This window comes from Hymenobacter rubripertinctus (assembly GCF_003583925.1).
In the GTDB taxonomy this organism is placed as follows: Bacteria; Bacteroidota; Bacteroidia; order Cytophagales; family Hymenobacteraceae; genus Hymenobacter; species Hymenobacter rubripertinctus.
In genome coordinates, this window is the sequence record NZ_QYCN01000002.1 from 55,697 (window position 1) to 109,337 (window position 53,641).

At 60.8% G+C, this 53,641-nt stretch carries 65 protein-coding genes and 1 tRNA gene (1 of these 66 only partly in view); 33 read left to right on the plus strand and 33 right to left on the minus strand.

The annotated features are described in order from the left end of the window. Position 1: 1 nt before the first annotated feature. A complete protein-coding gene (locus tag D0T11_RS01325) occupies positions 2-1,309 on the minus strand; it encodes a tyrosine-type recombinase/integrase (protein WP_119653981.1) in 1,308 nt (435 codons plus the stop codon). Between the two features lie 223 nt (positions 1,310-1,532). After that, positions 1,533-2,282 (minus strand): S24 family peptidase, encoded by a 750-nt coding sequence (locus D0T11_RS01330; protein ID WP_245990570.1) that lies wholly within the window; start codon positions 2,280-2,282, stop codon positions 1,533-1,535. 220 nt (positions 2,283-2,502) lie between these two features. On the opposite strand from D0T11_RS01330, the gene D0T11_RS01335 reads away from it, so the two are divergent. The 8 genes from D0T11_RS01335 to D0T11_RS01370 all read left to right on the plus strand — a co-directional run bounded on the left by D0T11_RS01335 (position 2,503) and on the right by D0T11_RS01370 (position 8,286). Continuing rightward, entirely contained in the window at positions 2,503-2,760 is a 258-nt protein-coding gene (locus D0T11_RS01335) for a hypothetical protein (protein WP_119653983.1), read from the plus strand. Positions 2,761-2,773: 13 nt separating this feature from the next. Further along, positions 2,774-3,067 (plus strand): helix-turn-helix domain-containing protein, encoded by a 294-nt coding sequence (locus D0T11_RS01340; protein WP_119653984.1) that lies wholly within the window; start codon positions 2,774-2,776, stop codon positions 3,065-3,067. Positions 3,068-3,117: 50 nt separating this feature from the next. Then, entirely contained in the window at positions 3,118-3,846 is a 729-nt protein-coding gene (locus D0T11_RS01345; RefSeq protein ID WP_182888200.1) for a hypothetical protein, read from the plus strand. Between the two features lie 13 nt (positions 3,847-3,859). After that, positions 3,860-4,867 carry a hypothetical protein gene (locus D0T11_RS21935; RefSeq protein ID WP_147374468.1) on the plus strand — a complete coding sequence of 336 codons (1,008 nt, stop codon included), beginning with the start codon at positions 3,860-3,862 and terminating at the stop codon, positions 4,865-4,867. Beyond that, positions 4,782-5,609: a hypothetical protein gene (locus D0T11_RS01355; RefSeq protein WP_245990571.1), complete on the plus strand. Its 828-nt coding sequence runs from the start codon at positions 4,782-4,784 to the stop codon at positions 5,607-5,609. The genes D0T11_RS21935 and D0T11_RS01355 overlap by 86 nt, the downstream gene beginning before the upstream one ends. A gap of 3 nt (positions 5,610-5,612) precedes the next feature. Beyond that, positions 5,613-5,819: a hypothetical protein gene (locus D0T11_RS01360; protein ID WP_119653986.1), complete on the plus strand. Its 207-nt coding sequence runs from the start codon at positions 5,613-5,615 to the stop codon at positions 5,817-5,819. After that, positions 5,816-6,304, plus strand: a complete 489-nt coding sequence (locus tag D0T11_RS01365; RefSeq protein WP_119653987.1) for a VRR-NUC domain-containing protein — start codon at positions 5,816-5,818, stop codon at positions 6,302-6,304. The genes D0T11_RS01360 and D0T11_RS01365 overlap by 4 nt, the downstream gene beginning before the upstream one ends. Positions 6,305-6,420: 116 nt before the next feature. Continuing rightward, the gene (locus tag D0T11_RS01370; RefSeq protein WP_119653988.1) at positions 6,421-8,286 is read left to right on the plus strand and encodes an Eco57I restriction-modification methylase domain-containing protein; all 1,866 of its coding nucleotides are present in this window, start codon (positions 6,421-6,423) and stop codon (positions 8,284-8,286) included. Here D0T11_RS01370 and D0T11_RS21940 read toward each other — a convergent pair. The 6 genes from D0T11_RS21940 to D0T11_RS01400 form a co-directional block, all read right to left on the minus strand. Further along, the gene (locus D0T11_RS21940) at positions 8,253-9,185 is read right to left on the minus strand and encodes a hypothetical protein (RefSeq protein ID WP_147374469.1); all 933 of its coding nucleotides are present in this window, start codon (positions 9,183-9,185) and stop codon (positions 8,253-8,255) included. The two genes, D0T11_RS01370 and D0T11_RS21940, sit on opposite strands and share 34 nt — an antisense overlap. Continuing rightward, complete coding sequence (locus D0T11_RS01380; protein ID WP_119653990.1) at positions 9,166-9,387, minus strand: helix-turn-helix domain-containing protein; 222 nt, start codon at positions 9,385-9,387, stop codon at positions 9,166-9,168. The genes D0T11_RS21940 and D0T11_RS01380 overlap by 20 nt, the downstream gene beginning before the upstream one ends. 319 nt (positions 9,388-9,706) lie before the next feature. After that, positions 9,707-9,988 (minus strand): hypothetical protein, encoded by a 282-nt coding sequence (locus tag D0T11_RS01385; RefSeq protein ID WP_119653991.1) that lies wholly within the window; start codon positions 9,986-9,988, stop codon positions 9,707-9,709. A 32-nt stretch (positions 9,989-10,020) separates the two neighbouring features. Continuing rightward, positions 10,021-10,467, minus strand: a complete 447-nt coding sequence (locus D0T11_RS01390) for a hypothetical protein (RefSeq protein WP_119653992.1) — start codon at positions 10,465-10,467, stop codon at positions 10,021-10,023. Next, complete coding sequence (locus tag D0T11_RS01395) at positions 10,460-10,957, minus strand: M15 family metallopeptidase (protein ID WP_119653993.1); 498 nt, start codon at positions 10,955-10,957, stop codon at positions 10,460-10,462. Before D0T11_RS01395 ends, D0T11_RS01390 begins: the two co-directional genes overlap by 8 nt. A gap of 1,008 nt (positions 10,958-11,965) precedes the next feature. Further along, positions 11,966-12,361: an SLOG family protein gene (locus D0T11_RS01400; RefSeq protein WP_245990572.1), complete on the minus strand. Its 396-nt coding sequence runs from the start codon at positions 12,359-12,361 to the stop codon at positions 11,966-11,968. 160 nt (positions 12,362-12,521) lie between these two features. Between D0T11_RS01400 and D0T11_RS01405 the strand changes: the two genes are divergently transcribed. The 8 genes from D0T11_RS01405 to D0T11_RS22390 all read left to right on the plus strand — a co-directional run bounded on the left by D0T11_RS01405 (position 12,522) and on the right by D0T11_RS22390 (position 16,453). Next, positions 12,522-12,881 (plus strand): hypothetical protein, encoded by a 360-nt coding sequence (locus D0T11_RS01405; RefSeq protein WP_119653995.1) that lies wholly within the window; start codon positions 12,522-12,524, stop codon positions 12,879-12,881. After that, positions 12,874-13,095, plus strand: a complete 222-nt coding sequence (locus tag D0T11_RS21945) for a hypothetical protein (protein ID WP_147374470.1) — start codon at positions 12,874-12,876, stop codon at positions 13,093-13,095. The genes D0T11_RS01405 and D0T11_RS21945 overlap by 8 nt, the downstream gene beginning before the upstream one ends. Before the next feature lie 7 nt (positions 13,096-13,102). Next, on the plus strand, positions 13,103-13,282 hold the full coding sequence (locus tag D0T11_RS01410) for a SymE family type I addiction module toxin (RefSeq protein WP_119653996.1): 180 nt from the start codon (positions 13,103-13,105) through the stop codon (positions 13,280-13,282). 52 nt (positions 13,283-13,334) lie between these two features. Then, positions 13,335-13,643, plus strand: coding sequence for a DUF3846 domain-containing protein (locus D0T11_RS01415; protein ID WP_119653997.1), 309 nt, complete (start codon positions 13,335-13,337; stop codon positions 13,641-13,643). 48 nt (positions 13,644-13,691) lie between these two features. After that, positions 13,692-13,898 carry a hypothetical protein gene (locus D0T11_RS01420; protein ID WP_119653998.1) on the plus strand — a complete coding sequence of 69 codons (207 nt, stop codon included), beginning with the start codon at positions 13,692-13,694 and terminating at the stop codon, positions 13,896-13,898. 63 nt (positions 13,899-13,961) lie between these two features. Continuing rightward, a complete protein-coding gene (locus D0T11_RS01425; protein ID WP_119653999.1) occupies positions 13,962-14,648 on the plus strand; it encodes a hypothetical protein in 687 nt (228 codons plus the stop codon). Between the two features lie 52 nt (positions 14,649-14,700). Beyond that, complete coding sequence (locus tag D0T11_RS01430) at positions 14,701-15,363, plus strand: PD-(D/E)XK nuclease-like domain-containing protein (protein ID WP_119654000.1); 663 nt, start codon at positions 14,701-14,703, stop codon at positions 15,361-15,363. 217 nt (positions 15,364-15,580) lie between these two features. Beyond that, positions 15,581-16,453, plus strand: coding sequence for a hypothetical protein (locus D0T11_RS22390; RefSeq protein WP_182888201.1), 873 nt, complete (start codon positions 15,581-15,583; stop codon positions 16,451-16,453). 111 nt (positions 16,454-16,564) lie between these two features. On the opposite strand, the gene D0T11_RS01440 is transcribed toward D0T11_RS22390, so the two are convergent. From D0T11_RS01440 to D0T11_RS01450, 3 genes are all read right to left on the minus strand, one after another. Continuing rightward, positions 16,565-17,233, minus strand: a complete 669-nt coding sequence (locus tag D0T11_RS01440) for a hypothetical protein (RefSeq protein ID WP_119654002.1) — start codon at positions 17,231-17,233, stop codon at positions 16,565-16,567. Between the two features lie 187 nt (positions 17,234-17,420). Beyond that, on the minus strand, positions 17,421-18,056 hold the full coding sequence (locus tag D0T11_RS01445; RefSeq protein WP_220473691.1) for a DUF6266 family protein: 636 nt from the start codon (positions 18,054-18,056) through the stop codon (positions 17,421-17,423). A 60-nt stretch (positions 18,057-18,116) separates the two neighbouring features. Next, positions 18,117-18,743 carry a thermonuclease family protein gene (locus D0T11_RS01450; RefSeq protein ID WP_119654003.1) on the minus strand — a complete coding sequence of 209 codons (627 nt, stop codon included), beginning with the start codon at positions 18,741-18,743 and terminating at the stop codon, positions 18,117-18,119. Positions 18,744-18,813: 70 nt separating this feature from the next. Here D0T11_RS01450 and D0T11_RS01455 point away from each other — a divergent pair, with 70 nt between their 5' ends. From D0T11_RS01455 to D0T11_RS01465, 3 genes are read left to right on the plus strand one after another with little or no spacing between them, the layout of a single operon-like run. After that, positions 18,814-19,002 carry a hypothetical protein gene (locus D0T11_RS01455; protein WP_119654004.1) on the plus strand — a complete coding sequence of 63 codons (189 nt, stop codon included), beginning with the start codon at positions 18,814-18,816 and terminating at the stop codon, positions 19,000-19,002. A 19-nt stretch (positions 19,003-19,021) separates the two neighbouring features. Beyond that, positions 19,022-19,399, plus strand: coding sequence for a hypothetical protein (locus tag D0T11_RS01460; RefSeq protein ID WP_119654005.1), 378 nt, complete (start codon positions 19,022-19,024; stop codon positions 19,397-19,399). A 4-nt stretch (positions 19,400-19,403) separates the two neighbouring features. Beyond that, entirely contained in the window at positions 19,404-19,601 is a 198-nt protein-coding gene (locus D0T11_RS01465) for a hypothetical protein (protein ID WP_147374471.1), read from the plus strand. 73 nt (positions 19,602-19,674) lie between these two features. Here D0T11_RS01465 and D0T11_RS01470 read toward each other — a convergent pair whose 3' ends face one another. The 4 genes from D0T11_RS01470 to D0T11_RS01485 all read right to left on the minus strand — a co-directional run bounded on the left by D0T11_RS01470 (position 19,675) and on the right by D0T11_RS01485 (position 24,273). Continuing rightward, positions 19,675-20,976 carry a tyrosine-type recombinase/integrase gene (locus tag D0T11_RS01470; RefSeq protein WP_119654007.1) on the minus strand — a complete coding sequence of 434 codons (1,302 nt, stop codon included), beginning with the start codon at positions 20,974-20,976 and terminating at the stop codon, positions 19,675-19,677. A 150-nt stretch (positions 20,977-21,126) separates the two neighbouring features. Continuing rightward, positions 21,127-21,199 (minus strand) — tRNA-Thr (locus D0T11_RS01475). A gap of 155 nt (positions 21,200-21,354) precedes the next feature. Beyond that, the gene (locus D0T11_RS01480; protein ID WP_119654008.1) at positions 21,355-23,658 is read right to left on the minus strand and encodes a DUF349 domain-containing protein; all 2,304 of its coding nucleotides are present in this window, start codon (positions 23,656-23,658) and stop codon (positions 21,355-21,357) included. Positions 23,659-23,706: 48 nt separating this feature from the next. After that, positions 23,707-24,273: a YqgE/AlgH family protein gene (locus tag D0T11_RS01485; protein ID WP_119654009.1), complete on the minus strand. Its 567-nt coding sequence runs from the start codon at positions 24,271-24,273 to the stop codon at positions 23,707-23,709. 320 nt (positions 24,274-24,593) lie between these two features. Here D0T11_RS01485 and pdxH point away from each other — a divergent pair, with 320 nt between their 5' ends. The 3 genes from pdxH to D0T11_RS01500 all read left to right on the plus strand — a co-directional run bounded on the left by pdxH (position 24,594) and on the right by D0T11_RS01500 (position 27,378). Beyond that, on the plus strand, positions 24,594-25,244 hold the full coding sequence (gene pdxH / locus D0T11_RS01490; RefSeq protein WP_119654010.1) for a pyridoxamine 5'-phosphate oxidase: 651 nt from the start codon (positions 24,594-24,596) through the stop codon (positions 25,242-25,244). 152 nt (positions 25,245-25,396) lie between these two features. After that, positions 25,397-26,719 (plus strand): DUF1015 domain-containing protein, encoded by a 1,323-nt coding sequence (locus D0T11_RS01495; protein ID WP_119654011.1) that lies wholly within the window; start codon positions 25,397-25,399, stop codon positions 26,717-26,719. A 56-nt stretch (positions 26,720-26,775) separates the two neighbouring features. Continuing rightward, a complete protein-coding gene (locus D0T11_RS01500; protein ID WP_119654012.1) occupies positions 26,776-27,378 on the plus strand; it encodes a Maf family nucleotide pyrophosphatase in 603 nt (200 codons plus the stop codon). 92 nt (positions 27,379-27,470) lie between these two features. Here D0T11_RS01500 and D0T11_RS01505 read toward each other — a convergent pair whose 3' ends face one another. From D0T11_RS01505 to parS, 6 genes are all read right to left on the minus strand, one after another. Then, on the minus strand, positions 27,471-27,872 hold the full coding sequence (locus tag D0T11_RS01505; RefSeq protein ID WP_119654013.1) for a DUF4259 domain-containing protein: 402 nt from the start codon (positions 27,870-27,872) through the stop codon (positions 27,471-27,473). 110 nt (positions 27,873-27,982) lie between these two features. Continuing rightward, the gene (locus D0T11_RS01510) at positions 27,983-28,633 is read right to left on the minus strand and encodes a flavin reductase family protein (protein WP_119654014.1); all 651 of its coding nucleotides are present in this window, start codon (positions 28,631-28,633) and stop codon (positions 27,983-27,985) included. A 183-nt stretch (positions 28,634-28,816) separates the two neighbouring features. Then, entirely contained in the window at positions 28,817-29,389 is a 573-nt protein-coding gene (locus tag D0T11_RS01515; RefSeq protein WP_119654015.1) for a fasciclin domain-containing protein, read from the minus strand. Positions 29,390-29,609: 220 nt separating this feature from the next. Then, positions 29,610-31,043, minus strand: a complete 1,434-nt coding sequence (locus D0T11_RS01520) for a L,D-transpeptidase scaffold domain-containing protein (RefSeq protein ID WP_119654016.1) — start codon at positions 31,041-31,043, stop codon at positions 29,610-29,612. A gap of 182 nt (positions 31,044-31,225) precedes the next feature. Further along, entirely contained in the window at positions 31,226-31,678 is a 453-nt protein-coding gene (locus D0T11_RS01525; protein WP_119654017.1) for an RES family NAD+ phosphorylase, read from the minus strand. Between the two features lie 118 nt (positions 31,679-31,796). After that, a complete protein-coding gene (gene parS / locus D0T11_RS01530; protein WP_119654018.1) occupies positions 31,797-32,249 on the minus strand; it encodes a type II RES/Xre toxin-antitoxin system antitoxin in 453 nt (150 codons plus the stop codon). Positions 32,250-32,383: 134 nt separating this feature from the next. Between parS and D0T11_RS01535 the strand changes: the two genes are divergently transcribed. From D0T11_RS01535 to D0T11_RS01565, 7 genes are all read left to right on the plus strand, one after another. Beyond that, positions 32,384-33,058, plus strand: coding sequence for an HD domain-containing protein (locus tag D0T11_RS01535; RefSeq protein WP_119654019.1), 675 nt, complete (start codon positions 32,384-32,386; stop codon positions 33,056-33,058). 53 nt (positions 33,059-33,111) lie between these two features. After that, a complete protein-coding gene (locus D0T11_RS01540; RefSeq protein WP_147374472.1) occupies positions 33,112-33,831 on the plus strand; it encodes a DUF6624 domain-containing protein in 720 nt (239 codons plus the stop codon). Between the two features lie 55 nt (positions 33,832-33,886). Next, the gene (locus D0T11_RS01545) at positions 33,887-34,612 is read left to right on the plus strand and encodes an HAD family hydrolase (protein WP_119654021.1); all 726 of its coding nucleotides are present in this window, start codon (positions 33,887-33,889) and stop codon (positions 34,610-34,612) included. Positions 34,613-34,681: 69 nt separating this feature from the next. Then, positions 34,682-34,924, plus strand: coding sequence for a hypothetical protein (locus D0T11_RS01550; protein ID WP_147374473.1), 243 nt, complete (start codon positions 34,682-34,684; stop codon positions 34,922-34,924). Between the two features lie 140 nt (positions 34,925-35,064). Beyond that, a complete protein-coding gene (gene gyrA, locus D0T11_RS01555) occupies positions 35,065-37,650 on the plus strand; it encodes a DNA gyrase subunit A (protein ID WP_119654023.1) in 2,586 nt (861 codons plus the stop codon). Between the two features lie 86 nt (positions 37,651-37,736). Continuing rightward, positions 37,737-38,876, plus strand: coding sequence for a tetratricopeptide repeat protein (locus D0T11_RS01560; RefSeq protein WP_119654024.1), 1,140 nt, complete (start codon positions 37,737-37,739; stop codon positions 38,874-38,876). Between the two features lie 1,087 nt (positions 38,877-39,963). Further along, complete coding sequence (locus D0T11_RS01565) at positions 39,964-40,935, plus strand: hypothetical protein (protein ID WP_119654025.1); 972 nt, start codon at positions 39,964-39,966, stop codon at positions 40,933-40,935. A 380-nt stretch (positions 40,936-41,315) separates the two neighbouring features. Here D0T11_RS01565 and D0T11_RS01570 read toward each other — a convergent pair whose 3' ends face one another. Then, entirely contained in the window at positions 41,316-42,242 is a 927-nt protein-coding gene (locus D0T11_RS01570) for a glycerophosphodiester phosphodiesterase (protein ID WP_119654026.1), read from the minus strand. Between the two features lie 172 nt (positions 42,243-42,414). Here D0T11_RS01570 and D0T11_RS01575 point away from each other — a divergent pair, with 172 nt between their 5' ends. From D0T11_RS01575 to D0T11_RS01585, 3 genes are all read left to right on the plus strand, one after another. Then, positions 42,415-43,398 carry a GDP-mannose 4,6-dehydratase gene (locus tag D0T11_RS01575; RefSeq protein WP_119654027.1) on the plus strand — a complete coding sequence of 328 codons (984 nt, stop codon included), beginning with the start codon at positions 42,415-42,417 and terminating at the stop codon, positions 43,396-43,398. A gap of 207 nt (positions 43,399-43,605) precedes the next feature. Then, a complete protein-coding gene (locus D0T11_RS01580; protein ID WP_119654028.1) occupies positions 43,606-43,794 on the plus strand; it encodes a hypothetical protein in 189 nt (62 codons plus the stop codon). A gap of 34 nt (positions 43,795-43,828) precedes the next feature. Next, positions 43,829-44,200: a DoxX family protein gene (locus D0T11_RS01585; RefSeq protein WP_119654029.1), complete on the plus strand. Its 372-nt coding sequence runs from the start codon at positions 43,829-43,831 to the stop codon at positions 44,198-44,200. 167 nt (positions 44,201-44,367) lie between these two features. On the opposite strand, the gene D0T11_RS01590 is transcribed toward D0T11_RS01585, so the two are convergent. Both D0T11_RS01590 and D0T11_RS01595 read right to left on the minus strand, forming a co-directional pair. Then, positions 44,368-45,027 (minus strand): lipid-A-disaccharide synthase N-terminal domain-containing protein, encoded by a 660-nt coding sequence (locus D0T11_RS01590; protein WP_245990573.1) that lies wholly within the window; start codon positions 45,025-45,027, stop codon positions 44,368-44,370. Between the two features lie 132 nt (positions 45,028-45,159). Beyond that, positions 45,160-45,918 (minus strand): glycosyltransferase family 2 protein, encoded by a 759-nt coding sequence (locus D0T11_RS01595; RefSeq protein ID WP_119654031.1) that lies wholly within the window; start codon positions 45,916-45,918, stop codon positions 45,160-45,162. Between the two features lie 316 nt (positions 45,919-46,234). Between D0T11_RS01595 and D0T11_RS01600 the strand changes: the two genes are divergently transcribed. Next, a complete protein-coding gene (locus D0T11_RS01600; protein WP_119654032.1) occupies positions 46,235-46,720 on the plus strand; it encodes a hypothetical protein in 486 nt (161 codons plus the stop codon). 106 nt (positions 46,721-46,826) lie between these two features. Here the strand turns inward: D0T11_RS01600 and D0T11_RS01605 are convergent, their stop codons facing one another. The 9 genes from D0T11_RS01605 to hisC all read right to left on the minus strand — a co-directional run. Next, positions 46,827-47,354, minus strand: coding sequence for a GNAT family N-acetyltransferase (locus D0T11_RS01605; protein WP_119654144.1), 528 nt, complete (start codon positions 47,352-47,354; stop codon positions 46,827-46,829). Positions 47,355-47,447: 93 nt separating this feature from the next. Then, the gene (gene hisIE, locus D0T11_RS01610; RefSeq protein WP_119654033.1) at positions 47,448-48,089 is read right to left on the minus strand and encodes a bifunctional phosphoribosyl-AMP cyclohydrolase/phosphoribosyl-ATP diphosphatase HisIE; all 642 of its coding nucleotides are present in this window, start codon (positions 48,087-48,089) and stop codon (positions 47,448-47,450) included. A 124-nt stretch (positions 48,090-48,213) separates the two neighbouring features. Next, entirely contained in the window at positions 48,214-48,972 is a 759-nt protein-coding gene (gene hisF / locus D0T11_RS01615; RefSeq protein WP_119654034.1) for an imidazole glycerol phosphate synthase subunit HisF, read from the minus strand. Positions 48,973-49,092: 120 nt separating this feature from the next. Next, positions 49,093-49,809: a 1-(5-phosphoribosyl)-5-[(5-phosphoribosylamino)methylideneamino]imidazole-4-carboxamide isomerase gene (gene hisA, locus D0T11_RS01620; protein ID WP_119654035.1), complete on the minus strand. Its 717-nt coding sequence runs from the start codon at positions 49,807-49,809 to the stop codon at positions 49,093-49,095. A 176-nt stretch (positions 49,810-49,985) separates the two neighbouring features. Next, positions 49,986-50,585, minus strand: a complete 600-nt coding sequence (hisH, locus tag D0T11_RS01625; protein ID WP_119654036.1) for an imidazole glycerol phosphate synthase subunit HisH — start codon at positions 50,583-50,585, stop codon at positions 49,986-49,988. 222 nt (positions 50,586-50,807) lie between these two features. Continuing rightward, the gene (hisB, locus tag D0T11_RS01630) at positions 50,808-51,920 is read right to left on the minus strand and encodes a bifunctional histidinol-phosphatase/imidazoleglycerol-phosphate dehydratase HisB (RefSeq protein ID WP_119654037.1); all 1,113 of its coding nucleotides are present in this window, start codon (positions 51,918-51,920) and stop codon (positions 50,808-50,810) included. A gap of 69 nt (positions 51,921-51,989) precedes the next feature. Then, a complete protein-coding gene (locus tag D0T11_RS01635) occupies positions 51,990-52,754 on the minus strand; it encodes a tRNA(His) guanylyltransferase Thg1 family protein (protein ID WP_119654038.1) in 765 nt (254 codons plus the stop codon). Continuing rightward, positions 52,741-53,193, minus strand: coding sequence for an AAA family ATPase (locus D0T11_RS01640; protein ID WP_119654039.1), 453 nt, complete (start codon positions 53,191-53,193; stop codon positions 52,741-52,743). Before D0T11_RS01640 ends, D0T11_RS01635 begins: the two co-directional genes overlap by 14 nt. Before the next feature lie 60 nt (positions 53,194-53,253). Further along, positions 53,254-53,641 carry the end of a histidinol-phosphate transaminase gene (gene hisC / locus D0T11_RS01645; protein ID WP_119654040.1) on the minus strand. The gene runs 665 nt beyond the window's last position, so the window shows 388 of its 1,053 coding nt (coding positions 666-1,053); its start codon lies off the right edge, out of view; the stop codon is at positions 53,254-53,256.

Here is a 53,641-nt window from a genome sequence, read left to right on the forward strand (position 1 = left end):
ATCAGGCCGCCGACTCCACCGCACAGATCTGGCTATCCAGGCCTGCCGACGTATCGGTAGCTCCCTGACCGTCCCAGATGCGCCGCATGGTCTGGTGCTGAAAGTCCTCCACCACTTTGGCGCAAATGAGCGTCGTCTTGATGTTGGCGTGGCCCAGCACCTTCTGCAGGATTTCCACCGGCATGCCCCGCAGCAGGCTCTGGGTGGCGAAGGTGTGCCGGGCCGTGTGCATGGTCACCAGCTCGTGCAGCGCCACCGCCTGCTTACGCACCAGCCCGCTTACCACGGCCGCCTGCTCGACTTCCCGCTCCAGGCCCGCCAGCCGGGCCAACCGTTTCAGGTAGCGGTTCATCACCTGATTCTGATACACCGGCAGCAGCCGGCCGCCCTTACCCGAGCGCTCCGCCGCGGCATACTTTTCCAGCAGCGCCGTCGCCGCCACCGTCAGGTACACGCTGACTTTGGTGCGGGTCTTGGTCTGGGTGAAGCGCAGTACCCGCCCGCTGCCGTCCGGCAGGTTTTCCAGGTTGCCGCCGTGCAGCTGCAACACATCGGAGTAGCGCAGCCCCGTGTAGCAGCAAAACAGAAACACGTCCCGCACCGGCACCAGCGTCGAGGGCAGCACCGCCGTGCGTAGCTGCTCCAACTCGCCGGCTGTCAGGTACACCTTCTCCACGTCCACGCTCGTCGCTTTCAAACTGGCCACTTTCAACGCCAGCGCGTAGCCGCGCTCCTGCTGCAGGTAGTTGAACAGAGCCTTAAGGTTTTTGACCAGCGTGTACACCGAGTTGGGGGCCAGCTCCCGCGTCAGCGTCAGGTAGTGCAGCAAGGCATCATGCTCCACCAGCGAGTATGATTCGGCCAGCAATGGCCGCCGCCGGTGCAGCGCGAAGTCGCGCAGCCAGTTGCCCACCACCAGGTAGTGGCGCAACGTATCGCGCATGTACCCGCGCCCCCGCAGCACCTCCCGAAACTCGCTCATCAGCACCACCAGGTTCTGCTCCCGCACCACGGGGGCCGCCGCCGGGGCCAGGGCTGCTTTCAAACTGGCCGGGGTCGGCGTGCCGCCTTCCGCCCGCTGCCGGCGGTGGGCTTCCGTCAGCCGGGCCGCCAGCGCCGCCAGCAGCTCATTGGCTTCCTGGTAACCGGGATAGGAGCGCCGGAATTGCTCTTTGCGCTCATCCCACTGCGCGGGTAAACACTTTTCACCCGTAGTCAAACGTAGCCGCTGGCCACCTACCCGCACCTGCAGGTAAAGCGCCGAAGCAGTAGTAGAATCGGGGTTCCGGAGGTAGAATTGAACCGTCATAAGTGTGGCTAAAACTGTGGCTAAAACCAAGGATTACATCGGCTCACAAGCTGGATTAGACCAAACGCAAAACGCCCGGAAAACCGCTTCTGTTGCCAGATGAGCGACTTTCCGGGCGTTCCGGGATTAAATACTGTGAGCCTCCTGTCGGAACCTCACCAATCCGCCGAAGCACTCGGCAAAATATTGTTTATCAGGTCATTACACCTGAATTGAAAATCAACTATTCAGACCGGGGGGCGTCAGAGGGGGCGTTTTGATCCAGCCGCTCCAACACGGCACTTCGCTCGAGGCCCAATGACTCGATAGCTTCCCACAACCGTTCCGCCGTGATGTGGGGCGCGCTCGGTAAAAACGTCGACAAGTAGCCCCGCACCCGCCACAGCTCCATGATGTCGGCTACGTCCAGCGGGTAGGGATGCCGGTGCGGATTATCCGAGTACAGAATCACTTCCTCCTCCAGGTCCGCAATCCGGTGCCGGATGCGCTTGAGCATCACGGCTTCCGCCGTCACCACCACATACATATCCCCGGGCACCAGCAACCGCCAGTTGTCGACCAGCGAGCAGACCACCACATCGTTGTGGTTGAGCGTGGGCGTCATTGAATCACCCGCCACCTCAAAGGCCCGGAACTTGCCCTGCTCGAAGTGCGGCAGCCGGTAGCGCGGCAGGTCCTGCACGAACACGGCCTCGTTATGCTGCAGCGTGTAGCCCGCCTGGGCCGCCACCGGCACCAGCTCCACGTTGTCCACCCCGTCCTTGTCCACGGTTACCACCAGCACCCCGCCATTATTCACCACCCCCTGACCGAGCGCCGGCTTAGGGCGGGCGGCGGGCGTAGCGCGTGCCGCCGGTTCCAGCATCTCCCCCCGGCCCATGACCAGCCACGCGGGCGACACCTCCGGGAAGGCATCCAGAATATCCACAAGTGTGGGAAAGCTCGGCTCCGTACCCGATAAGATTTTATACATCTTGCTATTGGTATTATAGCCCAGTTTCTGCGTCACACTATTGGCGTTTAAGCTGTAGTGCTGCAATAACTCGTTGATTCTGGTGGTTACGGTTGCCTTGCTGTCCATTTTTATGGGTATCGGAGTGCGGTATGCTCGGATTTTTATGCGTATGTTAGTAGGCGTATTTCCTGTCCAGGAACTACAAACATACACTTTTACCCACATAATACCTACAACTATGGCCGAAGAAGCGAAAGAAAGAACCCTACTGCAACGGGTGCTCGATACTTTACCCCGCAACCATACCGTGCTCAAAGATGCCCAGCAGGCCCTGGCTGCGAAGGGCACGGAGGTAACCCGCGGAGCCCTCTACGAGGTGATCAAGGGCCGCAGCAAAAAGCCCGAACTCATGGAAGCCATCCTTGATGCGGCCGAGGCCACTAAGGCCCGCACGGCCGCCCTGGAGGCGCGCGCCCAAAAATTAGCCGACCAATAGCCGCCGAATAACTATGCAAGCCGCCTACATCGTGCCCGCCACCGAGTGGGACAACCTCACCGCCCGCCTCGCCCGCCTCGAATCCGCCGAGGCCGCCCGCCAGGCCCCCGCGCCCCCGCCCGACGACGTGCTGACCACCGCCCAGGCCGCCGCTTATATCGGCCTGTCGGTCGATGCCCTGCTGCGGGCCCGCAAGGATGGCCGCCTGCCGGGCGTGCGCCTCAACGACCGCGACTGGGGCTTCCGCCGCTCCAGCCTCGACAAATACCCCCGCCGCTACGCGCGGGTCACCAACCCGGCCAGTTAGCCTCCCTGCCGCACCAACACTTTCCGCCACCTTCTCACGCCCACAGATTCATGAGTACCGAACTAGCCACTATCGTCGGGCCCCAAGCCCAGAAGTCCGTTATCCAGATTACCAGAGCCACCGTCAAAAAGCAGCTGCTGGCCGCCGAATTCACCGAACAGCTCGACCTCGAAAGCAACGCCCGCGAGTTCACCATGCAGGGCAAAGACCTCGTGCACCCCGACCTCGAAGCATGCTTTGCCCACCTCGTACCGCACTTCTGCCTACTGACCGAACAGCTCGAAGAAGGCCCCGGCTACTGGCCCGCCCAAGACCGGGACGACTTGCCCGCGCAGTTCGACAGCTACGGGGTAACCGGGCTGGTGCTCGGGGCGAAGAACGGCGTTACGCTGGTGGGCTTCCGCAAGCTCGAAAATGGCAAGGTGCTCAACCTAACCGCCCAGTACATCAGCTTCGCCGACCCCTCCGAACAGTTCGAGGAGTCCAACGCCTGGCAGTACGCCCACACCGAGAACCTGGAGCAGCTGGTAGAGGAAACGCTGGCCGAGGTGGAGTTGGCCCTGCGCGGCAAGTGCTCCGACGTGGGCCGCCAGCTACAGATGTTCGACGAGCCCCGCGAGATAGAGATGGGCGAGGCCACCGAGCCTCAGGTAGCCCCCGAAAAGCCCCGCAGCCGCAAAGCCAAAGCCACCCCCGCCACCGAGACCCCCAAGCCCGCTGGCCGGCCCCGCAAGAAGAAAGAGCCGGTAGGAGCTGAGCAAACAGAGGCAGCAGAATAACCCCGCGGCCCGCATGAACTACGTCAGCCATACCCGCGCCGCCCATCAGCAGCTTGCCAGTCAGGCTGACGCCCGCCCCCAGCACGTCAGCCTGTATTGGGCCCTATTCTTTGCCTGGAACGCCGCCCGGTTTCCAACTGCCATGCCACTCGACCGGGAGGCCCTGATGCGGGCCTCTCACATCGGCAATAAAGACACCCTGACCACCACGCTACAGACCCTCGACCGCTTCGGCCTGATAGCCTACCAGCCCAGCAAAGTCAACGGCGCAAGTCGGGTCGTCGTCGTCCGGTTCGACCAGGAGCATACCCCAGAAGTGGGGCAACCGCATACCCCAGAAGTGGGGGATGCTAAAACAGTCCAGCATACCCCAGAAGTGGGGCAACCGCATACCCCGGAACTGGGGGATGCTATGGGGGGAGCATACCCCAGTTCTGGGGGTACACTCCTTATAGTGAAAACAAGTTCTATAGATAAACATGATATAAACGTCGGCGGCGGCACGAAAAAAAACAGAAAGGAAGGGTGCGCAGACGACAGGCTTTCAGGTGCGGAAGTGCTCGACGAAAACGTCCCGCCCAGCGGTGCAGTACCGCAACCGCCTGATGGCCCAGGCACAGCCCCCAAAGAAAAAGTTGCGCCAAAAAGAAAAGGGGTACCGGAGCCGGCCACGGCTGACAACCTCAGGCGCAAGGCAACCAGCCGACAACGCAAGCCCGAGGTACGCTTTGCTGATTCTGAGCTGGCCACCTACGAACAGTTCGCCGCCGCCTTCGCCGGCACCGACTACGAGCTGGCCGACCTCCGATTTTACCACGAGAAAGTCAAGAACTGGCGTCAGCAGGGCGAGGAGCCCCGCCGCCGCGACTGGAAAGCAACTGCCACCCAATTCTTCCTCAACGATGCTCAGGATAACCGCCTCAAACTTGCCCCAGGTGTCCAACACCACAACGGCAGTAACGCGGCCTCAGGCCAGCCCGGAGGCCCAGCTGCTGAGTACCGTTCAAGCCGCTGGGATTAGGGAGCTGGCCCGTAGCACCACGCCCGCCATCCGCGAGATGATGGCCGACATGAGCCTGGGCCTCACCCGGGAAGTAGCCGTATCGGCCCCCAAAATATTCCAGCTGAAACGGGCCGTAGGGGAGCGCGACGTGGTAAAGCTGCTGGTGGCCGTGCTCCGCGCCTTCGTCGATAGCGTCCGGGCCCAGACCAAGCCCGACGCCGCCGACCTGATGGAAGCCGCCGAGTACTTCGCCCAGACCTACACCCACGACAGCATCAAGGACATCATGCTGGCCCTGAAAGAGGCCCGCACCGGCGGCACCCTCAAAACCTACTACAGCACGCTCGACGTGGCCGCCATCTACGAAATCATCAGCACCTACTTCGACAAAAAGGCCCTCTACCTCGAAAGTGCCCACCACGACCGCAAGGCTCAGGGCGCAGGTACCGAGTACGAGCAGGTGAAGCTGTTGGGAAGTGCCGCCCCGAAGATGCTCGATAACGTGGCCCAGCAGATACCCCAGGGCCACCCCAACGCCAGCAGCATCCGCCAGAAACTCAGCCTCATCAAAGCCCGGCTGAAGCGGGGTCTGCTAGACCCCGAGCAGGCCGAGCAGCAGCGCACCGACGCCCGCAACGCCACCCACCGCAAGCCCCGCCCCGACTGGCAACCCAACCCCGAGGCCCAGAAGGAAATCGACAAACGGCACCGCGCCGAAGACCGCCGCCTGGCCGAAAAGTACCGCACCCGAAGCTTATAGGCCATGAACACCATCCGCTACTACCGGGCCAGCTGCGGGAGCATCTACCGGGTAACCACCACCGAGGCCACCAGCCGCAACCCGGCCAACTACATGCAGGCCCGCAAGGGGCCGAAATGTAACGTGTTTAGTCCCGAGTACCACACCAGCGCCGAGGAAGTGGCCAAGTTGGTAGCCTTCCAATCATTCATCGAAATCCCGGCCCCATGAAGCCCACGCCCCAACTTCCTCTCGACTACGACCACGGCAACAAAGCCACCCAGCAGCTCACCGCCGCCATCCTGGCCTACCTCGATGCTCACGGTTTCGAAGCCTGGGGCCAGCCCAACCGGGGCGAGTACGACCCCAATACCGGCCGCTGGCGCCCTCACCCCAACAGCAGGCGGGGTGTGTCTGACATTCTGGGTTATCGTCGCTCTGACGGCAAGTTTCTGGCCTGCGAAGTCAAATTCGGCAAGGACCGCCTACGCGACGAGCAGATTGTATTTCTCAACCAGGTGAAAGCGGCCGGCGGGCTGGCCTTCGTGGCCCACACACTGGCCGGCTTTGTGGCCTCGTTCGAACGCCGCGGCCTGCACTTGGTGGCCACCTCCACCGACAGTAGTAGGCCTGCACCCCCATTATACCCAAAAATGCTGATAGGAGCCCCGATTACTGATGACGCCCAGGCCACATACAATAGCTCAACCAGTTAAGTGAAGCAGGTATTTGAATAGGGTTGTCTATATAAACCGGCTTGAACACCAAAGTGCTCCACCTGCTTTTGTAGTGATGCTTTTTCAACTATCTTTGTTACTTAAAGTCATCAAATATGCTAAAGTCTTCCAAGTTCAATAAACTGTTAAACCTGTACGACCTTACACAGGTGGAGCGGCATTTAGTACATGCTTACTTGAATAAAAGGCAACTCGAAATCGCCCAAAGCCAAATTCTGACAGAATATTTCGAAGGGTTTTCAGTGGAGCTTGGATTGCAAGATGAAATCAATAAGTGGGCACCCAATGATATAAAGGAGCTAGAAAGCTATCTGGAGCTAATCATACCAGTTGAGGACAGAAAGCTCAATGGAGCGTTCTTTACGCCATCATATATTGTAGATTATATCATTAGCGAGGTAAATCCTGGATACAATGATAGAAACCTTGACCCTAGTTGTGGAAGTGGCGCCTTTTTAGTTGGACTAGCGCGATACTACAAAGCGACTTTTGGCAAGTCAGTTAGGGGAGCTGTAATAGAGAATATTTATGGAGCAGATATTCTGGATTATAACATAGACAGAGCAAAAGTCCTACTGACACTATATGCTCTTGAAGAAGGTGAAATACTATTAAGTACAGACTTTAACTTATTCAATCATGATACATTGCGAGTTGATTGGAATTTGACATTCCATAATATTATTGGAAACCCTCCCTATGTCAAATTTCAAGATTTGTCAACTGAAAATAGGGGGTTTCTATCAAAAGGATGGGAAACGGTAAAAGGAGGAGCTTTCAATCTTTACTTCGCTTTTTTTGAATTAGGATATAAGCTTCTAACAGACGATGGAATACTAGCATTCATAACGCCTAATAATTATTTTACTTCGCTGGCTGGAGAGCAGCTACGGAGCTTTTTTGAACGCCATAGGTGTGTATATAAGGTGGTTGATTTTAGCCATAAAAAGGTGTTTGATGCACTTACCTATACAGCTATAACATTTCTAAATAAGAAGGTTAACGACTTGATTGCTTATGATAGATTGGATAAAAATCGAAGTCCCCAAATATTCCTCGGCGCACTTGATTCCTCAAATGTTGCATACGAATCGCTAGTAACAAAAAAATGGCGCTTGTTGAAAGGGTCAGAGGTGCAAGCAATTCATGCAATTGAAAACTCTGGCCTGCCACTAGGTAAATTATTTGATATAAATGTGGGGATAGCCACTTTAAAGGATGACGTTTTCTTTGTTGATGGGACTACCCTCGAAGACGAATTTTATTTAAAATCAACGCCGAATGGTCAGTATAAGATTGAAATAGCCATTACGAGGCCTGTTTATAAAATAAGTGACTTCAAAACCCAAGAGGATATTGACAATAATTCTCGAAAGGTGATATTTCCCTATAATGAGTTAAACGGCGGGGTGACCCCAATCTCCGAGGAGGAAATGGGTCAGCAATACCCTGAGTGCTACCGATATTTAAAATCTGAAGAAAAACAACTCTTAGCTCGGGATAAAGCTAAAGTTAAGTTCGACCCATTCTATGTCTGGGGGCGGACACAGGGACTTGTAAAAAAAGGGCTGAAAGTAGTAACACCTACTTTCAGCCAATTTCCGCGCTTCCTAAAAATTGAACAAAGTAATTCATACTTTACTAACGGATATGCTATATTCTTCAAGACTCAATCTATTTCTCTTTTTGCTAATAACGCGAATGAAATAGTACTCCCAGAAAACATAGATGTGCTCCAAAAATTACTAAATTCAGTTGTAATGGACTACTATGTGAAGAAAACTAGTGTATCTATTGACGGGGGTTACCCATGCTACCAAAAAAATTTCATTCAGAAGTTCTCAGTTCCAATATTCACTCAGGAGGAGATTATTGCAATTAGGAATGCACAAAAGCCTCAAGCTGATGCCATTTTCATACAGAAATATCAGCTGAATCTATTATTAGGAAATCTTGACTGATAGACACTCATCATATCAGCCGCAAAGCTCCCAAATGATAATGCTCCTAGGTTAACCGTTGAATTAGGCTCCAAAAAGCCATCTGCTATCAACTCAGCAGTTGTATTGTACAACTTTGGTACAGATGGCTCAAAGTCGACTACAAGTAGAGCAACACGCTCATATTTGTGGTGGTCGCCACTCATGCTAGTTCTGTCGTTCAAGGCTTGAAACGAGCGGATATACTTATCGATATGGACACTCTTTTTTTTAGGTGCCTCAAATCCAATTTGTTTGAGCTTAGTAGTTTTGGGGTCATATGGTTTGGCAATAATCATATAAACCTCACCAAGGACCATATTACCAGCTCTAAGGTGAAAATTGAGTGCTTCAGCGAAAGTTCTTTCGTAGAGCGTATCAAAATTCTTTGATATACTACTGAGCTGACTCCTCACATTTACTGATATGACCTGCTCAGTAAAACTGAGCCCGTATGGGTCCGTCTGACCAAATACATACGTGTTGTACTGCAAGACCTCGCTAGCCACGGTAATATTTCGAGGGACTATGCAAACGTCTTGATTTTTAGTTTTAAGCAATCCCGTAAGGGCTAGTTCTTTATCCTTGAGGACAGCTGGGGTAGTGAAAAGCCCAGCCTGACCAGGACCAGTTGCGCACCTTTGCAGGGCTTCAAGCTCTGGATTAATCAAGCTAGGGTGAACACCAATCCGCATGAATTCTGTTTTAACAGCATCATGTATTAGCTTAATGGGGCCTTGACTTCTAATTAGTTCGTTTTTGCCTTCTTCTCCTCTATTTTTAATTGCATTTTCAATATCTGTTTTAAATTTCAGGAGGGCTTGGTCAATAGTTCGTGATGTAAAAGCTTGTCCCGTATGATTAGCTATTAAATTTGGCATCGTTAAAGAAGTCGTTGAGGTTCATATTAAGGGCATTGGATATCTTCTCAATATTGACTATTGAGATATTACGCTGCCCTTTCTCAACACCTGCTATGTAGCTACGGTCTAAGTCGGCTTGATATGCTAAATCCTTCTGTGAGAGGTTAAGCTTGTCCCGTAATTCGCGAATTCGTTCGCCGATTTTCGCTCGTATATCCATGTGACAAAGCTGCCTCCAAAGCTTACTATAAGTCAAAGACTATAAGTAACAATCAGGTATTTATTAATAGCGCCAAAGAAGTATTTCTTACGGTTGGCGCTGATTAATAGATTGTTAGACCCCTAAACCAATAGGGGCGACAGCTGGCCCCGGTATTTATGCTGATGTAACGGACACTCGCTATTCGTAAATCTTACTGGGATTCTTGTCTATAAGCTCATTGGCTGCAGAATCGTACTCAACTGCATAAAGCCCAAATGCAAACAGCCCCGAACCTCACCGGCCGGGGCTGTTCTGTTTTAAGCGGGCACCGCGGCCCCTACAACGACTCCGCCGACGACCCGCCCATCAACTCCTTACGCTCCTGGGCCTCCTGGGCCTGCTCCCCCGGCTTCACCGCCGTACTCGACACCGCGGCCCCGATGCTGCCGGCCAGCACTAGGTAGCTCCCGAGCGTCACCAGCCCCGCGGGCAGCAGAGCCGGCGCCGACACCAGAACAGCGCCCACGGCCCCAATGGCCACCGAAACCGACCGGATTTTGCGAAAGAACCGGGGCGTGGGCAACGTCAGCCGGTCGGTAATACTGAGTTTGTTCGACATGGTAGGTAGAGAAAAAAGGTGAGAAATAGAGCCTATACCGGCCCGTTATTGTCCAGGCGGGCCAGAATCCGGTCGGCCCACTCGTTGCGCTTCTGCTGGTCTTTGGTGAAGTCGGTCAGCACCCGGGTCCGCTCATCCACCAGGGCCAGCGTCTTATCGATGTGGGTCAGCTTCTCGCTCAGTTTCATTACTAGCTCCAGCATTTCCTTGCGGATCTCGGTGCGCTGCTGCAGGGCCTCCGTCCGGATAGCCTCGGCCTGCTTACTCATCTCCAGCCGCAGCTTTTCTTCCCGGGCCACCGCCGAAACATGGTAGTCATCCACCCGCACGGCCAGGGCTTCGGCCTTCTGCTGGTTGGCCGTGCAGTTGGCCTTGAGTTCCTCCACCACTCGCCAGTTGCGCACGAAGTACAGCAGCACCGCCACCGCCCCGGCCACCACCGACGTGAGTACGCCCCAGTGCTCCAGCATGCTATTCATGGCCCGGCCCTCCCTTCACTGCCCCCGCGGGCACCTCGAAGTGGGGCCGGTCTAGCATCTTCCAGTCCCCGCCCCAGCGCACCCGCGCATCAGCCGCCTTCACCAACCGGGCAAACCTGCTCAGCAGCAGCGCCGACCACGACACCGACCCATCCGCCAGCACAAACGCCACGTCCAGCGCCGGGGTCGGCGGGCCCAGGTTGTGGTTCGACTGCCCCCCGCGTTTATAGGTCACCACCGGTCCCGGTTTCGTGCGCCCCTGCGCGTACAGCTCGTTTTGCCGCTCCGCACTCCGGTAACACTCCGTAATAATGGGCCGGCCCACCAGCCGCAGCACCGGGTCGCCCAGCCAGCGGGCCAGGGCGTGCGCGTAAGCGGCAGCTAGGTAGTCCACGGCTTCCGCCAGCCGGGCGGCCTCGCGGGTGGCCTGCCGGGAACTGAGCACCACGGCCCGGCGCGGAGGTAAATCAGCAGAAACAACTCGTTGCATAACTTGCTGTGTAAAATTATACGCATACTAAAGTAAGTAAAATAAGCAAATTGTATCAGCCCGCCGCCATTTCAGCCCCGATAGAAGTTGATTTTATCGGCCTATTACATTGCATTATTATCAGCTGGGCGCTGCCTTCGGCCCGTGCTGTCCAGGGGTCCGCTTCGCTTCCGTGCTGCGCACCGCTCCCTCCGGTCGCGCCCTTCCCATCACTAGCGCATCCCCCTGATTCAGTTGATCCTTCCGCCTCGATGCCGTTCCACGCTCCAGCCCAGGGCCCGCAAAAGGCCCCCGGCTGGAGCTACCGAAACCCACCGCCCCGGCCCGCCTCCCGCTGGTCGGCCAGCCTCAGCCCCCCGCACCGGCTATTGACTCTTGCGTTGCTGGTGCCGGCCGCTTCCCATAGGTCAGCCACCAGCCCCCCGATACTCCCCTCCGCCCGCCTCCCTCCGGTCGGCCGGCTTTAGCACCCAACCGGTCCTGACGCCAGCCGTCCGCACCGGCTTCCTCCGCCAATTCGCCAGGTCGCCGGCTCCTTCCAGTCGCCACCTCCCAAGCAAGCGTCGGCGGCCGCACCCACCCACCATGACCGCACCGCGGCTTGAAGCGGCCCCGGCGGCACACCTGTAGTATTCGGCCCCAGGGGTTACTCCGGTATTGGCCGCCGCCAGCCCGCGCCGCCCGCGGCCCCGGTTCCATCCGCCCCACCCGCCGCTCCCGATTCCTGGCGGCGCTATCATGCTCGGGCTACGCCCAGCATCCCGGTCTAAGGCCCGCTTCGCGGCTAGTGTGCGGCCTTCGGCGCGCACCGGGGGCCTCAAGGCCGGCCCCCGAACCCCCGGCCGAGGCATTCAAGGTGTTCTGTCGCCCGCCGGTCAGGTGGCCCGTCACGGTGTCAGCGGGGGGCAGGGGCCCCGTTCAGTCAGCCGGGCAGCGGTGGGGCCGGCAGCTGGCTTGCATCGCGTAGCCGGGCCGGTTGCGGGCGCTCGTCATCAGCTGGTGCCCGCGCTACAGGCCCAGGCCACCCGCCACCGGGGCCGCACCAGGGGCGGGGGCCACCAGCCACTCCATCACCACCCCCAGCCGGGCCGCCTTGCGGGCACTGTCCAGTGTGCCGGTACTCACGCCGTCCCAGCACACCAGCAGCAGGTCGGCGGCGGCCACCAGTAGCCCGTTGCGCACCAGCGGCGCGGCGGGGCCGTGGGCGCGGTAGTCGGGCCGGTACTCCACCAGCGGCACCCGGTTGCGCGTGGCCCAGCGGGCGGCCAGTTCATCAACCCCCGCAGCGCCCCCGCTTACTATTCCCGCCACCTCGCCGGCCCGGTGCAACGCATCCAGGCGGGCCAGCAGGGCCGGGCACTCGGCCAGGGCGCGGCTGCCTACTACGCCTATCTGCTTTTGCACATTTCCCATCCCACAATATACAACAATAATACCTATAATCATAGGTTTTTATTTCGTATAATATTACGTAAACATATATCTATTACCCACAATTATACGTATATTAGTATAAGCAATGGGGGAAAGGCCCCCGGCGCAATTGGCCTAACTCCTACACGCCATGTTCACCCCCCAGCAGTTTTCCCAGCTCGCCGCCGCCGCCTGGTCCGGCCCCGCCGCCATTGTGCAAGCCTCCGCCAGCAGCTGCCTGCTGGCCCAGAGCCATCTGGCGGTTTACTACTCGGTCACCTACACCGCCGCCGGGGTCATGTTCATGTCGCCGGTTTGCGGTACGTGCCCTTTCGAGGCCGTAGCCGCTGCCATAGCCGCCGCTGCTGCCGCAGGCGTTCCGGTTTGTCGCTACAAGGCCCAGCGTACCCTTGCCCGCACCGCCGCCGCCCTTTGCGGGGTGGCCGCCGCTCCTTCCTTCGCTTGCCGTGCCCGCCGCCACCGCGTAGCCCGCCGCCTCGCTCATGTGTAGCCCGTCCGCCCCCGCACCAGCACCGGCTCCCAGCAGCGGGGCCGGTACCTGGGCCGCCAGCTTGCAGGGCCTCAGCCCCCAGCAGCGCCTCGCCGCCTGCGCCGCCCGCCTCGAAGAGTTAGCCGCCCGGCCGCTCCTGTCCGAGCCCTTTATGCAGCCGCTGCTCACCGCTTGCGCCGCCCTTGCCGCAACCTCTCCCAGCCCTTTCAACTAGCCCCGCTATGCACCGCAAAATCAAAATCGAAACGCGCCACCGCCCGCGCCGCTGGGGCTTCGTGAGCACCGCCAAACTCCTGCTTTCCGGCCATTGGCTCCAGGCCGCCGGCTTCCAGCCCGGCACCGTCGCCCAGGTCGAGGTGCAGACCGGCCGGCTCATCATCACCCCCGCCGCAGTCCAGTAACCACCGGCCCGCGCCCCAGACTCGGCGGCGCGGGCCTCAAACTCCCCACATCATGCCCGCTACCAGCTACCAGCCCCAATTACTCGACCCTGCCAGCGCCGACCCCCATCCCGTCAGCCCCGCCAACGGCCGCAGCTTCCGCCTGGCCGAACTGTACCGGCTGCTCGATTGCCGGACTGTCGAAGTCGTGCGCCTCAGCAAAGACCTGATTCTGATAACCGACGAGGAAGGCAAGTTCCGCAACCCCGCTTACCTCAACCTGCTGGCTACTTACCTCTGGTACCAGTACCAGCCCACCGTGCGCGGCCAGGACTGCATCGTGGGCCGCGCTATCCTCTGCCACGACCGGCAATTCAAATAACCTACCAGGGGCCGGCCCCACCACGCTGGCCCCGCATCCACCCGCACCATGTCAAAAGTGAAAGAGCACACCGACGCCCTCGAAACGGCCATCGGCAACGCGGCCGAGTTTGCCGGATTCGCCACGGCGGCCGAGTACCTCCAGGATAGAGGCTTCAACGACCGCGGCCCCCGGTTCTTCGCCGTCGAAGTGCTGCATGAGCTACGCGCCGTCGGCTGGGAGCTGACGTTCCGCGCTGCCGAAGACGCCCACTAAAACGGCCACCGGGGTACCGCCGACAAGGGACCCCACCTTTTCACCCTCTTACCTCTTTTCGTTATGGCAACCGCCACCAAAACCAACCCCGCCGCCGCTAAGGCCGCCCCCGCCGCTGCGGCCGAAACCCTCACCCCAACCCGCGCCTACCTCACGGCCACGCTCGACGAGGACAGCGGCGAAGTCATCGAAACGCCCATGTTCCGCTACCTGCCCGGCCACCCCCGGCAGGTGCGCTTCGATGCCAAGGCCGGCCAGTTCAACGTCGGCGGCATCACGCCCCTGGGCCCCAAGCTGGCCTTTATCCCCGTCGCGCTGCGCATCTTCGAGGACGACATTCTGAATATGGGCCGCAAGACGTGGGCCGAGCTGTTTTTCGTCGACGCCGGCGGGGCCGTCTGCGCCGTGCTCTTTCACGGCTACTCGGTCGAGAACCTGCAGAAGCTCAACGCCGAGCTGTTCTATGACGACCTGCGGCTGGTGGACGTGGTGCTGACGGTGAAGGCCACCAAGAAGGAAAACAAGAAGGTGGGCGGCACCTACTACATCGCCGAGTTCGAGTACGTCCCCGCCGCCGAGGCCGAGGTAGCGGCCCGCCAGCAGTTCGCCGAGGACTTCCCGCTGTTCCGGGAGGAAACGCTGACCGGCACGGCCGACCTGCGCATCGTGCAGGGCTACCGGCTCCCCGAAGGCCGCGAGCCCCAGCCACAGCCCGCCCAGCTCGCCGCCGCCGAAGTCGTTTCCCAGTAGCCACCCGGCCCCCGACCCGCCGCCAGGGGAGGGGGCCACTTTTCCCACTACTATGTTCCGCAACCTTCACCACCACCCCGCCACCACCCAGGACCAGCACCGCGCCCTGCCTGCCATCAGCAACACCGACCTGAGCAACCTGGCCGCCGAGCTGTTAGGCCAGCCGCGTTTCCTCAACCAGGACGCGCTAACCTTCGGCTCCTATTTTCACTCGGCCATTCTGGAGCCCGACCAGTACCGGCAGGCCGGGCAGCTGTTGCCGCTGGGAAGGCAGGAACTCCAGTACCGGCAGGCCGGGCAACTGGCCGCCGCCATCCGCCGCCGCCGCTACCCGCGCCACGTCATCTACTCCAGCCGCGGCCAGGCCGAACAGACCTTCACCGCCATCCACCAGCCCACCGGCCTGCTCGTTAAAGTGCGCCCCGATCTGCTCATCGACAGCCCCAAGAAATTGCGCCGGACGGTGGTAGACTTCAAAACCACCAGCTGCCAGGACCTGACCCAGTTCCTCCAGACGGTGGAGAAGTACGGCTACGACCGCCAGGGCGCATTTTACGCCGACGTGCTAGGCGCCCAGCGCGTGGTGCTCATCGCCGTGCAGAAGCGCGCCCCCAAAGGCCAGCAGCCCGCCGTCTGGGTCCACGAGCTGACGCCGGCCCAGATGCAGCAGGGCCGTAAGAAGTACGGCAAGCTGCTGCGGTGCGCAGTTGGGTGACAAGACCGCAGCAGCTTGCCAACCATGGATAAACTGCCTATATGAATATATACCTGTTTCGCAAACGATGCGCTCTGGGCAACTATCATACGTCAGTCGGAATATTAAGAGCGGGCATGTCATAAAAAATTCATAACGAATATGGTTTTATTTCCAGTTATTTATACCAATAAAGCTATATTCGTGCATCGCTTCTGAACTTTATAACAAGCCGAATATGAAAACGACACTCGTCTGCTTTGTCTCGTTACTATTCTTCGCAAGCCCAGTGTTGGGTCAGAAGCGGGATAAGAATAAAACCCGCCATATGGGTACCTTCTTACTTGAGTCTCAATTCAAGGACTATATCCCAGTTTCACCTTTAGAGTATGAACAAAGTGTTGTTCTGTACAATGCGGCCACTTCAAAGTTCGATACTCTGTCTCTGAAAGTAATTGCATCTAATAGGAACATGGTGTTGCGGTTTATGCCCAATGAAGCTGTGTTCGCTACAGTCAGGAGAAATAGCAATGCAGCAGGTGTAAGCTATGGTCCGGCTTCCATCACAGCGGAGTCAGGTTCCTACACTGTCACTTTGGACTACTGCAAATTCTCTACTCTGAAGGTGATGATGACTAATGGCACATGCGGGGGCTTCGCTAAAGTTGGTGTAGGTATGAGAATAACAGCTCAGATTACCACTTTTGAGGCGGGCGTAGATGTCAGCTCTCTAATTGGACTAGGTGTTGCTGCCAAAACTGGCCAGTTGCAAGGTCAATTAAGCGTTGACATTATTGGGATGGAATCAGGACAGATTACAGATTTGATAACATTACCTGTAGATATAAGCGACGCCTCAATACAGACTGCTCTGCAGTCACTCTCTGCAATAAAATCTAAGATTTATGATGATAAAACGCAGCTTTTCCCCCAAATAATAGCTATCAAAAAGGCGAACGATACTAGTTCTAATTGCTCAGTTTTTGATATTCTCTCCACGATTGAACAGCCAACTAAGACCGCAATTCAACGACAACAACAACAACAACAACAACAACAACAACAACAACAACAACAACAACAACAACAGTTACAACAGCAAAAGCTGTAACAGTTGTACTAGATGCTTCAGTGTGTTAGGCTTCGTTAAACAAATCAAAAGGGCCAGTACCGTTTCCGGCACTGGCCCTTTGCCAATAGCTGATAGCTAAACCCGGTGCCCTTACGCCAACACCAACGTCCGCTCCACCCGCACCTGCTCATTGGCCGAATCAGTAAAGACGAACTGCACCCGCTGCCCGGCCGTGGCGTTGTTGAACGTGAACGACATCTCATCTCCATTGCGGAAGTCGTAGGCATAAGGCGCGAAGTCGTTGACCAGGTGGTAGCCGCCCGAGGGCGCGCTGGCCTGCACCACAATAGTGAAGTTGCCGCCGCCTACGTCCTGGGCCCGCAACTGGCTGATGGCAATGCCCGACCCGGTTTCGGCTGGCTGCAAAGCCGCCGGGGGCGGCGTCAGAATGACAATCGGCGGCGTGGGCACCGTTTCCCCGAACAGCGCCTCCGGTGCCAGCGGCTGCCCGCCGTTGCCGTCGGGCGTGGGGTTAAAGAGCTGGACTTCCTCGCCCGGCGTACTCTCGCCCAGGAAGGTGCTCAGCTGCTGGGCTAGGCCGGCCGCCCGCAGCGAATGCACCAGCAGCGTTTCGGTGGAAAGATCCACCCCGTAGAGCAGGTTAATCCGGTTAGTCCGCTCGCGGGCGTCGAAGGCCCCGGCCAGGGCGGCCGTCAGCTGCCCGGCGGCCTTGCGGGCGCGGGCATCAAAGCGGGCCCGGAGCCGGATAGCGTCTTTCGTGCGCTTGTCGGCCTGTTTCTGATAAGCACTTTTAGGCATGGTCGTAGAAGTTTAGAAAGGAAAAATGCAAGTAGGCGGACAATTCAGGGCGGTAGCGTTGCTGGTATTCAGCGCCTACTCAGCTCCTATACAGCTCCCAGGCTTGTCTCGTCAGCCGCAACCGGCCGGAATGCAAAACCGCCCCGGCCAGCTACAGCCAGACCGGGGCGGCGTTGCGCACCATTGCTTAGGCCACCTGGACCTGCGTCGTCGCCGAAGCGTCCGAGCCGTCGGCGCGGTAGGCAAAGGCCAGCACCATCAGGTCGGCGGGCTGCACGCCAACCAGCGTATCATCCTCCAACTCGATGCTGCCATCCCCCCGGCCGGTCTCCTCGTCGGCGGCGGCCACCACCCGGCCCGTGGCCTTATTGATGACCACGGCCTTCACGGCGTCGGTATCCAGGGCCGAGTTGCCGTTGCTGTTGTCGAAGTAGCTTACCTTGACCTTGCCCAGCGCTGGGTCGAGCACGGCCGCCACCCGGGAGAGCGGTTCCACGTTGCCCCCCGAGAGCACTAGTTTGGTGTAGTCCACCGAGGCCACCCCCAGCGCATCAGCCGACGTGTTGTAGAAGTTCTGCTGAATGAAGCGGTTGTAAGCTGACACCGAACCCTGGGGCATCAGGCCCTTGCGGATCGGGATGCTGAGGGCGCGGAACAGGTCGGCCAGCTTCTTGAAGCGGCTGCGCGTGTTCTGCTGGGCGGGCGTGCTGCTGTTGTTGCTGCCCACCTTCTGGCGCATGATGTTGAGGCCCCCGCGCGAGGCGAAGGTGATGCCCCCCGCACTACCTTCGATAGTGCCGAGTACGGAACGAATACGTGCCATGGTAAAAGGGAAAAAGAGGGTTGAAAGGAGAAAACCGGTCCGGCTGTTTCATTCGCGGAGCTACCAGGCACAGCCACGCCAGGCACTCGCTTTTTCCTGTTTGTTGAAGGCCCGCCAGATTCCCGGCCGCACCACCTTGGCAGCCCCGCACCGCCACAGCCCGCGCCGCTGGCGCTGGGCCAGCTCCTGCAGCCCGGCCAGCGCTGGCACTGCTTGCCCCGGCTCGTAAGCCCAGGCCCACCCGCGCACCACCACTAGGCTATCCAACCGCAGCCACCGCCGCCTGAATGGCCCGGCCAGCGGCCCGGCACTCATCCCAACGCGTAGGCTGGTCAGCGTCCGGCCATAACTATCCTGCCCCAACCGCTCGACTTCTAGTACCCGGCCAATGAGCAACCGGGCCACCGAGTCGGCGGCCTGCTTGCCGAAGGGCTGGCTCAGCTCCGGCGCGTCCACGCCCGGTAGGCGCACCCGCACCAGCCCGGCGGGCAGCAGCACCTCGTAGGTGTCGGCGTCCAGCACCCGGCGCACAGTGCCATATTCCGGCCCGGTGCCCCGCCGCGGAGCCGCCGGCACGGGCTTCGGGGCGGCGCCCACGGGTACCGCCACCGCGCGCACCGTCTGGGCCGGCGCGGGCAGGCTGGTAGTCAGCAGTAGGTAGGCCGTAAATAGTGAAATCAGCTGCATAGGCCGAACTTACCTCCGTACGGCGCGGGTTCGTATCTTCATAATCCGATAGTATCCCACAATACCCGTTATGCCCCAGGTCTGTGTATTTCCCAAGGACGTGGCCTCGCTCACCGGCCACAGCTACGACGGCGCCAAGCGCCTGCTCCAACGCCTGCGCCGCCAGTTGGGCAAGCCCGCAGGCTCCTACGTGTCGGTGGGCGAGTTCTGCCGCTTCACCGGTCTGCCCGAGCAGGAGGTAGCCGCCGCCCTGCGCTGATTTTATCCTTACCCATCCGATGCTGCCCGCCTTTCGCCCCCTGCTGCTCACCATCCTGCTGGCCCTGCTGCCGCTTCTGGTAGGGTTTGCCGTCAATGCGGCCGCCCCGCACCCGCCCACGGCGGCGCTGGTGGCCGGCCGTTGCACCCGCTACTGCCACGACCACGCCTGCCCGCACACCACACTGGCCACCAGCCCGGCCTACTACCGGCTGCGCCCGCTCTACGGGCTCACCATCCGGGCACTGTCGGCCGGCGGGGGCGGGACGGCCTACGTGATAGCCAACCTGCTCGTGTACTTGGTGGTTATCCCGTTGTTGCTGCTGCGCCTGACCTACGCCGTACTGCGCGACGCGCTGCTGCTGCGCCGCCTGCCTACCGCCCCGATTAATGACTAGCGCCGTGTTTTCTCTAATCTTGCGCCTGGGCCGGCTGGCCTACTGGTACTGCGTCGACTTCATGGTGAACCTGGCCGACCTCACCGGCATGAGCTACCCCGAGGCTAACACCTGGGTGCTGCTGCTGCTCATCCCCGGGCTGCTGGTGTTGCTGCTGCTGGTGCGCGCGTGGCAGCGCCGCCGCCTGCGTCAGTTGCGCTAACTGCTTACCCACCGCCCACGAAAACGGCCCACCACACCGGCGGGCCGCATCGTTGTCGTATAGTGGGCCCCTTTTAAGCCGCTGACGGCTCCACGGCGCAAATCTGGCTGTCCAGGCCTGCGGAGCTGTCCGTAACCGCCTCACCGTCCCAGATCCGCCGCATCGTCTGGTGCTGAAAGTCCTCAATAATCTTGGCGTAAATCAGCGTGGTCTGAATTTTCTTGTGGCCCAGCACCTTCTGCAGCACTTCCACCGGCATACCGCGCAGCAGGCTTTGGGTAGCGAAGGTGTGGCGGGCCGTGTGCATGGTCACCAGCTCACAGGTCGGCACCGCTGAGCGCGAAATCCCCCCATTGCCCGTACTCACCAGGTCGGCGGCTCTGGTCAGGCCCGCCAGCCGGGCCACCCGCTTTAGGTACTTATTCATCACCTGGTTGGGATGCACCGGCAACAGGCGCAGCTGCTCCGGGTCGGCATACTGATCGAGGATGGCCGAGGCCGCCGCGCTCAGGTAGATACTCACCCCGGCCCGCGTCTTGCTCTGCACCAGCCGCAGCAGCCGCCCCCCGTTCCACTCCTGCAGGTTGCCCGCGTGCAGCGCCGACACATCGGAGTAACGCAGCCCCGTGTAGCAGCAGAACAGAAACACGTCCCGCGTGGCCACCAGGTTGGCCGGCAGCATCGCCGAAGCCAGCGCCTCCAAATCAGCCGCCGACAAGTACAGCTTCGGCGTGTCGGCCGGCTTGGCCACCAGCTTGCGCAACTCAATCCCCACGGCCACGCCCCGCTCGTCTCGCAGAAACCGCAGGAATGATTTCAGGTCCTTCACCGCCGTATAAATGCTGTTGGGCGCCAGGGCCCGCACTTCCCGCAGGTAGCTGAGCAGCGCATCGTGCCGGGCCAGGTCGTAGGTTACGGGGTCCAGGAAGGCCCCGCTGTAGGCCTCGAAATCCGTAAACCAGTTGCGAGCCACCAGGTGCTGGCGCAGCGTTTCCCGCGAGTAGCCCCGCGCCCGCATGGCCTGCCGGTACTGCTCGTAGAGCCCGTACACCGACGCCGCTTCGGGCGGGGCCGGCGCCAGCTGCGGACGCAACACCAGCCGCAGGCCGGTCAGCGTGGGCACTTCACCCACCGCCCGCAGCTTGCGCCACCACGCCAGTACGTTGTCGGCCAACAGCTTCAACCCGTCATTGGCATCTTCGAACAGGGGGTAGGAGCTGCGAAACTTCTGCTTGTCGATATTCCAGTCGGCTGGCCGGCACATTTCCCCGGTTCCACACTTGAGGCGGACACTATCGAAATACACTACTAAATGCACCGGACAGAGGCCAGCCTTGTTTTTCTTGTCGGTGCGAAGGACAAACTGAGTCACCATAAACGGGGGGCGTTATGGGGGGCGTTGCTCCCCCCAGGAGTTGAAGGATTCGCACCAGGAGAGACCGAGACCCCTAGACGCAAAAAACCCGGAAAACGCCTTTCTCGGTGCGAGAAAGCATTTTCCGGGTGCTTCGGTAGGGATAATATGAGCCTCCTGTCGGGATCGAACCAACGACCTACTGATTACAAGTCAGTTGCTCTACCAGCTGAGCTAAGGAGGCGGGGAAGTGGCACAAAAGTAGGCGGCCGGAGGGAAGGAGCCAAACTATCGGGTGGATTTTTCGCCGCCTAAAAACTAACTGGTTGAATTTCCGCTAACTAAAAACGTCCTCCTGCGCTAAGCAGGAGGACGTTTTTAGTTAGCATCCGGAGCCGCTTAGCTGCGAACAGCGCGCAACTGACGCTTCAGGCCGTCGATGCGGGCTTCGGCTTCGTCGATGCGGCCCTGGTACTCCTCGCGGAGCTGGTTGGCATTCTTGGAACGGGCGAAGAACTCCAGGTTCGTTTTGAGCGTCGAAATATCGTTTTCCAGCTCATTGATTTCCCGGCGCAACGTCTGTTCCTTCTTGTAGAGTAGTTGCTGCGAGTCGGGGGAAGCCTTTAGGCGCTCAACTTGCAGGCTGAACAGCAGGTCGGTGCGGTCGGCGTAGGAGAGGCCAGGTACCTGGGTGAGGTACTGGTCCATGAGGGCCTGGAACCGTTCCTCGGCCTGGTGGCCGCCGTGTGCGGTGGTCCCGTCGAAGGCGCGCCACTCGGCTACCTGCTGGCGGAACCCTTCGAGCGAGCCGGGCTGATCGGCGGAGAGGGTGGCTACGGTTTCGGTGACCTGGCTCAGGTGCTGGGTCTGCTCCTGGCTGAGCTGCTGGGACTTCTGCTCGCGCTGGCGACCTTCCTCTTTCTTGCGGTCAAAGAAGGCGTCGCAGGCGGTGCGGAAGCGGTGCCAGACCTTGTCCGACTGCTTCTCGGGCACCCGGCCAATCAGCTTCCAGTCCTTTTGCAGGCGGATAACGGTCTGGCGGGCCTCCTCCCAATCGGGACTTTGCAGGGCGGCCTCGGCTTGCTCGCAGAGGTCGATTTTGCGCTTGAGGTTGGTACTTTTCTCCTCGTCGAGAGCCTTGAAGAACTGGTTCTTCTTCTGGAAAAAGCCCTTGTAGGCTCCCCAGAACTGCTTGTTCATCTGCTCAGCCTTGTCGCGGGGCACGAGGCCGGCGGCGTCCCAGGCTTCCTTGAGCTTCTGGAGCTCGTCGGTTTTGGCGCGCCACTCGTTCACGCGCTCCGTCTCGAAGTCGCCGAAGGGCAGCAGTTGGGCCAACAACTCCGTTTTGCGCGTCAGGTTCGCGTTTTCCTGGCCCTGGCGGGCCGAGAGGAACTCCTGCTTGCGGGCATGCACCTGCTCGGAGGCCTGCAAAAACCGCTGCCAGAGCGTTTCGCGCTGCTCGTTGGGCACGGGGCCGATGTGCTTCCACTCCTCGTGGAGCTGGCGCAGCTCCTGCAGGGCCTTATTGATGCTGCTCTGCTGGGCCAGGGCCTCGGCCCGGACGATGAGGACCTCCTTGGCTTCCTGGTTGCGGCGACGGTCCAGCTCCTTCATCTCGAAGAAGAGGCCGCGGTTGTTGTAATAGATGTCGAGCAGGGCGTGGTAGCTGTTCCAGAGCTCCTGGGCGTCCTGCTGGGGCACGGGGCCGGTGGCCTTCCAGTCGTTTTGCAGGGCCTTGATGCGGGCCGAGCTGTCCTTGGTTTCGGCTGATTCCACCAGCTGGCGCAGCTGGGAGAGCAGGTATTGCTTGTGGGCCAGGTTCTTGCCGCGCTGCTCGTCCTCGGCTTTGGCGTCGCGGACCCGGGAGTCGCGGAATTCCTGGTAGGCTTTGGCCAGCTCGGCGTGGCCCTCGGGACCGGCGTAGGAGAATTCTTCCTCCGCGCCGCCGGCCTCCGTGAACTGCTGGCGGCTGCTGGTGCGCCCGGCTTTGGTGGCGGCATCGTAGCGGCGGTAGAAATCGGAAATGGACTTGCGGTTCTTGCGGGCCTGGGGGTGGCGCAGCAACTCCAGCAAATGGGCGGCCTGGGCGGGCAGGTCGAGGCTGTCGAAATCAACGGCCGGGGCGGCGGGCTGCCTGGCGGGCGCGGCCTCTGGGGCCGCGTCAGTAGTAGCGGCTTCATCGGAAGACGTATGCAGAGAACCCACGGTGGGCGCGTTTTCCAGGGCCTCGGCCACGGTTTCGGTGGGCGCTACTTCTATAACCGGCGTTACGTGCGGGGCTTCGGCCTCCGGCGGCTCGGGAGCGGCGGCGGGCTGCACTGCAGGGGCCGCTTCAATTTCGCCATGGGGAATGGTGTCGTAGTGGGCCATGGCCCGGGCTTCGCCGGCTGAATGCACTTCAGGCGCGGCCGGGTTCTCGGGCAGATGAGTGGCCGATTCCATCAGGGCATTGGCTTCGGTCGAGCCAGACTCGGGCGTGGTTGCTTCGGTGGTTTCAGCGTCCGGCTCGGCCGTGCCGGCCCCGGCGGGCTGGTTGGCGGGTAGGGGCGGGGTGCCCTGGCCAGGGCGCTCGGTCACGTCATCGGCGGTCGGGGCGGCCGGGCGGGCACTGAGTTCGGCCAGGCGGCGCTCCAGAATCTGCTGGGGCGACTCCGCCGGGGCGTTGGAATCCGTGGCGTTGGGGGTCGGTTGGTCGGGTTGCATACGAATCAGAAAGGAAGACCCCGCGGCGGCGGGGTACTGGATGAGGCGTTAGTTCAGGCGCGGGTCGGTGGGGTAGTTGGACAACATCCGGTAGCGGCCGCCCTTTTCCCGCAGGATGGCCTGCCAGAAGGCATCGGTAGTCAAAGTAAACACTTTCGCGGCAGCATTGGGGTGTACAATCCAGACATTTTCCCGCACTTCCTGCGCCAACTGGCCCGTTGTCCAGCCCGAATAGCCCACGTACAGGCGCACCTGATCGGGGGAAAGCTGGCCCTGAAGCAGTTGCTCCAGCAGCCGGCCGAAGTCGCCGCCCCAGGCCACCGAGTCGCCCAGCGCCACGGCCTGGGGCAGGTCGGGGAGCTGGTGCAGGAAGTGGAGCGTGTCGGGCTGCACGGGGCCGCCAATGCCCAGGGGCGTGGCCGCCGCGGGCAGGGCCGCGCCGCCGGGCAGTTCCAGCACGTCGCTGAGCTGGAGGTTGGCGGGGCGGTTGAGCACCAGGCCAAACGAGCCTTTCTGCTCCGAATGCGCGCAGAGCAGCACTACGGTGCGCTCAAAGTTGGGGTCGTTGAGAAAGGGCTGGGAAATGAGCAGACTACCAGGACGAAGACGCGGCATGGGTCAGGCGGGTTTTGGTGAGCGAAGCCCCGCCCGGCCCGCCCGGGGGAGCAGCAAGGTCGGAAAAGATTCGGATTGACTTCGTTGCCTTTGCCTACGTTGGCCAGGGGGGGGCGGGTTCCCGGGCCGCCCGCATTGTGCTACCTTTGGCGGCCCGGAGCTACCAGCGCAAAGCCGGCAGTTGGCTGAACATGCTGCCTGAACATGCTGCCTGAACATGCTGCCTGAACATGCTGCCTGAACATGCTGCCTGAACATGCGTGCGACTTGCGGCTTGTAGCTGAAAGCCTGTAGCTCCTTGATTAAGCTTCCTTCCGACCATGAACGACCAGCAACTGGCCGATTTGCGCCAGACCTACTCCCAGCGCACGCTCACCGAAGCCGACGTGCTGCCCGATCCGGTGGCCCAGTTCCGGCGCTGGCTCGATGAGGCCCTCGCCGCCCGCCTCGACGAGCCCACGGCCATGACCCTGGCCACCGTGGACCAGGCCGGGCAGCCCGCCGCCCGCATTGTGCTGCTCAAAGGCCTGCCCCACAACGAAGGCTTCCTGTTTTTTACGAATTACGACTCGCGCAAGGGCCGGGAGCTGGCCACCAGTCCGCTGGCGGCGCTCACCTTTTTCTGGCCGGGCCTGGAGCGGCAGGTGCGCGTGGAGGGCCGGGTAGAAAAAGTGCCGGAGTCGGATTCCACCACCTATTTCCAGAGCCGCCCCCGCAGCAGCCAGATCGGGGCCTGGGCCTCGCCCCAGAGCCAGCCCATTGCCAGCCGCGACTACCTGGAGCAGCGCGAGCAGCAGGTGGCCGCCCGTTTTGCGGACCAGCAGCCCCTGCCGCGGCCCGAGTTCTGGGGCGGCTACCTGCTGCGCCCCCACCGGGTGGAGTTCTGGCAGGGCCGCCCTTCGCGCCTCCACGACCGGATTGTGTACGAGCACACCGGGGCCGCCTGGAACCGCCACCGCCTGGCTCCCTAGCGCTGCGCGCAATTAGAAAGTAAAAGGGAAACATATGGAAAGCCCGTCTACCTGTTTGGGGGTAGAAAAATTTACGAGTCGGTTTTATGGTGAGTCAGACCAGTGCAGAATTTTTAATTTTTCACGTTTAAATTTTAACTCCTTTTCTCCTCTTGGCCGAAATTCAACCTCTGCGGGGCTGGCGGTATAGCCCCGAGCTTAGCCAGCGGATTGACCAGTACGTGTCGCCGCTTTTCGATGTGGTGTCGCCCCGGCAACGGGAGGCCCTCTACCAGAACCCGCTCAACAGTATCCACCTCTCGGTGCCCCGGGGCGAGGACCCGGCCGGCGCGGCGCTGGCCCGCCTGCAACAGTGGCAGCAGCAGGGCATCCTGCGCCAGGACGAGTTGCCGGGCATCTACGCCTACTACCAGTATTTCCGGTTGCCCGGCAGCGCCCGCGAATACTGCCGCAAGGGCTTTATGTGCCACATCCGGGCTTCCGACTGGGCCGAGAACGTGGTGCTGCGCCACGAAAACACGCTGCCCGCCGCCGTCAACGACCGGGCCGAGCTGCTGGCCCGCACCGAGTTTGAAAGCAGCGCCACCCACGGCCTCTACCGCGACGATACCTTCGAGCTGGAGCGCTACCTCGATGAGGCCATGCTGAACCCGCTCTACGAAACGGCGGAGGACTACCAGGGGGCCCGCGACGTGCTGGCCGTGATTCAGGATGCGCGCGTGATCCGGCGGTTTCAGCAGGTGCTGGCGGGGCGGGAAGTGATTCTGGCCGACGGCCACCACCGCTACGAGGGCTCGTTGGCGTATCGGCAGGCCCGCCGGGCGGCGGCCGGGACGGCCTACACGGGCCAGGAAGCCTGGAACTACCACCTGATGTACCTGACCAACGCCGCCGCCGACGACCTGCGGATTCTGCCCACCCACCGCCTGCTGCTGGAACTGCCCGGCATCGGTGGGCCGGCCGAGCTGCTGGCCCGGCTGGCCCCGTACTTCACGGTGCTGCCGCTGGAGGACCCCTACGGCCTGCCCGAACGCATTGCCGGCAAACCCTGGGCTTTCGGGCTGTACCTGGGCGAAGGGGAGGTGTACAAAATCCGCCTCCGGCCCGAAGTGCACACCCAACTCGACTGGCTGACGACGCCCGAGGTGAAGGCCCTCGACCTGACGGTGCTGCACTACTTCGTGCTGGAGCGGGTGCTGGGCGTTGCGGGTCCCGAGGCCCAGCGCCAGTGGCCCGGCGTGGCCTACGTGCGCAACTTCCCCGAGTGCCTGACGCGCGTGGACCGGGGCGAGGCCCGAGCGGCCTTCATCACCAACGAGGTGAGTATGGCCGAGGTGGAGCGCGTGTGCCATTCGGGGGCCGTGATGCCGCCCAAGTCCACGTTCTTCTACCCCAAAACCATCGGCGGGTTCCTGTTTGCCAGCATCAGCGAGGCCGAAACCACGGCCCCGTTCTCCTCCGTTTTTCACTCCTAACCCCGGCATCGGCCCGGCGCGTTGCGCGCGCGGCCGGCCGGCCGGCTTTTTTGCCTATGACCCCAACGAATGCGGCCGGCCGGCCCCGGCTGGTACTCGCCTCCGGCTCGCCCCGCCGCCACCAGTTGCTCACCGACCTGGGCCTGCGCTACGAAGTGCGCCTGCGCGAGGTGGACGAATCCTTCCCCGCCCGCCTGCGCCGGGCCGAAGTAGCCGAGTACCTGGCCGCCCACAAAGCGGCCGCCTACGCCCCCGACCTAGCCGCCGATGAGCTAGTGCTCACCGCCGATACCATCGTGTGCCTCGACGAGGACGTGCTCAACAAGCCCGCCGACGAAGCGGAAGCCGTGGCCATGCTCCAACGCCTGCAGGGCCGTGCCCACGAGGTGTACACCGGCGTGTGCCTGCGCCACGCCGATGGCCGCCAGGTGGTGTTCTCCGACGTGACCCGGGTGCACTTCCGGGCGCTTTCCACCGCCGAAATCGAGCATTACGTCCGCCAGTACCAGCCCCTCGACAAAGCCGGGGCCTACGGCGCTCAGGACTGGATCGGGATGGTGGCCGTAACGCGCTTGGAAGGCTCCTACTTCAACGTGATGGGCCTGCCCGTGCACCGCGTCTGGGAAGAGTTGGCCAAACTGGGCGCGGTAGGCGTGTAGTTCGCCAGAGGCCAGTCAGTAAAAACAACGTCATTCCGGGCAGTGCCCGGAATGACGTTGTTTTTACTGACTGATTTTCTTGTGGAGGCCGTTTACTGGGCCTCGAGGCGGCGCAGCAGGTCCTGCTGCACGGCCTGCCACTGGGGCAGCTGGCCCGAGGTCTGCCACAGTTCCTGAAGCTCCGACTTGGCGGATTGCGCCAGCGCGGCGCGCACGGCCCGGCGGGCCAGGTCGGTGAGTTCGTCATCATCGCTCACGTCCAACTCGTCGGTGAGGGCTAGCTGGTCGGCGGGAAAATCGGGGGCCGGGCTGCCCAGCCACGCCGCCACAATTTCGGCGGCGATCAGGGCCACGGCAGCGGCATCCCGCTCCAGGTAGTTTTCCTCCTCGGCAGCCGTTATCAGGGCTTCCAACAGCTGTACTTCGCTGGGGTCATCGGCAAAGTCGGCCAGGAAATCCGCCGCGTCATCGTTATCAAAGTTGTACAAAGCCATCTACGGGTTCGGGGTTGGGGGAGTCAGGAAGGGCAGATCGGATAGAAACGAATCCGGAAAACCAAAGGTAGTGGTTCCCGCTTTCCTGGTCCTGCTGCCGTACTTGCTCCCTACTCACTCAGCGGCAGCTCCGGTAGCGGCTGGTGGGGGCGGGCGTAGCCGTAGCGGGCCACGGGCCGGGCTTCGTAGTACGTATCGAGGCCGCTCAGGGCCACGGTGCCGGCGGCGGTGAGGTCGAGCGAGCCATCGGTGCGCAGCACGCCGGACGCATCGGGCAGGTACAGATGCGCCACCTGCCCGATGAGCAGCACCGTGCCGTTGGCCTCAATGGGCACTTGCTGCACCAGCTGCAACCCGATTTTTAGCCGGCTCTCCCGCACGTAAGGGGCCGGGAAGTCATCAAGGTACTGCTCCGTCAGGCCGGTGGCCGCAAACTCAGAAACCTCCCGGGGGAAATTGGCGGAGGTGAGGTGGGCGGCGCGGGCGATGCCGGCGTGCACGTGGTTGAGGGTGTAGGTGCCGCCGGCCCGGATGTTGTCGTAGGAGTGGCGCTCCACCGAGGGCGGCCGCATCACCAGGCCCAGCAGGGGCGGGTTGGAACCCAGGTGCACCACCGAGCTGATAACGGCCAGGTTGCTCTGTCCGGCGGCCCCCACGGTGCCCAGCAGATTAACCGGCTTGAAGCCCGTAATGGCGTTGATGAGGTTGAGCCGGTACACCTTCCCGAATTGGCGGATGTCGTCGGCGGTAAAATGAGGCATAGCGGCGGGTGGCGTGAAAAGATGGGGGAGATTAACCACCACCGGCCACGAAAGGTTATCTCTGCATGATTTCGCCGGCGCGATTAATAAAACATAAATCACTTCGCTAATTACCCCAAAAGGCTCCGCCGCTCTAATTAAATTAAAGCGGCGGAGCCTTTTGGATAATTAGCGAAGTCCGTATTACGGCATCAATACGCTGTCGATTACATGAATTACGCCGTTGCTCTGCATCACGTCGTAAGTCGAAATAGTGGATACGTTGCCCTTCTCATCTTTGAGAACAACATTCTTGGGGCCGTTCATCATGGCCTTCAGCGTACCCCCGCTCACGGTTTTGAGCGTTGCGGTGCCTTTGCCGGCCTTGATGGCGGCCATAATCTTATCGGCCGTCATGTTGCCGGCCACCACGTGGTAGGTCAGGATTTTGGTGAGCGTGGCTTTGTTTTCGGGCTTGACCAGCGTTTCCACGGTGCCGGCAGGTAGCTTGGCAAAGGCCGCGTCGGTGGGAGCAAATACCGTGAAAGGGCCTTTGCTTTGCAGAGTTTCAACCAGGCCGGCGGCTTTCACGGCCGCTACCAGGGTTTTGTGGTCCTTGGAGTTGACCGCGTTTTCGACGATGTTCTTGTTGGGGTACATGGCCTCGCCGCCCACCATTACGGTATTGGGTGCCATCTTGGCCTGGGCCGAAGCGGTAGAAGCGGAAGCGGCACCGAGCAGGGCCACGAAAGTGAGGGAAAACAGGTGCTTTTTCATCGGAAATAGAAGGGAGTTGAAGGAAAGTCAGGAACTTATTTGCCCTCACTTACGCCACCATATTCCCCTCCGGATTCACCCCTGCCTGAAAATAATTCTGCGCCTCATGCAATAGCGGAGTTAATAAATTGACCCAGCGGGTTTTTAGGATAAAAAAGCAGGTTGCCCGTTGGTGATAAAGCCGGTGGTCATGCGGGATAAAAGCTGAATTTATTTGCCCTCATTCGAACAAAACGGCGGCCAGCCGGGCATCCCGCTTATATATATCCGGTAAGAAAACCAGCCGTCCGTTGTCCGTTTCGCAGGTATAATACCGCAGGTAGATGGGCAGGCTGCGCTGTAACTCGAACGTTTGCTTCTGGTGGGCTTTCACGCTTTGGTAGAGCCCCGTCAGCTCCCGGGCCCGACCTTCCCGGCGGAGCAGGTAGTCGGCCAGCCGGAAGGGGTTTTCCACTCGCACGCAACCGTGGCTGAGGGCGCGCCGGGGCTGAGTGAAAGCGCCGCGGGCGGGCGTATCGTGCAGAAATACGGTGTGCTGGTTGGGGAAGTAGAACACCACGCTGCCCAGGGCGTTGAAGGAGCCCGCCCGCTGCCGGATGGCGTACACGAAGGTTTCGGGCGTGATTTTCTTCCAGTTGATGTCCCAGGGATTCACCAGCCGGTTGCGGCCGTCGTAGAGGCGGTAATGGTGGTCGTAGAGGTAGCCGGGGTCGCGCTGGAGCTCCGGCAGAAACTCCCCCACGGCAATACTATAAGGTACCCGCCACTCGGGCGCCACCACAAACACCACTACCTGGCTGCTGAGCACGGGCGTGGCGAATTCGGGTTTGCCCACAATCACCCGCTGGGTGAGCACCACCTGGCTGCCGCGCACGAGCTGGAGGCGGTAGGCGGGAATGTTGACGACGGCGTACTCGGAGTCGGCGGGGGCGTTCCAGCGCAGGCGCTCCAGGTTCAGGGCCACCCGCCGAAATCCGGCCGTCGTGTCCTGCATCAGCCGGGCCGAATCCAGGGGCGAGGCGTGCAGGGTCCGGACCCAGGCCGTCTGGAGCAGGCGGTAGGCGCGGGTAGCCGGTTGGTTGAGCAGCATGGCCCGCCGGAAATCGGGGGCGTCGAGGGCGGCGTGCAGCCGGTCGGCCGTGGCCTGGGCTACCAGGCTATCGGCGGGCGGACGGGGCGTGAGCGAGTCGGGCATGAGCCGCCCGTACCGTATCTCGCTCAGGTAGCGCAGCAGCGCGTCGGTGAGGTGGAGTTCGGCCCGGGCCAGGTCGGCGGCCGGCAGGGCGGGCTGCTGCGGGAGTTCGGGTAGCTGGGGGCTGAGGTAGCGGGCCGGGGCGAGGCCCACGTCGGCCGACCGGTGCAAAAGGGCCAGCGCCTGCCGGGCCCGGGGCGTCCAGCCCGAGTCCTGCACCCAGTACGTGGTGGACTCGTGGTGGCGGTAGAAGGTGCGGACGGTGGCTCCGGCCCGCAGGCCCAGCCGCTCATACGTTGCCAGTGCCGCCGGACTGGCAGCAAGCAGTTGGCGCAGCTCGGCCCGGGCGCCGGTGGGCGCGCCGGCCGGGCCGGGTCGGGCCGTTTCCCGGGCGTCGGCCGGGCTTCCTGCTAAGGCCAGGGCCAGTAGGGTCAGCTGTACAATCCTTCTGATCGGGTCCATGGGGCAGGGGAGAGCAGATGACGGGAACCCGGGCCTGCACAGTCTGACGCCGGAAACCCGGTTCCTGATCCGGCGGAAGTTTCCGCCGGCACGAGGTTATTGCTATAAGTTCGCCAAAAAATTCTATTTATCCTAGTGCAGTTCCCAACTGATACCGGGAGAACCGTTGCCCAGGCAGTACCCTATTTCAACCGGGCGTCAAAGGGATGAGGCTCCACGCTGAGTACCCGCAGCCGGCGGGCGTGGTCGGCATGCAGGGGGTTGAGCAGGTAGTTCCACTCGTCGGGGGCGTGGGCCGAGGGCACGCGCAGGATCCAGTGCGTGCCCGCCGTCAGCCAGGCGCGGCCCAGTTCGGCCAGCTCCGCCGGGTAGGGTACCTGCTGCCAGTTGTCCGGCAGATCGGCCGGGTGGTATTGCAGGTAAGGCGTGTCGTCGGGAATTTCCAGCGTGAGGGCGAAATACCGGCGGGGCAGTACCGGCGAATTGGCCAGTACCTCCAGCTTCGCCAGCGACAAATGCTCGGCCGTGTACAGAATCTGACTGCCGATGCGGTGCCAGCGCCCCCCGTAATACAACCCGCCCTGCCCCGACGTATCCGCTATATAAGGAGCCTTGCCCAGTCGGTAGAGCTTCATTTTTTTGAGCTGATAGCTGATAGCTGATAGCTGATAGCGTCTCAGGCGGAAGTGTTTTCGTTTGAATGAACGGGAGCTGACAGCTAACAGCTATCGGCTATCAGCTCAAAATGAAGCTCTAAGAAAAGTGCCCGTGTTCGATGCGGCCCAATACGTCCTGCACCTGGGCGCGGCCGATAACGGAGTGCAGCAGGTCTTTGGGCTTCTGGCTGCCCAAGGCCGGGATGGGGGAGTTGAGCCAGAAGTGAAAATCGGCCTCCTCCTCGAATACGTCCATCCCTTTGGCCAGCACGGCCGAGAGCTGAATGGCCTTTTCGCCTTCGTCCAGGGTCAGGGGCTTGTGGGTTTGCTCGCGCCGGGTCAGGGTACTTTCCGACACGCCCAGCACCACGCTCATCTCCCGGTTGGAAAAGCCCAGGTGGCGCTGCAATGCCCGCACGGCCTGCACCGAAATGCCCTTGATGGCCACGGCCAGCAGGTCCATCTCATTGCGAACGAGCTGCGGAATAACGGCCGGGCCGCCCATCAGCTCCACCATGCTCGCGACGGAAGTAGTTCGAACGATTGTCATTTGCGTACTCATTAAACGTCATTTGAAGGCAATATACAACTAAACTACGACATCCGGGCGCTGGTCCCCGGGGCGGGGTGGGGCGAGGAACGGTTTTGCCGTACTTTTGCCCGAAACCCGTTTTATAGCTTCGTATGGCCCTTTCTCCCGCCGATTCCCAACTCATTGCCCGCACGGCCGCTTTCATCCGCGACAAATTCCTGCACGAAGGCTCCGGCCACGACTGGGAGCACATCCGGCGGGTGTGGGAAGTAGCGCGCCGCATGGCGGCCCACACGCCCGGAGCCGATCCGCTCGTAACCGAGCTGGGCGCGCTGCTCCACGACGTGGCCGACTGGAAGTTCCACGGCGGTGATGAGGAGGCCGGCCCCCGGGCGGCCCGGGCGTGGCTGGCCAGCGAGCAGGCCAGCCCCGTGGTACTGGATCGGGTGGAGGCCATCATCCGCGAAATCAGCTTTAAGGGGGTGGGCGTGGCCACGCCCATGAGCAGCGTGGAAGGCGAACTGGTGCAGGACGCCGACCGCCTCGATGCCATCGGGGCCATTGGCGTGGCCCGGGCGTTTGCCTACGGGGGCCACAAAAACCGCCCTCTCCACGACCCCGCCGTGGCCCCCGTCAGCCACGACTCGTTCGAGAGCTACAAGCAGAACACGGCCCCCACCATCAACCACTTCTACGAAAAGCTGCTCCACCTGCGGGAGCGGATGAACACGCCCGCCGCCCGCCGCGTGGCCGAGGAGCGCCACGCCTACCTGGAGCAGTTCCTCGGGCAGTTCCTGCGCGAGTGGGAAGGGGAGGATGTGGGATAGTAGAAAGCGGTTACACGTTTCTTTCAGCCACATCGTACACACTGTACCTGTTTATGTCGAAGTCCGGTAGTCTGATCATGTTTGCGTTTGGGCTGGCGCTGAGCGGCTGCACGCACTCTCCGCCACCAGTCCAAACGCAACTCCCGGTCCAACTCAACCGGACGCTCAAACACGAGCTGGATAGCCTACTGGTGGTGGACCAGTACTACCGGGAATGGGTGATGCGTGCCGGCACCCCGGACGGGCTGGCCAGCGTGGCCCGGGAGCTGCATCAGCCGGCGGACCAGGTAGCCGGGTATCTGAGCGAAAGAATGCTGACCACGGACTCGGCCACGATCCGGCGGGTGAGCCAGGTGATCGGCCAGTATGGGTATCCGGGGAAGTCGTTGGTGGGGGAGCCCACGCATGAAGCGGCCTTCTACGTGATTCAGCACTCCAACCGCATTGGGCGCTACCTGCCCCTGATCCGGCAGGCGGCCGAAAAGGGCGAACTCCCGTTCCAGAAATTTGCTATGCTGCTGGACCGCCAGCTCATGAACGAGAACCGGGAGCAGGAGTACGGCACGCAGGGAGTGGGGTTTGAGGCCACGGACCCGGCTACGGGCCAGAAAAGCTACCAGAAACTGATCTGGCCGATTAAAGACCCGGCCACCGTGAACGAGCGGCGGCGGGCGGCGGGCTTCGAGCAGACGGTGGAGGAAAATGCCCGGCGGCTGGCTATTCCCTACCGCGTGTACACGCTGCAACAGGTGCAGAAAATGAAGCAGCCCTGAAGCGCTACCGGTTCTGCCACTTTCCATTCCAGCACGCTCCAAGCCCCGATGCCCGATGCCAACCCACAACGTCACCACCATTCTCTTCGACCTCGATGATACGCTGTTCGACCATACCGCTACGGCCCGGGCGGCGCTGGCGGCCACGGCCGCGCAGCGGCCCTCATTGCGGGCGGTGCCGGCCCAGGTGCTCTACCAGCGTTACAGCGACTTGCTGGAGGAACTTCACCCGCGGGTAATGAGCGGGGAAATCCCGTATCTGGACGCGCGGGCGCTGCGGTTCCGGCGCTTACTGGCCCTCTACGAGGCGGAGCCCAGCGCCGCCGAGCTGGCGGCGCTGGCCGAGCAGCATTACGGGCACTACCGCCAGGTGCGGCAGGCGGTGCCCGGCGCGCTGGCCCTGCTGCGCCGGCTGAAACCCGACTATAAAATCGGGGTCGTCACGAACAACCGCACGGCCGAGCAGCAGCAGAAGCTGACCTTCCTGGAAATGGACGGGCTGGTAGATGCGCTCATCACCTCGCAAGCCGTGGGCGTGCTCAAGCCCGACCCCGCCATGTACCATGTGGCCCTGGAACAGCTGGGAGCCGGGGCGGCCGAAACCGTGATGGTCGGCGACAACTGGGCGGCCGATGTGGTGGGGGCGCTGGCCGTGGGTATCCGGCCGGTGTGGCTCAACCGCCACGGGCTGGTAAAGCCGCTGCCGGAAGTGGCGGAGCTGACGAGCCTGGAGCCGCTGGCCTCGGTTTGGGAGCAGCTCACGGGCCGGGCCGGGGCGTAGGTGGAAGTAGTTGCCGGCTGCCGCTGCTTCTGCGGTCGGCCTGCTCCTTTATTTGGTATCTTTACCGTGATGAATACACGTCTGTTGCTCTCCCGGCTAAGCCTGCTGGCGCTTACGGCCCTGCTGGCCGTTTCCTGCCGTACCTGTCCCATTGAGGCCTGCCACACCCGTAAGGTGCACACGCACAATGGCACCAAGTTCCGGGGCCAGCCCTGGTTCAAGAAGCAGAACCCGGCCATCGGCGAGAAAATAAAGACCCACAACCCCCAGTCGGGCCAGCACAAAAACGACCGGAGCAAAACGCTGAAATAAGCGCCTTTCGCACCCCGTAAACCGGGGTTTAACGGCGGCAGAACGCGGTTTTTTGTGTATCTTGCAGGCTTAACGAAGTTCACACTCACGGGCCGGCCAGCTCCTCCATTCGGGGCTGGCCGGCCGACTACATGCTCCCTATGGCGGAAGGCGAAAAAATCATTCCGATCAATATCGAAGATGAGATGCGTGGGGCTTACATCGATTACTCGATGTCGGTTATCATCTCCCGGGCCTTGCCGGATGTGCGCGACGGCCTCAAACCCGTGCATCGCCGCGTGCTCTATGGCATGTCCGACCTGGGCGTATCCTACAACAAATCCTACAAGAAAAGCGCCCGCATCGTGGGCGAAGTGCTGGGTAAGTACCACCCCCACGGCGACTCCTCGGTGTACGATACCATGGTACGCATGGCCCAGGAGTGGAGCCTGCGCTACCCGCTCGTGGACGGGCAGGGTAACTTTGGCAGTATCGACGGCGACTCGCCGGCTGCCATGCGTTACACCGAAGCCCGCCTCAAGCGCCTGGCCGACGAGCTACTCGGCGACCTCGACAAGGATACGGTGGACTACCAGCCCAACTTCGATGACTCCCTGGAGGAGCCCTCGGTGCTGCCGGCCAAGTTCCCCAACCTGCTCGTCAATGGCACTACTGGTATTGCCGTGGGCATGGCCACCAACATGGCCCCCCACAACCTGACCGAAGTGGTGGACGGTATCGTGGCCTACCTGGGCAACCCCGACATCACCATTGCCGAGCTCATGGAGCACGTGACGGCCCCCGATTTCCCGACCGGCGGCACCATTTACGGCTACGAGGGCGTGAAGCAGGCATTCGAAACCGGCCGCGGCCGCGTCGTCATGCGGGCCAAGGCCCACTTCGAAACCACCCCGACCGGCAAAGAGCAGATCGTCATCACCGAAATTCCCTACATGGTGAACAAGGCGTCGATGATCGAGAAGACGGCCGGTCTGATCAACGACAAGAAAATTGAAGGCATTGCCGACCTGCGCGACGAATCCGACCGCGACGGCATGCGCATCGTGTATGACCTGAAGCGGGATGCCATGCCCACGGTCGTGCTCAACAATCTTTACAAGTACACCCAGCTGCAAAGCTCGTTCGGCGTCAACAATGTGTGCCTGGTAAAGGGCCGCCCGATGACGCTCAACCTCAAGGAGCTGATTCACTACTTCGTGGAGCACCGTGCCGATGTGGTAGTGCGCCGCACCCGCTACGAGCTGGCCGAGGCCCAGAAGCGCGCCCACATCCTGGAAGGCCTGCTGATTGCCCTCGACCATCTCGACGAAGTAATTGCCCTCATCCGCAGCTCGCGCGACGGCGAAGTAGCCCGCCAGGGCCTGATTGAGCGGTTCTCGCTGAGTGAAGTGCAGGCCCGGGCCATCATGGATATGCGCTTGCAACGGCTCACCGGCCTGGAGCGCGACAAAATCGTGGCCGAGTACAACGAGCTGATGAGTCTGATTGACCATCTGAAAGCCGTGTTGGCTTCCGATGACATGCAGCGCGACATCATCCGCCAGGAACTGGCCGAAATCAAGGAGCGCTACGGCGACGCCCGTCGCACGGTCATCGAGTACGCCGGCGGCGACTTCTCGATGGAAGACATGATTGCCGATGAGGCTATGGTCATCACCATCTCCCGTGAAGGCTACATCAAGCGCACCGCCCTCGACGAATACCGGACCCAGGGTCGGGGAGGAGTGGGCGCCCGGGGGGCGGCTTCCAAGCAGGACGACTTCACGGAGCACCTGTTCGTGGCCACCACCCACGAGTACCTGCTGTTCTTCACCGAAGCCGGCCGCGTGTTCTGGCTCAAAGTGTACGAAGTGCCGGAAGGCGGCAAGAATACCAAGGGCCGCCCGATTCAGAACCTGATTGAGATTCCGCGTGAGGACAACATCCGCTCCGTGCTCAACGTGCGTGGCCTGCGCGACCCGGACTACCTGGACAATACCTTCCTGATGTTCTGCACTGAGAAGGGAACGGTGAAGAAAACGCCCCTCGAAGCGTATTCGCGCCCCCGCACGGCCGGTATCAATGCTATCACCATCAACGAAGGCGACCGGCTGCTCGACGTACAGTTGCTCAACGGCAACTCCGAAGTAGTGCTGGCCCTGCGCTCCGGCCGGGCCGTGCGTTTCCCCGAGCACAAAGTGCGCTCCATGGGCCGCACGGCCGCCGGCGTACGCGGCATCACCCTGGACGAAGGCATGGCCGACGACCGGGTGGTGGGTATGGTCTGCCTCGATAAGGAAAGCGAGCAGGAATTGCTGGTCGTATCCGAAAATGGGTACGGCAAGCGCAGCCCACTCGATGAGTACCGCATCACGAACCGGGGCGGCAAGGGCGTCCGGGCCATGAAGCTGACCGACAAAACCGGCTTGCTGGTGACTATTAAGGCCGTGGATGACACGGACGACCTGATGATTATCAACAAATCGGGCATTACTATCCGCCTGCGCATGAGTGAGTTGCGCAGTATTGGCCGTGCTACCCAGGGTGTGCGGCTGCTGAAAATCAGCAGCGGCGACGAAATTTCTTCGGTGGCTAAAGTGGCGGCTGAGGAAAAGGAAATCGACCCGGAAACCGTGGCGCTGGAAGGGGAGACCCCGAACGGAAACGCGGACGGGGAGGGGCCGGCTACCATGCCGGACACGGACCTGACCGGCCTGACGGATCCTGATTTGCTCAGCGCTAATTAACTTGCGACGGCAGAACTCCCCCGGGAGTTCTGCCGTTTGCGTTACAATTCCTTTCCACCAAACCGCACATTCTTCAGCAAACTCCCATGAAGAAGACCATTTTGACTCTCGTGGCCGCCGCCGCCCTGCACACCGCTTCGGCCCAGAACTCGGCCGTTACCAACGCCATTCTCTACCAACGTCAGGGGACGCTCGATAAGGCCCGCGTCGAAATCGACAAGGCGGCCATGAACGATAAGACGCAGGCGAAAGCCAAGACCTGGTATACCCGGGGCGAAATCTACGAAGGCATCGTGGCCAGCCCGATCTACGGCAAGTCGCTGCCCGTAACGGAAGGCACTAAAACGGCTTTCGAATCGTATTCCAAAGCCCTGAGCCTCGACGGTAAAGACGGCGAATATGGTAAGCAGGCTGCTGCCAAACTCGACGGCCTGTATGGGCTGGCGCTGAACGCCGGCGTAGAAAGCTACAACGGGAAGGACTTCGCAAAAGCCATGGATTCGTACCGCATGGCGCAGCAAATCCGCCCCCAGGATACGACGGCTTACCTGTACGCGGCCTACGCTTCGGAAGCCAACCAGGATTTCAGCACGGCCAAGGAAATGTATGGCAAGCTTCAGGGCATCGGTTATAAGTCGCCCCAGTTGTATGGCCGGCTCCTGCAGATTGCCCGGCAGGAAAAAGATGAAGCCGCCGCGATGAAAGCAGTGCAGGACGCGCTGGTTATTTATCCGACCAATAAAAGCTTCATGCTGGAGGAACTGAACATGTACCTGAGCGCCGGCCGGGGGAAAGAAGCCCTTGATAAAATCGACCGGGCCATTGCTGCCGATCCGACCAACTCGAATCTGTATGCGGTGAAGGGTTCCATCCTGGATCAGGACAAGCAGCCAGTGCAAGCGTTGGAAGCCTACAAGAAGGCAGTAGAAGTAGACCCGACCAACTTCGATGCAAACTTCAACTTGGGCATCTATAACTACAACAAAGCGGCTGATCTGTTTACCCGGGCCAGCAAGATGAGCTTGGCGGAGTACCAGAAATCGGGCAAGAAATTCGAGGCCGATGGAAAGAAGTACTTCCAGGAGTCGTTGCCTTATTTCGAGAAGGCGCTGGAAGTGCAGCCGGATGACCGGGCCACGACCAGTGCCTTGCAGAAGGCGTACTTGCGCGTCGGCCGGACAGCGGATTCGCAGCGGATGTCGACTAAGCTGGACGCGATGAAGTAAGACAGAGAAGCCTCCGAAAGTAGGAGAGGCTAGTTAAAAACAAGGCCCGCGTGCGCGCGGGCCTTGTTTTTAAAAACACTAGTTAACATAATATAAATTATAAGACAAAACGCTTTGCTGGAATACGAGGCCGGTCGCCACGTTTGTGGGCACTCTTTAACGGGGAAAATGAGGGAAATTTCAAAGGCAGACCCGATGTTTAGAACTGGAGTATCTGATACAGCTTGCGGCGCGCTGGCTTAAACAGCGAAACCTTGAGCACCTCCGTACGTCTGTTGCTGCGGTGTCATCGAAAGCGCGAAGTCACCGCAGCAACAGACGTAGCCTTCCCTGTTCTTAGCAGCTACGCCGAATATCAGTGTTTCGCACGCTGTAGCGAGGGCTTTGCGTCTTCTCGTGGAACGATGCTGGACTAGCCATGTGTCCGACAATATGCAAAGAGGCCTCGCTATAGCGTGCCTTTACGGTCAATGAAGATGAAACCAGACGTGTTCTCATGAAAGCCTTGGAAGTACGTTGGTTATTGAGCGTAGTTTTCTCCAGGATAAATCGGATGAGAAGGCAACAAATGCGTCCCAAGTGATAAGCGTTGCTGAAGACCTGGTGACTGTCGGACTAAAACAGCAAGAGCTTTGTGAGTAGGCACAAAATTCTCCAAGGGATATTTCAATTGCAGCTCTACTCCTGCTGATATCTCAACATACGACAGCTCCGAGATGCTCCTGCGTGAGTACTGATAATCTGGCCCGTGTGATAAGCTATCAGTAGATGGTGAAACTCATTGGGTGATTCACTAACGAAGGACCTAGCCCGCTTAGCAGGCCAAAGAACACCTGTCTGCTGTTCACCCCCGGCCCCCCGGTATTGTAAGAAGGTATTTATTTTGATATAAAAAAGTGGAAATAGCGGTAATGGATAGAGTAGAGAGATATAATCCGGTAAGTAGATATATAAAAGTAAAAAAAAGCACAAAAAGTATTAGAAAGTATAACTTTTATATACTATATACTGCTTATTATTACTATATACTGCTTGATTTACCGTGCCAATACTTATTTTTGTTTCTTATACTCCTCCTTCTCCTACCATGCCCAAGACGATAGACTACCCCCGCACTTCTTACCAGAGCGCCTGGGAAGTGGCTGAAGTTGTTGATGACACGGGTGGCAAGTGCGCCATCGAGACAGCGGCGCGGAAACTGAACCGCAAGGTCAGTGGCTCCTTTAAGGCTATCATTGGCTCAGCCGTTAAGTTTGGCCTGCTGACCAGTAAGCGCGAGTTATTGACTACAACCAATCTTTTCCGACGTATCAAGAACGCCTATGATAAGCACGAGGAAAAGATTTACCACCGGGAAGCGTTCTTGCACCCTCCTCTCTTCACCCAGATCTGCCGCAAATTTCGCAACCGCGAGTTACCGGTGCATATGTTCGACGTGATGCTGGTACGCGAGTTTGGCGTAGAGGAAATCAATACCCAGAGCGTTTCCCGGGCTTTCATTGAAGGAGCACGCATGGCTGGTATTCTAAATGAGCAGAATATCATCGTCGATATCGACCAGTTAGCCGCCCAGCAGCAGCCCCGGCGGGAACTGGCCAGCTCGGAGATGCCGCTGAATGTCTTCCAGGCTCCTACCCCGGCGCCAGCCGCTACTGCGCCGCCAAGCCCGGGTATATCTTCCTCCCGTCTGGTTGTACCCTCCCCCCGAACGGTGGACGTTGTCTCCAGCCTGTTTGGACTCGATACCGACGACCTGGAACACACGGAGGAAGCACCTGCTCCCCAAGTCATCCCGGCAGGGCCTAAAGCTGAGCCGGCGTTTATGCCTTCTGCTACTACCCGCCCCGAGGCCACGCTGCCACAACCTGCTACGCAGCCACCAGTCGAGCCGAGAACCGAAGCAGATGCTCCTTCCAGAGTCAGCAGCAACGAGCCAGCCGTGTATGCCATTCATATTCATGGACCAGGCTTGGACACTCATCTAACTATTCAAGATCAGGAAGACCTGACGCTGGTGAATGCCTTACTCAACAAGATTCGCCGCCAATTACCAAGCTAAACTTGCTCCCAACTTGCTGAACCGCATGCCTTATGACACAGCGAATGTTAGTTGAAGCTCGCTGTGTCATAAGGTGTGTGCTACCTTTTACCAGCAAATTACTTACATATATATGTTATGTTAAATCAATATATGTATCAAAGATCTCACTTCCAATGAAGTGCTTTATATTCCCTTTAATTAGCAACAGGATTTATTCGTGATACACTTTTCCTCAGAAACGGGCTCCCCCCTACCGCCACCAGGCCAGCTTCCGCCTGCTACCGACGGCCTTTGCCAGCGTCAACCGACGAGAACGGATCAGCCCCAGTCATAGACATACGGCTACAAAGACAATGGATACCGGCACGGCCCCCGGTATCCATTGTCTTTGTAGCGGATTATCGGCGCATTGTTTCCTGCTGTTCTTGCTGACGCCGCCGCAAAGTGGACCGTAGCTGCCGGACGTTGTCGACCTCGTAGGCGTCAGGCTCGGCCGACACGACGCGCTCCACGGCCCGGGCCGAGCGCCCTCCAAAAACAACTACCTCCCGCCCCAATGCGTGCAGGGCCTCGGCCCGGGCCGGCGTAACGGCGTTTTTGTGCAGCACCACGGTGCCGACCTGCGGCAAGGTTCGCAAGTCGGCGAGGGAGGCCTCGTAATCGTCGCCAACTTCCAGGCCCAGGCCTACGGCCGGCATCAGGTAGCCCAGGTACCGGAGCGTGGCCGGGCGATTGGTGATAATTAGGACCCGGCCCAGCGGCACCTGACAGTGACGGAGCAACCGCTCAATGCCACGGGCCAGCGCTTGGTTGCGGGCCACGTCATCGTTGGCGCACGGGTCATCTTCGTGCAGGTCCAGGTGCAGATATGGAAACTGCGGCTGCTGCTGCAACCGGGCCAGGATGGTGGCGAAGGTCTGGATGCGCTCTTGATGAAACCAGTCGTAGGGCCAGCCCCCGCGGTACCGGAGCCGCGTGAGGGCCGCAGCCGGGGTCTGACTCACGCAGCCCTGCCCCGTGGTCATGCTTTCGAGCGTGTTGTCGTGGTAGAGCACCGGCACGCTGTCCTGGCTCAGGCGCACATCAATCTCAATTCCGTCGGCGCCGTGGCGCAGGGCCCGATTAATGCTGCGCAGGCTACTGGGCGGCAGCGGATTGAAGGGGCGCAGAGGCGTAAAAAACCCGGACCCCGCGTGACCGATGATGAGTGGCGCATCCGCCGCCGGGCTCTGGGCCCGGGCCGGCAAGGCCAGCAAGCCGCCAGTACCGGTTGCCAGCACCAGCAAGGACCGGAGGAATGGCCCCAGGCAAAATAGTTGACGCATAAGGTGGAGTAGGAGAAAAAAAACGAACGAGCGACTGACGGCCACTACCGGCCCCCGCTACCGGCCCGCCAGCGGAGCTATACGCAACAGAACCCGTCGGCGGGGTAAATCCGGTTACATTTGCGCCGGAGCCCGTGCTGGCTCCCTTGCTTTTTTCCCCTGCATTACACGCATGGCATCCATTCTGGTAACGGGCTGCGCGGGCTTCATTGGCTCGCACCTGGCCGAGCGCCTGCTCCACGACGGGCACCGCGTGGTCGGCTTAGACAATTTCGACCCGTTTTACGACCCCGCCCACAAGCACCGCAACCTGGCCCTGTGCCGGGCGCATCCCCGCTTCAGCTTTCATGAAACCGACCTGCGCCACGGCGTCGATGCGCTGGTCGACGCGCTGCCCGCCGACCCGATTGACGTGGTGGTGCACCTGGCCGCCAAAGCCGGCGTGACCCCCTCGGTGCAAGAGCCGGTGGCCTACCTCGAAAACAACGTCATTGGGACCACCCACCTGCTGGAGTGGATGCGGCAGCGCAGCATTACGAAGCTGTTTTTCGCGTCCTCTTCTTCCGTGTACGGCAACACCCGCACCCAGCCCTTCCGTGAAGACATGAACCTGCTGGCCACCTGCATCTCGCCCTACGCGGCCAGTAAGCTCAGCGGCGAGCAGCTCACCTACACCTACCATCACCTCTACGGCCTGGACGTACTCAATGCCCGGTTCTTTACCGTGTACGGCCCCCGCCAACGACCCGACCTGGCCATTCATAAGTTCGTGCGCCTGTTACGGGCCGGCCAGCCTATTCCCGTATTCGGCGACGGCAGCACGGCCCGCGACTATACCTTCGTCCTCGATACGGTCGACGGCATCAGCCGGGGCGTCGGCTACCTGCTCGACCACGCGGGCGTGTACGAAACCATCAACCTGGGCAACAACCGCCCCGTACCCCTGCTGGAGCTGATCCGGGCCGTGGGCGAGGCCGTGGGCATTGCGCCCCGCCTGGTGTTTGAGCCCATGCAGGCCGGCGACGTGGACGTAACGTACGCCGACATTCGCAAAGCCCGGGAACTGCTCGGCTACGCCCCCCGCACCAGCCTGGCCGAGGGATTACGGGCGTTTGTGGAGTGGCAGGCCGCAACCCCGCCCCCCTTCCAGCCATAGAGAAGTAGAAGTTCCGCCGGACTCCGGCCCTACTTTTATCGCCCTTCCCATGGCTGATTCTGCTGCGCCAGCCCACCCGGCCGATGCCGTACTTCCAACGCCCGGATTGGCCGACGTGGTGTTCAATGTCTCCCTAATGGGAACCATGCTGCTGCGCCCCCTTTACGCGGGAGGCCAGGATTCGGAAATCATCGATCCTACCACCAGTTGGCCCGGGACCCGGCCACGGCCACCGCTACCGTCATCATCATGCTCACCACCACCATGAGCTCCCGCGACCTGGCCCGGCTCAACGAGCTCAACATTGCCGGCCTGGTGAGCAAGCTCCGCACCCAGGACAAGGTGGTTCGCAGTAAAGCCGGTTCCGGTACCAGACTTACCCCGCTTTTGCACTGATTCTCTGCTTTTTTTCCTCTTAACCCACAACCCGATGTCCGCTTCTACCCGCAACACCATTGCCCGCATTCTGCAAGTGCTGGTGGGCCTGGCCTTTATTTTCTTTGGCGTCAAGAAATTCATGGATCTGCCCGCCACGGTGGGCATGTTCGGCAGCCTGGGCCTGCCCGGGGCGCTGGCCTACGTGATTGCCGCCGCCGAGCTGCTGGGCGGTATCGGCCTGCTCATTCCCCGGTTCGTGCGGCCGGCGGCCCTGGGCCTGGTGCTCATCATGCTCGGGGCCGTGGTAATGCACGCCACCAAAATCCCGGGCGGCCTGGCCGGCGGAATGGCCGCCATCGTACTGCTGGTGCTGCTGATCGTGATACTGGTGCTGAGCCGGCCCGCCACCACCCCGGTCGGCTAACCCCGCCTGTTACCAGGCGCTGGCTGACTCCTTCATTGATATAACGCAAAAACCGCCCGGCAGCAGTGCCGGGCGGTTTTTGCGTTGTTGCAGGACTAAGGTTGTAGCGCAAACCAAAGGACAGCAAAGCGGGTGATTGGCTGTCCTTTGGTTTGCGCTACTGGCCGCTACTGGCCTTCGCCCGGGCTGCCGGGCACGGGCAACGGCGCGAGCAGGTCCCGCAGCTGCCGGCGCAGCAGCACGATGTTGCGGGCATACACGACCGTACCGAATACGTTGCCGATGATGAGCACGGCGTCGTGGCGCAGCAGGGCGTAGGTTAGAATCAGCAACGAGCCCACCAGGCTAATCACCCAGAAGCTCAGCGGCAGGCTCGATTCGCCCTTGCGCTCGGAGTAAATCCACTGGTAGACGAAGCGGAGTAGGAAAATGGCCTGGCCCACGGCTCCGAGCAGCAGCAGGCCGCCCGGAATTTCGGTGCCCAGCATGGCCCGCAGGCTGAAGTGGCGGTTGCCGGCCACGAACCCGCCCAGCATGGCCACCGGAAAGGCGTAGGCCGCCGCCCGGAACCAGGGGCTGAGCTTGCGCCACTCGCCCAGCAGCTGCAGGTTGCGGATATAGATGGCGTAGCTGATGAGCTGGGCCCCGAGAATGACCGGGTCGTGGCGCAGGATGCCGTACACAATCATCAGAAACGACGATACCAGGCTGATTTGCCAGAACAGCGTGGGCACGAGCACCCGCTTAGCCCGCTCGCTCTGAATCCACTGCAACACGATACGGCTCGAAAACAGCAGCTGCGACACCAGCCCGATGGCCAGCGCCACGGTTTCTTTCTGAATTAAAAATGAAAAGTTAACAGTTAAAAACTGGCCCATTTCGATTGGCACACGCGGCTACGTTCAACTTCGGCGCTGCCAGGCAGGCAGCATAACCAGATAATTTTCAACTTTTACCGCTCAATTTTTACCTGAATCAGTAGTCTGCTCGCTGATTTCGTAGTTCTTCCAGCGCGAGCGAATCCAGCGGAAACCGAACGTGTCGATGAGCGGCTTCCAGGCCCGGTTCCAGAGGTTGTACTTGGCCGTGCCAGCGAAGCGCGGAAAGTGGCGCACCGGCAGCTGCTTCACCTGGCCGCCCTGCAGCTGCACGAGCGCGCCCAGAAACCGGTGCAGCCCATGAAACAGCGGCAGGCGGCGGGCGTAGTCGGTTTTGATGATTTTCAGCGGGCAGCCCGTGTCCTGAATGCCGTCGTTGATGAGCGTGCGGCGCACGCCGTTGGCTAGTTTGGAGGACAGTTTCTTGACCACCGTATCCTGGCGGTTGGCCCGGATGCCGTTCACCATATCAAAGGCCGGGAAGAACTCGAAAAAGGTCAGGAAATCGAGCGGCGTAGTCTGGATATCGGAGTCGATGTAGCCGATGAGCGTGGTGCGGGCGTGGTCGATGCCGGCTTTGACGGCCGTGCTCAGGCCCCGGTTTTCTTTGAGGCTAATGAATTCGTAGGCCGGCTTCTGTCCGCACACCGCCCGCAGAATGGCCAGCGAGCCGTCAGTCGAGCCGTCGTTGACGAAGAGCACCGTAGTGGCCACCGGCGTCTGGGTCAGAAACTTATCCATCTCCACCACAAACTGCCCCAGGCTTTCTTCTTCGTTGTACACGGGCACGAGCACCGTCAGGCTTTGAGTGGCGAGGTAGGCGGCGTTGGCAGCGGGCATAGCGGGGAGTGGTAGAACGGGGCGGCAAGGTACGACGGCTACCGGGAACTCATTTTTGCCGCGTAGCCACTGCGGGCCAGTAACTCGTTGCATACACCCATAAGATGATACCTTTGCCAGTAGCTTCTATTTGCTTGCTTACTGTCGCTTATACCCTGTTAACATGATACTCTTATTCTGCGCAGCCTCGTTAACCTTGCTAAGCGCTGATACCCCCCCGGCAGCAGTAACGCCTACTGTCGCCACTACGGTACCCGATACAACCCGGAACCGGCCGTCCCGGCCGGCGCAGCTCCTTCGGGTCGGGCTGCGCACTGTGGCCTCTCCCGATCTGGCCCTGACCTACGAGCGGCAGCTTTCGGCGCGCTTTTCGCTGGCGGGCGGAGTGGGCTACTGGGGCGACACCTTTCGTAGCGGCAGCGTTACCCACAACGCCGACGACACATTTACCTACGACAATTACGCTATCCGGGAGCGCACCTACGGGGCCGATGCCCAGCTCCGCTACTACCTGCGCCGACGCCAGGCGCACCGGCCCCTGAGTGGTTGGTACGGCGCCCTGCAAGTGTACACCTATTACCAGACCGCCCGCACCCGCCATACCACCTTCGTGGCCCAGAACCGCGACGACCATAACCAGCAAACCCGCGCCCAACTGCTGTTCGGCCGCCAATGGAGTTTCGGCTCGTCGCTGACGCTGGACACCTATATCGGACGCGCCTTTTACCGGGAAGCGTTTGCCAGCAATTTCAACCACTATTCCCCCATTGGGTGGGGAGTACAGGCTGGGTGGCGGTTATAGCCAACCAGATGTATAGAGTACGCAACGGCCGTCAGGCATTGACCGGCAATGAGGTAGTTGGAGTAGTAGTAGTAGGAGTAGTAGTTGGGGCCTCACGCTTGCCCAGCTACGCCGCCCATTGCTCGCGCAACACCGACATCAGCAGCTTGTCGTGGAACGCGCCCTCCCGGTAGCAGGCCTGGCGCAGGCGGCCTTCCGGCTGGAAACCGGCCCGCAGGTAAGCCCGTACGCCGCCCTGGTTGGGCTCGGAAACCGTGAGCATAATACGGTGCAGGTTCAGCTGCTCAAAGCCCAGCGTAACCACCCGCCGGGTTACCTCCGTGCCGATTCCCTGGCCCCAACAGCTTTTTTCGCCCAGCAGAATGAAGTACTCGCCGGAGCGGTTGTGGCGGGAAATGCCGGAGATACCAGCGTAGCCAATCAACTCATTAGTGCCGCTCAGGTAGATGCCCAGGGAATAGCTGTTGGTATCCTGCAACGTGGCCGCCAGCCACTGCTCTACCTGCGGGAGGGTATGCGGGCGTTGAAAGGCCGTGAGCGAATACCTAATTGCCGCCGGGTCGCTGATCCAGCGGTGGAAGGTAGCGGCCTGGTCAGCGCGGAGCGGGCCTAAGTGGATGGGGGGAACCGGCATGGGGATTTTCAGGCTATAGGGTATGAACAGAAAAACGCTGCCCGTGCCCGGTGAGCAGACGAACAGCGTTTTCATAAAGAAGTTGGTTTGCGGCTACTCCGGCCGCCGCACGCCGCCCGAGATGGTGCTGTGCCGCGCCCGCAGTACCTGCACCACATCTTCCAAGGACAACCCCGAAGCCGTTAGCAATACCACCAAATGGTACAACAGGTCGGCGGCTTCGCCCTTGAGGCCTTCCACGTTGCCGCCCACGGCGTCGATAACGGTTTCCACGGCCTCCTCCCCCACTTTCTGGGCAATTTTGGGCATGCCCTTGCGGAAGAGCGAGGCAGTGTACGACTTCGGGTCCTCGTCGGGGAACTGGTGGCGGCGCTGCACCAGGCGCTCCAGCTCGGCAATGAAGCCCACGGCCGGGGCCGGGTAGGCCGTCTGGGCGGGCTGCTCGAAGCAGCTGGTGGTACCCCGGTGGCAGGTGGGGCCGTCGGGAATGGCGCGGATGAGCAGCGCGTCCTGGTCGCAGTCTTCGTGCTCGCTCACCACGGTCAGGTAGTTGCCGGAGGTTTCGCCCTTGGTCCAGAGGCGCTGCTTGGAGCGGGAAAAGAACGTCACGCGGCCCGTTTCGCGGGTTACGCGCTGGGCCTCCTCGTTCTGGTAGCCCAGCATAAGCACCTGGCCCGTGGCGGCATCCTGCACAATCACGGGAATCAGCCCATCGGGCATTTTGGCAAAGTCCATTTGGTGTTGGTTTTTGGTGGGTGGTTGTTGGTTTTTGGTTGATGTTCTTTTTCAACTTCTGGCTGCTGGAATGATTTCTCATCCCCGAGCCAAAAACCAAAAACCACCCACCAAAAACCAACCGTTACAGCCGCATCGGGATACCGTCGCGGCGCAGGTGTTCTTTCAGTTCGCGGATGCCGATTTCGCCGAAGTGGAAGATGCTGGCGGCCAGGCCGGCATCGGCCTGAGCCTGCTGGAAGACGTTGGTGAAGTCCTGCTTGGAGCCGGCCCCGCCCGAGGCAATGACCGGGATGGTTACAGCCCGGCTTACGGCCCCCGTGATGTCGAGGGCGAAGCCGTCCTTGGTGCCGTCGTTGCTCATGGACGTGAGCAGGATTTCGCCCGCGCCCCGGTCGGCGGCCTCCCGGCACCACTGCACGGCGTCGCGGCCGGTGTTGTTGGTACCGGCCCGGGTGTACACCTGCCAGCCATCGGCGTCGTTGAAGCGGGCATCGGCGGCCACCACAATGCACTGGGAGCCGAAGCGGGCGGCCAGCTCCTCAATCAGCTCGGGCCGGGCCAGGGCGGCCGAGTTGATGCTCACCTTATCGGCCCCGTTCATGAGCAGCGCCTCCACGTCGGAGATGGTGCCGATGCCGCCGCCCACGGTGAACGGGATATCGAGCTCCCGGGCCACGTCGCGCACCAGCGCCACGAGCGTGGCCCGCTTCTGGTTGGTGGCCGTGATGTCGAGGAACACCAGTTCGTCGGCGCCTTCGCGGGCGTAGCGGGAAGCCAGCGCCACCGGGTCGCCGGCGTCGCGCAGGCCCTCAAAGCGGACGCCCTTCACGGTGCGCCCGTCCTTCACATCAAGGCAGGGAATGATTCGTTTGGTTAGCATTATATTGGTTTTTGGTGGGTGGTTGTTGGTTTTTGGCTGATGGTTATGGTTGATTTCTGGTTGTCGTAGCGCTGTCCGCCGAATGCCAAAAACCAACAACCACCCACCAAAAACCAACGCCTACAGCCAGGGCTGCAGCTGCTCCAGCGTAATGGTGCCTTCGTAAATGGCCTTGCCGATGATGGCGCCGTGCATGCCGATGGCAGCCAGCGCCTCCACATCGGCAATGGTCGTAACGCCGCCGCTGGCAATGAGCTCGGCGGCGGGCAGCTGCGCCCGCAGTTCGGTGTAGGTGGCCAGCGACGGGCCCTGGAGCTTGCCGTCCTTGCTCACGTCGGTGCAGATGAAGGTGGTGGCCCCGGTGGCCAGGTAGTTCTCTACGAACTCGCGCAGGGTCCGCTCGCTCTGCTCGGCCCAGGCGTTGATGGAAATGTGGTTGTCGCGGTAGTCAGCCCCGATGATGATGCGCTCGGCCCCGAAGGTGCGGAGCCAGCCGGCTACGGTTTCGGGTTCGCGCACGGCAATGCTGCCGGCTGTAATCTGCCGGGCCCCGGCGTCGAAGGCCTGGCGCACGGCGTCCTCGCTTTGCAGCCCGCCCCCGAAGTCAATGTGCAGATTGGTGTGGCGGGCAATGCGCTCGAGCACCGGCAGGTTCACGGGTTGCTTGGCCCGCGCCCCATCCAGGTCGACGAGGTGCAGGCGCTTGACGCCGGCCGCTTCGAAGCGCTGGGCCACGGCCAGCGGGTCGGAGTCGTAAGTGGTCTGCTGGGCAAAGTCGCCCTCCGTCAGGCGCACGCACTGGCCGTTGATGAGGTCGATGGCGGGAATAATTTCCATTCGTAGTTGTGTCGGTTTCGGTTGCTGATGGTGGGTGGGTAGCCCGGCGTAGGGTGCGGGGCTTGTCCCCGCCCGCCGTCGGGACGTACTCGTTAGCCCTGCGGATGACTATTCAACCCTTCGCCCTGACGGCGGGCGGGGACAAGCCCCGCACCCTACGCCGGGCTGCTGGCAGCTTACAGTTTGAGAAAGTTTTCCAGGATACGCGTGCCGACCGGGCCGCTCTTTTCGGTGTGGAACTGCACGGCGTAGAAGTTCTCGTGCTGAACGGCGGCGCTGAAGGGCGCGGGGTAGGCGGCCTCGGCAATGGTGTAGCTACCCACCGGCGCATAGTAGCTGTGCACGAAATACACGTAATCCTCGGCGCTGAGGCCCTCGAACAGCGGACTGCGCAACGCCTGCAAATTGTTCCAACCCATGTGCGGCACCTTGTGCTCCGGCGCGGCCGCCTGGAAGCGCACCACATCAAAGGGCAAAATCCCGAGCATGTCGGTGCCGGCCGCGCCGCCCTCCTGGGTGTGGCGGCCCAGCAGCTGCATGCCGAGACAGATACCGAGGAAGGGTTGGGTGAGCGTGGGCAGCAACTCGTGCAGGCCCTGGGCGCGCAGCTCCTTCATAGCGGAAGCCGCCTCGCCCTCGCCCGGGAACAGGACCTTATCGGCCCGGCGCAGCACGTCGTGGTCGGCCGTGAGCGTGGCCTGCACGCCCAGCCGTTCCAGGGCAAACAGCACCGACTGTACGTTGCCGCCTTTGTAATCAACTATGGCTATTTTCATTTGAACATATCGTGAAAGACGCGCGGTTTATTCTTTTGTTTAAACAAATGGTTAAACGTGTGTGCGCTGTCTGTCAGCCGTTAATCCCTTGAGCCACTCCATAACACAGCCTGGCCGTAGCTTGTAGCGACTTTGCCTGTTCGCACATCACCGGATACACTCAGCAGGCTAAATACAGAATATCAATTCCAGCTTACCCATTTGTTTATACATATGGGTAAGCTACAAAATGCCCTTCGTGCTGGGAATTTCCATGCGGCCGGCGTCGCGCACCAGGGCCATCTTCATGGCCTTGGCAACGGCCTTGAAAATGGCTTCAATCTTATGATGCTCGTTCTGCCCCTCGGCCTTGATGTTGAGGTTGCAGCGGGCCGCGTCGGAGAAGCTCTTGAAGAAATGGTAGAACAACTCGGTCGGCATATCCCCTATTTTCTCGCGCTTGAAGTCGGCTTCCCACACTATCCAGGGGCGGCCCGAGAAGTCGATGGCTGCCTGGGCCAGCACGTCGTCCATGGGCAGCAGGAAGCCGTAGCGGGCCAGGCCGCGCTTGTCGCCGAGAGCCTGGGTGAAGGCTTCGCCCAGGGCAATGGCCGTGTCCTCGATGGTGTGGTGCTCGTCGATGTGCAGGTCGCCCTGCACGGTAATCTTCATATCAACGCCCGAGTGCTTGCTGAGCTGGTCGAGCATGTGGTCGAAGAAGCCCAGGCCGGTGTGCATAGCGGGGCGGCCGTTGCCGTCGAGGTTGAGCGCTATGCTGATTTTGGTTTCATTCGTGTCGCGCTGGACCACGGCGGTGCGGGCGGGCAGGCGCAGGAACTGGTATATTTTTTCCCAGCTCATGGTCGTGAGGGCGGCGCGCTCGTCCTGCCCCTCCCCTTCCGGCTGCAGCAGGATGGACTGGCAGCCCAGGTTTACGGCCAGTTCCACGTCGGTCAGCCGGTCGCCGAGCACGAAGGAATTTTTGAGGTCGTACGCGCCTTCGGCCAAGTACTGCTGCAACAGGCCGGTGCCGGGCTTGCGGGTGGGCAGGTTCTCGTGGGGAAAGCTGCGGTCGATGTGCTCGCGGGCAAACTCCACGCCTTCCGAGCGCAGCACGTCGAGCATCATGGTGTGGGCCGGCCAGAACGTATCCTCCGGAAAGCTCGCGGTGCCGAGGCCGTCCTGGTTGCTCACCAGCACTAGCTCGTAATCCAGCTCGCGGGCAATGCGCGCGAGGCCGGAAATGGCGCCGGGCACAAACTGGAATTTTTCCCGCGTCAGCGCGTCTACCTGGAAATCCGTCGGCGGCTCGATGAGGATGGTCCCGTCGCGGTCAATGAAGAGTACTTTTTTCATAAAGAAGAAACATGCCGCCGGCACGTGGGCCCGGCAGCCTGAAGATTAACAAAGAAACAACGCCGGTTTTTAATCGGACGGGGGCAACAATTCACGAATAAAATCGGCGTAAGCCTCCCCCAGCGGCAATTCCAGATTGAGAGCCAGCCGGCGACGCTGGGTTTCTATCGGCTCCTGACTATGAGGATTCAATCCGGTTTTTGAGTACTGTTCCCAGTAAAGCCCAAGGCCCCGCTTTTGCCAAGCCGGCAACTCATTGTAATTAATGCCGTGGGCAAATAGCAAATCGTGCTTGGCAGCCAGACGCTGCCCCTTCACCTGAGCCGTAGCCTCCGCCACCGAGCGGCCCTGCTTGCGCAGCAACCAGTAGCAATGGGCATTCAGCGAGTTGCGGCCCGCATCTTCCTGCCGCCACCGGAAATAATCAACCACATCTTCGCGGCGGGGCAACTGGGAAATCCGACAGTCAAATACGCCCAAGTCACCGAGCAGCAAGGAGAATTTGGCTGAGGCTTCGCCCGCCAGTACAGACGTGTATTTGCGCAGCTTGCGGCCGAAAGTATTCTCGGTAGGATGCAGTAGCAGGAAAATTTCGTCGCTTTGGGTGAATCCGTACACCATTCGAAAGCCACACTCCAACAGGTGGCGCGTGGTTTCGGCCATATAGTCGCGCATCCGCGCATCGAAGGGTGCTTCAAAAGGATGAATCTCTTTCGTGAGCCGGGTGAACCCGCGCCCATCCAGACGGGCTACCAGGTAGAGCCCGGGCAGCGCACAATGGTCGTGGGCCGTTTCAAACACGCGCAGTCGCGCGTCAAGACTAGAGAATTTCATCCTGCCAGGTGGTCACGTCAAATCCCTGATTATGTAAAGGCCGCACGAAGTACAGCTGGTCGAAGCCTTCAGCGCGGGTGGGCAGCTCCAGCCGGTTACGGGTGGCACGGATACCCTTATCGGGTACCTGCCGCTCCGCAGGCCGCTGCTGGTTGCGCTCCAGCGCCTGCGCCGCTACCGACTGAAAAAAGTATCCAACCACTTCGAAACCCACGGCCCGAGCCGCAGCCAGGTAACTGGCCCGCTCCACCCGCGTAGGGTTGGTATTGTCCACCACACACTGCATCTGGGTTTCCAGGCACAACTCCAGCAGCAGCCGTTCTCTGTGGCGCGTGCGCAACAAATCCAAGCTGATGCGCACGTGGGAGTGGAAAAACCGCTGCTGATAAAACGTCGACTTTCCGGTGGCCTGGATTCCGCAGAATAACACGAGTTGCATACCTTATATATTATGGAGTAGAATTCACTTGTTGCCGTAGCAAAAACCACCCTTCAAATGCTACCCCGCAAACTCCCCCAGCGCCCGCAGCAACTGCTCGTTCTCAGCCGGCGTGCCCACCGTCAGGCGGAGCGTGCCGACGCAGCCGGGCTGGGTGGTGCGGTTGCGCACAATGATGCCGCGGGCCACCAGGAAATTGTAGAGGGCCGTGGCATCGGGCTTGAACCGGACCAGCAGGAAGTTGGCATCCGAGGGGAACACCTGCGCCACGATGGGCAGCATGGGCAGGCGCTCGGCCAGCCAGTCGCGGCCCGTTAGCAGCTGGCGGCGCAGCTCCTCGGCGCGGGGCGCGTCGTGCAGGGCGGCCAGGGCGTGCTGCTGGGTGGCTTCGGAAATGTTGTAGGGCGGCTTGATTTTGTTGAGGTAGCCGATGATGGCCGGCGAGGCG

Excerpts from the sequence above, each read along its gene's own strand:
- D0T11_RS01635 (WP_119654038.1), bottom strand. The coding sequence starts at position 52,754 with ATGAAATTCTCTAGTCTTGACGCGCGACTGCGCGTGTTTGAAACGGCC.
- D0T11_RS01345 (WP_182888200.1), top strand. The coding sequence starts at position 3,118 with ATGAGTACCGAACTAGCCACTATCGTCGGGCCCCAAGCCCAGAAGTCC.
- hisIE (WP_119654033.1), bottom strand. The coding sequence starts at position 48,089 with ATGGACTTTGCCAAAATGCCCGATGGGCTGATTCCCGTGATTGTGCAG.
- D0T11_RS01430 (WP_119654000.1), top strand. The coding sequence starts at position 14,701 with ATGTTCCGCAACCTTCACCACCACCCCGCCACCACCCAGGACCAGCAC.
- D0T11_RS01425 (WP_119653999.1), top strand. The coding sequence starts at position 13,962 with ATGGCAACCGCCACCAAAACCAACCCCGCCGCCGCTAAGGCCGCCCCC.
- D0T11_RS01410 (WP_119653996.1), top strand. The coding sequence starts at position 13,103 with ATGCACCGCAAAATCAAAATCGAAACGCGCCACCGCCCGCGCCGCTGG.
- D0T11_RS01420 (WP_119653998.1), top strand. The coding sequence starts at position 13,692 with ATGTCAAAAGTGAAAGAGCACACCGACGCCCTCGAAACGGCCATCGGC.
- hisF (WP_119654034.1), bottom strand. The coding sequence starts at position 48,972 with ATGCTAACCAAACGAATCATTCCCTGCCTTGATGTGAAGGACGGGCGC.
- D0T11_RS01340 (WP_119653984.1), top strand. The coding sequence starts at position 2,774 with ATGCAAGCCGCCTACATCGTGCCCGCCACCGAGTGGGACAACCTCACC.
- gyrA (WP_119654023.1), top strand. The coding sequence starts at position 35,065 with ATGGCGGAAGGCGAAAAAATCATTCCGATCAATATCGAAGATGAGATG.
- D0T11_RS22390 (WP_182888201.1), top strand. The coding sequence starts at position 15,581 with ATGAAAACGACACTCGTCTGCTTTGTCTCGTTACTATTCTTCGCAAGC.
- D0T11_RS01545 (WP_119654021.1), top strand. The coding sequence starts at position 33,887 with ATGCCAACCCACAACGTCACCACCATTCTCTTCGACCTCGATGATACG.
- D0T11_RS01380 (WP_119653990.1), bottom strand. The coding sequence starts at position 9,387 with ATGGATATACGAGCGAAAATCGGCGAACGAATTCGCGAATTACGGGAC.
- D0T11_RS01450 (WP_119654003.1), bottom strand. The coding sequence starts at position 18,743 with ATGCAGCTGATTTCACTATTTACGGCCTACCTACTGCTGACTACCAGC.
- D0T11_RS01525 (WP_119654017.1), bottom strand. The coding sequence starts at position 31,678 with ATGAAGCTCTACCGACTGGGCAAGGCTCCTTATATAGCGGATACGTCG.
- D0T11_RS01325 (WP_119653981.1), bottom strand. The coding sequence starts at position 1,309 with ATGACGGTTCAATTCTACCTCCGGAACCCCGATTCTACTACTGCTTCG.
- D0T11_RS01550 (WP_147374473.1), top strand. The coding sequence starts at position 34,682 with ATGAATACACGTCTGTTGCTCTCCCGGCTAAGCCTGCTGGCGCTTACG.
- D0T11_RS21945 (WP_147374470.1), top strand. The coding sequence starts at position 12,874 with ATGTGTAGCCCGTCCGCCCCCGCACCAGCACCGGCTCCCAGCAGCGGG.
- D0T11_RS01390 (WP_119653992.1), bottom strand. The coding sequence starts at position 10,467 with ATGAATAGCATGCTGGAGCACTGGGGCGTACTCACGTCGGTGGTGGCC.
- hisB (WP_119654037.1), bottom strand. The coding sequence starts at position 51,920 with ATGAAAAAAGTACTCTTCATTGACCGCGACGGGACCATCCTCATCGAG.
- hisA (WP_119654035.1), bottom strand. The coding sequence starts at position 49,809 with ATGGAAATTATTCCCGCCATCGACCTCATCAACGGCCAGTGCGTGCGC.
- pdxH (WP_119654010.1), top strand. The coding sequence starts at position 24,594 with ATGAACGACCAGCAACTGGCCGATTTGCGCCAGACCTACTCCCAGCGC.
- D0T11_RS01415 (WP_119653997.1), top strand. The coding sequence starts at position 13,335 with ATGCCCGCTACCAGCTACCAGCCCCAATTACTCGACCCTGCCAGCGCC.
- D0T11_RS01330 (WP_245990570.1), bottom strand. The coding sequence starts at position 2,282 with ATGTATAAAATCTTATCGGGTACGGAGCCGAGCTTTCCCACACTTGTG.
- D0T11_RS01515 (WP_119654015.1), bottom strand. The coding sequence starts at position 29,389 with ATGAAAAAGCACCTGTTTTCCCTCACTTTCGTGGCCCTGCTCGGTGCC.
- D0T11_RS01405 (WP_119653995.1), top strand. The coding sequence starts at position 12,522 with ATGTTCACCCCCCAGCAGTTTTCCCAGCTCGCCGCCGCCGCCTGGTCC.
- D0T11_RS01480 (WP_119654008.1), bottom strand. The coding sequence starts at position 23,658 with ATGCAACCCGACCAACCGACCCCCAACGCCACGGATTCCAACGCCCCG.
- D0T11_RS01365 (WP_119653987.1), top strand. The coding sequence starts at position 5,816 with ATGAAGCCCACGCCCCAACTTCCTCTCGACTACGACCACGGCAACAAA.
- parS (WP_119654018.1), bottom strand. The coding sequence starts at position 32,249 with ATGACAATCGTTCGAACTACTTCCGTCGCGAGCATGGTGGAGCTGATG.
- D0T11_RS01605 (WP_119654144.1), bottom strand. The coding sequence starts at position 47,354 with ATGCCGGTTCCCCCCATCCACTTAGGCCCGCTCCGCGCTGACCAGGCC.
- D0T11_RS01510 (WP_119654014.1), bottom strand. The coding sequence starts at position 28,633 with ATGCCTCATTTTACCGCCGACGACATCCGCCAATTCGGGAAGGTGTAC.
- D0T11_RS01540 (WP_147374472.1), top strand. The coding sequence starts at position 33,112 with ATGTCGAAGTCCGGTAGTCTGATCATGTTTGCGTTTGGGCTGGCGCTG.
- D0T11_RS01520 (WP_119654016.1), bottom strand. The coding sequence starts at position 31,043 with ATGGACCCGATCAGAAGGATTGTACAGCTGACCCTACTGGCCCTGGCC.
- D0T11_RS01385 (WP_119653991.1), bottom strand. The coding sequence starts at position 9,988 with ATGTCGAACAAACTCAGTATTACCGACCGGCTGACGTTGCCCACGCCC.
- D0T11_RS01335 (WP_119653983.1), top strand. The coding sequence starts at position 2,503 with ATGGCCGAAGAAGCGAAAGAAAGAACCCTACTGCAACGGGTGCTCGAT.
- D0T11_RS01370 (WP_119653988.1), top strand. The coding sequence starts at position 6,421 with ATGCTAAAGTCTTCCAAGTTCAATAAACTGTTAAACCTGTACGACCTT.
- D0T11_RS01585 (WP_119654029.1), top strand. The coding sequence starts at position 43,829 with ATGTCCGCTTCTACCCGCAACACCATTGCCCGCATTCTGCAAGTGCTG.
- D0T11_RS01360 (WP_119653986.1), top strand. The coding sequence starts at position 5,613 with ATGAACACCATCCGCTACTACCGGGCCAGCTGCGGGAGCATCTACCGG.
- D0T11_RS01535 (WP_119654019.1), top strand. The coding sequence starts at position 32,384 with ATGGCCCTTTCTCCCGCCGATTCCCAACTCATTGCCCGCACGGCCGCT.
- D0T11_RS01470 (WP_119654007.1), bottom strand. The coding sequence starts at position 20,976 with ATGGTGACTCAGTTTGTCCTTCGCACCGACAAGAAAAACAAGGCTGGC.
- D0T11_RS21935 (WP_147374468.1), top strand. The coding sequence starts at position 3,860 with ATGAACTACGTCAGCCATACCCGCGCCGCCCATCAGCAGCTTGCCAGT.
- D0T11_RS01565 (WP_119654025.1), top strand. The coding sequence starts at position 39,964 with ATGCCCAAGACGATAGACTACCCCCGCACTTCTTACCAGAGCGCCTGG.
- D0T11_RS01485 (WP_119654009.1), bottom strand. The coding sequence starts at position 24,273 with ATGCCGCGTCTTCGTCCTGGTAGTCTGCTCATTTCCCAGCCCTTTCTC.
- D0T11_RS01640 (WP_119654039.1), bottom strand. The coding sequence starts at position 53,193 with ATGCAACTCGTGTTATTCTGCGGAATCCAGGCCACCGGAAAGTCGACG.
- hisH (WP_119654036.1), bottom strand. The coding sequence starts at position 50,585 with ATGAAAATAGCCATAGTTGATTACAAAGGCGGCAACGTACAGTCGGTG.
- D0T11_RS01505 (WP_119654013.1), bottom strand. The coding sequence starts at position 27,872 with ATGGCTTTGTACAACTTTGATAACGATGACGCGGCGGATTTCCTGGCC.
- D0T11_RS01575 (WP_119654027.1), top strand. The coding sequence starts at position 42,415 with ATGGCATCCATTCTGGTAACGGGCTGCGCGGGCTTCATTGGCTCGCAC.
- D0T11_RS01595 (WP_119654031.1), bottom strand. The coding sequence starts at position 45,918 with ATGCCCGCTGCCAACGCCGCCTACCTCGCCACTCAAAGCCTGACGGTG.
- D0T11_RS01445 (WP_220473691.1), bottom strand. The coding sequence starts at position 18,056 with ATGGCACGTATTCGTTCCGTACTCGGCACTATCGAAGGTAGTGCGGGG.
- D0T11_RS01440 (WP_119654002.1), bottom strand. The coding sequence starts at position 17,233 with ATGCCTAAAAGTGCTTATCAGAAACAGGCCGACAAGCGCACGAAAGAC.
- D0T11_RS01455 (WP_119654004.1), top strand. The coding sequence starts at position 18,814 with ATGCCCCAGGTCTGTGTATTTCCCAAGGACGTGGCCTCGCTCACCGGC.
- D0T11_RS01460 (WP_119654005.1), top strand. The coding sequence starts at position 19,022 with ATGCTGCCCGCCTTTCGCCCCCTGCTGCTCACCATCCTGCTGGCCCTG.
- D0T11_RS01500 (WP_119654012.1), top strand. The coding sequence starts at position 26,776 with ATGACCCCAACGAATGCGGCCGGCCGGCCCCGGCTGGTACTCGCCTCC.
- D0T11_RS01395 (WP_119653993.1), bottom strand. The coding sequence starts at position 10,957 with ATGCAACGAGTTGTTTCTGCTGATTTACCTCCGCGCCGGGCCGTGGTG.
- D0T11_RS21940 (WP_147374469.1), bottom strand. The coding sequence starts at position 9,185 with ATGCCAAATTTAATAGCTAATCATACGGGACAAGCTTTTACATCACGA.
- D0T11_RS01570 (WP_119654026.1), bottom strand. The coding sequence starts at position 42,242 with ATGCGTCAACTATTTTGCCTGGGGCCATTCCTCCGGTCCTTGCTGGTG.
- D0T11_RS01560 (WP_119654024.1), top strand. The coding sequence starts at position 37,737 with ATGAAGAAGACCATTTTGACTCTCGTGGCCGCCGCCGCCCTGCACACC.